This window comes from Bradyrhizobium sp. MI1.11 (genome assembly GCF_055811255.1).
Genome location: NZ_JBVVPM010000007.1, coordinates 155,953 through 211,264 on the forward strand (window position 1 = coordinate 155,953; position 55,312 = coordinate 211,264).

Genomic DNA, 55,312 nt, shown 5'->3' on the forward strand with positions numbered 1-55,312 from the left:
TGATGACGAGCTGGGGTGGGCCCGGCACTGATCCCGGCCAGTTCAACATCGTGCACAACATCGCCACCGATGCCGACGGCTTTGTCTATGTCGCCGACCGCGAGAACCACCGCGTGCAGGTGTTCGACGGCAACGGTAAGTACGAGACGCAGTGGAACAATCTGCACCGCCCCTGTGCGCTATGCTGCTGCGGCGGCGGCAAGAGCCCGACCTTCGTCATCGGGGAACTCGGCCCTGGCCTGGCCGTCAACCGCAAGGTGCCCAATCTCGGCCCGCGGTTGTCGATCGTGGACGCCAAAGGCAACCGCATCGCGCGGCTTGGCGGCGAGGCAGGCCCGGGCATTGCGAGCGGAAAATTCCTGGCGCCGCACGGCATTGCGCTGGATTCGAAGGATGACATCTATGTCGGCGAGGTCGGCGTCACCGACTGGAAGACCAGCTTTCCGGACGAGGAGATGCCGGCCGCGGTGCGCGCGACGCGATGTTTGCAGAAGCTGGAGCGGGTGCGGGAGTAGCTGCCTCGGCACATCCACGTCGCGCTGTCAGGATGGCGCGGCCTCCACGGCCTCGGACCTGGAAATCACGGCGTTTTGCGCGGTTTGCCACCCCCCCGGCCGCATTGCTTGTGCCGGAATAAGTCGCTCAACGGGCTTCACAATCCCGTCACGCTGCATGTAGTATGTCAGTACGTGCTGCTTCGCAGCGTACATTGGAGGCCAGGAGCGTTACTTGAACGCACATGTCTCGCAAGGCCATTGGCCGGTGTTGGTGCTGAATGCGGACTTCCGGCCGCTGAGTTACTACCCACTGTCTTTGTGGTCGTGGCAGGACGCGATCAAGGCGGTATTCCTCGACCGCGTCAACATCGTCGCGCATTACGATCAGGCGGTCCATAGTCCCACGCTGCAAATGCAGCTGCCGAGCGTCGTCTCGCTCAAATCGTTCGTCAAGCCGACCACGCACCCTGCCTTCACCCGATTTAACGTCTTCCTGCGCGATCGTTTCGCCTGCCAATATTGCGGCTCGCCCGAAGACCTCACCTTCGACCACATCATCCCGCGCAGCAAAGGCGGCCAGACCACCTGGGAGAACGTGGTCGCGGCGTGCTCGCCCTGCAATCTGCGCAAAGGTAATCTGACGCCGGTGCAGGCCAAGATGTTTCCACGCCAGCACGCGTTCGCGCCGACGGTGCACCAGCTCCACCGCAACGGCCGGCTGTTCCCACCGAACTATCTGCACGACAGCTGGCTGGACTATCTCTACTGGGATACGGAGCTGGATCCGTAGCGTCGGCGTGCAGGCCCGCGGCAGTCCATCGTTGACTCGCGCCGCTCAACGCCGGGACAGATCAGCGAGCTTCGCTATCTGCGCGCCTGCTCCAAATCGATCTGGTAGACGGAAATCCGGTCGATCTCGAATGCGACGGTAGGCGGCGACTCCGCGTCGACAGGTCCGACCCCGAGAAAGAATTTCGATCCGATCGCGAGATTGACGATCATGTACATGGGATCGTCGAATCCGATCGGCACCTTGATGTCGGACACCGGCCTGCGGTCGATGAAATAGACCAGGCGATCCTCCTCCCACAGCACACCGTAAGTGTGGAATGCGCTCGAAGCGTCGCCGACCGCAAAGTCGAAGCCGCAGGACTGGATCTTCTGGGTCGAGGGAATCCGCCAATGCGTCGTCATCACGAGATCACCCGGCTTTTCGCCGCGGCCTTCCAGCACGTCGACCTCCGGCGGCCAGCCGCCGTCATCCGCCAGCATCCAGAACGCCGGCCACACCGCGTGTCCGACCGGCACCTTGGCGCGGATCTCGAAATAGCCGTGCTTCTGCGCGAACGTGCCCTGGGTCGTGAGGATCCCGGAGATGTACTCGTTGTTGAACAGCACCGGCTTTAACCCCGGCGGCGTACGGCTGGCGACGATCGACAGCACGCCGTCCTTGACCTTGAACGGATCGAGCCCGAGCGGCGCCAAGGCGCGCCCGGCGTAGCGCGGATCGACATAGATCTGTTGCTCGCCATTGGCGCTGGTCTTGCGCTTGAAGTCGGAGCCGTCGCCGCCCCAGTAGCGCGCCTCCGGCCAGGCCGCACCACCGGCGTAGTGCGACACCCAGCGTCCGTTCGCCAGCGGATGCTCGTCAAAATCCTCGTTGAAGGTCCGGCGCAGCGGCAAGAAGACCAGCGAGGCCGGATTGACCGTCTCCAGCCGGCGGCACTCGATGGTGGAGGGATCAGTCGTGACCTGCAGCGACATGCTCACCGGGGCAGCATCGAGATCGTCCTGCGCGATGCCCGGCGCAGGCACAATGCAGAGACCGATCGCAGCCAGAGCGCCCCTCGTCAAACGCTCCATCATCACCGCACTTCGAAGATGCCAGAGGAAAGGCTGAGGTTAGCTCGCTCATGTCGGGATGGGCAAGAGCAGGCCCGCGACCGCGCGCCAATTCGGGAGCGCCGCTTGCACACGCGATCCAGATTTTCGTGCACTTAAAAAATGGGACGCCTAGGCAGCGCGCGGAAGGCGAGCGGCAGGCTCCTGCCGGGGACGGAACTCGGAGCGCCGGCATCCGTTCAGAGTTGAGGCCGGATGTCGCGCGGGCGCCAGTTGTCCGCGACAGACATATCCGGTCCCGCCACAGCACGAGGGGAGAATAGTCATGGCCACAAGCGAGACGGATCACGTCTACAAGATCCTGGAACTGGTCGGATCGTCCGAGACCTCGATCGAGGATGCGATCAAGAACGCGGTCAGCCGTGCCGCCAAGACCGTTCGCGAGATGAAATGGTTCGAGGTGGTGCAAACGCGCGGCCATATCGAGAACGGTGCCGTGCGCCACTACCAGGTGACACTGCGCGTCGGCTTCACGCTGGATGAGTGAGGCAGAAAGCCCGGGCGAAGCCGACACCTGAGGCCAGCCTGGTTAGCTCGACAATAGCCCGTCAGTTGTCGAGAACTGTTCCGACCGGAAGCGCACAATCCGCGCGGATGTTGCAACAGCCCGTTAAGGCCAAAGTGAGAGGTTTGCGCCGAAATGGAGCAAGCCTGATGACCACGGGCCGAGAACTCGGAAAGACGCGCCTTCCGCTCTGGGCGGCGGGTTTCGTCATCCTGACCTGCTTCGCCATCCTCGGCTTGAGCGGCTGGCGCGAATGGGAAACCCGCAACGCCGAACTCAGGAACGCCGAGATCGATGTCGCCAATCTGGCGCATTCGCTGATCCAGCATGCGGACGACACGTTCGAACTCGTTGATACGATCCTCGTAGGCCTGGTCCATCGGCTCGAAATCGACGGGACGGGTCCGGACACGATTGCCAAGCTTCAGGCCTATCTGCCGACACGGAAATCATCGGACCGCATCCGCGGTATCTTCGTTTATGACGCGACCGGGCAGTGGCTGGCTACGACCGAGCACCTCGATTTCTCCAAGCTCAACAACAGCGACCGCGAATATTTCCAGCGTCATCGTGACTCGCCCGAGATGGGCACGTTGATCGGATCGCCCGTGAAGAGTCGAGCCGGGGGCCAATGGGTCGTCACCGCGTCCCGCCGGATCAACGATGCGGACGGCGGCTTCGCCGGCGTTGCCCTGCTCACGATCGATGTCAGCTATTTCGTTACGTTCTACGAGCGGTTTGACATCGGTACGAACGGCTCGGCATCGCTGCTCAACGATAGCGGCATCATGCTGGCGCGCAGCCGCGACGAGAGCGGCGCCTTTGTCGGACGCGACCTGTCCAATGCGCCCTTATTCAAGGGATGGGAAAGCCGTCCCGCCGCAGCAGTCTACTACTTCAAGTCGCCGCTCGATGGCGTCCAGCGGCTGAGCTATTACCAACGCAGCAGCCGCTATCCCCTGATGGTGTTGGCGAGCAAGTCGCGGGACGACGTGCTGGCGCCCTGGCGGCAAGCCGCGGCTGCGCGCGGCACCTTCGTCCTAGGCCTCGTGCTGCTGATCGCGGTGATTGGCTTCTACCTGGTCCGTCAACTCGTGCAGCGGCAGCGCATGGCCCAGGCCCTCGTCGTCAACGAAGCAAACTTCCGCCTGTTGGCCGAGCAATCCAGCGACATGGTGACCCGGATCGGGCTCGACAACCGGCTGCTCTACGTTTCCCCCTCCTGCGTACGCATCACGGGCTGGTCCTCTGACGAACTGCTGGCCACCTCGGCCCTGGCCGGCATTCACGCCGACGACATCGAGCGGGTTGAGCAGGCCATCGCCGCGCTTAAGAATGGCGAGGCCGAGGAGGCGCGGTTCGTCTATCGCCAGCGTCATCGCGACAAGGGCGAGATCTGGGCGGAGGCGGCGTTGCACGTGACCCTGGCATCGGACAGCGGCGAGATCGACGGCGTCGTCGCGGTGGTGCGCGACATGACCGAGCAGAAGGACCTTCAGGACAAGCTCGCCTCGCTTGCGACGACCGACGGCCTCACCGGGCTCGCCAATCGACGCGCATTCGACGAGCGCCTCGCTGATGAATGGGCGCGGGCCCGGCGCGACGGCTCGCAGCTCTCGCTCCTGTTGATCGATGTCGATCATTTCAAGAAATTCAACGACCAATATGGCCATCTGGCGGGTGACGGATGCCTGCGCGCGCTGGCCCGGATCCTATCAGCGCACACCAAGCGCCCGGCCGATCTCGCGGCGCGCTATGGTGGCGAAGAATTCGCCGTGCTGTTGCCGAACACCGGTCCCGAGGGCTGCGCCGAGGTCGGCGATGGGATTCGCAAGGCCCTGCAAGATCTCGCCATGCTGCATGCGCAAAGTCCCCCCTCCCGCCTGGTGACTGCAAGCATTGGCGGCGCGACGAGCCTTCCATCCCAAACCACGACGGACTGCAGCACGCTGGTCGCCGCCGCCGACCGCGCGCTGTACGCCGCCAAGGACAACGGCCGTGACCGGCTGGTGATGTCGGGACAGGTCGTTCCCTGGCCCGCCAGGAGCGCGTGACGGATCGACCGTTGCCCCGGATTTGTCGCCCGCGCTCCAGCGCGGTATGGCTTGGATCACGGCCGGATGGTCGGCCAATCCGAGAGTGCTGCTGTGACTGGTAAAATCAAACTCGTCCTCTTCGACATGGACAATGTCCTCTGCGACTACGACAGGGCAAAGCGTGTCGCATGGCTGGCGAAGCTTGCGGGGACCACGAGCGAATCCGTCCACAAGGCGATCTGGGACAGCGGCTTCGAGCTGCTCGGCGATTCCGGCACTCTCGACGCCGCGGACTATTTGCGGGGCTTCGGCGACCGCATCGGCTATCCGCTGTCACTGGACGAGTGGATCGAGGCGCGACGCCGTTCGATGCAGGCCGATCGTGCGATGCTGGAGATTGCCGGCAGCTTGCGGCAAACCATCGACATTGCCGTCTTGACCAACAACACCACGCTGGTCGCCGACCATATCGCTGCGCTGCTGCCGGAATTGCCGCCGCTGTTCGGCTCCCGAATCTATGCCTCGGCCCGGTTCAAGACGGCGAAGCCGGACCCGCGCTGCTTCCGCCTTTGTCTGTCGGAGCTCGACGTCAAACCGGAGAGCGTCCTGTTCGTCGACGATCTCATGCCCAATGTCGCCGGCGCGCGAGAGGCGGGTCTGTTCGCGCATCACCACACCTCGGTTGAGGCTTTCAGGCAGGCCCTTTCGGAGCACGGCCTGCTTCAAGCATGAATGCGTGCTCCGCATTTCTCGGCGTCAGGCGTCAGGCGAGATGGCACGCCACGAAGTGCCCGCCCGCTCCTTCCTTCAGCTCCGGTGCGCTTTCTGCGCAACGCGGCTGGGCGATGGGACAGCGGGTGTGAAAGTGGCAGCCCGACGGCGGCTTCATCGGGCTCGGAACGTCGCCCTTGAGGCGGATGCGCTCGCGCTTGAGCTTGGGATCGGGCACCGGCACCGCTGATAACAGCGCCCTCGTGTAGGGATGCTGCGGATTGCGGTAGAGGTCGCTGGCCTTGGCGAGCTCGACGATACGGCCAAGATACATCACCGCGACGCGGTCGGAGATGTGCTCGACCACCGACAAATCGTGCGCGACGAAGAGATAGGTGAGGTTCAGCTCGGCCTGGAGATCTTCCAGCAAGTTGATGACCTGCGCCTGGATCGAGACGTCGAGCGCAGACACCGGTTCGTCGCAGACGATCAGTTTCGGCTCGACTGCGAGCGCACGCGCGATCACGATGCGTTGGCGCTGACCGCCGGAGAATTCATGCGGATAGCGGCGCATGTGCTCGGCCTTGAGCCCGACCTTCACCAGCAGGCTCGCGACGCGATCCTCACGCTCCTTGGCCGATGAGCCGAGCTTATGGATGACGAGGGCTTCGCCGAGGATGGCGCCGACCGTCATGCGCGGATTGAGAGAGGCGAACGGATCCTGGAACACAAGCTGCATGTTCCGCCGCATCGCGCGCAAATCGTTGCCGCCGAGCTGGCGGACATCCTGACCGTCGAAAACGACCTCGCCGTCGGTCGGCTCGATCAGGCGCAGCACGCAGCGTCCGGTCGTCGACTTGCCGCAGCCGGATTCGCCGACGAGGCCGAGCGTCTCGCCGCGGTTGACCGAGAACGAGACCCCATCGACGGCATAAACGCTGCCGACCTGACGCGACAGCAGGCCGCCGTGCACGGGGAAATATTTCTTCAGGCCGCTGACGCGGAGCAAGGGCTCGGTCATGCTGTGCCTCCCAACTGCGTATCTCCCAAATGGCAGGCCATGCGGTGGCCTGGCGCGATCTCGCGCAGCAGCGGCTCCCTCTCGGTGCAGACGCTCATGGCGTGGCGGCAGCGTGGAGCGAAGCGGCAGCCGACCGGCGGATTGATCAGGATCGGCACCGAGCCGCCGATCGCCTCCAGCCGCACCTTGTGCTCGCTGTCCAGATCGATGCGCGGGATCGAGCGGATCAGTCCCTGGGTATAGGGATGGCCGGGATTACCGAAGAGCTCGTCGACAGACGCCTCCTCCACGACCTTGCCGGCATACATCACGACGACGCGTTGCGCGGTCTCGGCGACGACGCCCATGGCATGGGTGATCAGCATCACCGCCATGCCGAAACGTTCCTTCATGTCCTGGAGCAGATCGAGGATCTGCGCCTGAATGGTGACGTCGAGGGCCGTGGTGGGCTCGTCGGCGATGATCAGCTTCGGCTTGCAGGCAAGCGCCATCGCGATCATCACGCGCTGGCGCATGCCGCCGGAGAACTGATGGGGATAGTTGTGCACGCGGCCTTCGGCATTGGGTATCTGCACCAGCTTGAGCATCTCGATGGTGCGCTCGAGCGCCTGTTTCCTGGTGACGTTCTCATGGCGGCGCAGGCTTTCGGCGATCTGCTCGCCGATGGTGAGCACCGGATTGAGCGAGGTCATCGGCTCCTGGAAGATGAAGCCGATCTCCTTGGCGCGGATCTCGTCGAGCTGACTGCTCGTCAGCGGCACGAGATCGCGGCCTTCGAAAATGATCTCGCCTGCCGCGATGCGACCCGGCGGCATCGCGATCAGCTTCAGGATCGACATCGCGGTGACGGTCTTGCCGCAGCCGGATTCGCCGACGACGCAGAGCGTCTCGCCGCGGTTAATGGAGATATCGACACCGTCGACGGCCTGGAGGATGCCGTCGTCGGTGGAGAAGTGGGTTTTCAGTCCCTTGATCTCGAGCAACGGCGCCATCAGATCACCCGCCGCGCATCGAGCGCGTCACGCAGGCCGTCGCCGATGAAGTTGATGGCGACCACCGCGATGAAGATCGCGCCGCCCGGAAACAGCGCCCAGTGCGGGCCGATGTCGAGAAAGTCTTTCGCGTCATAAAGCAGCCGGCCCCAGGTCGGCGTATCCGGAGGGAAGCCGAGGCCGAGGAAGGACAGTGTCGATTCCGCGATGATGGCTGCGGCCACGTCGATGGTTCCGGCGATGATCACCGGACCCAGCGCATTGGGCAGGATATGGCGCACCACCTGCCGCACCGGGCTTGCCCCGAGCGCGCGCGCGGCTTCGACGAATTCCTTCTCCCGGATCGACAGGAACTGGGCGCGGACGAGGCGCGCGACCGGCATCCAGCGCAAGCCACCGATCACGAGCACGATCAGGATGAAAATGCCGCCCTCGGGGCCGAAAGCGGCCTTCAGCCCATCGCGGAAGAGATAGATCAGCAGCAGCAGCAGGGGCAATTGCGGCAGCGACAAAAAGAGATCGGTGAGCCACATCAGCCCATGACCGAGCGCACCGCGCGACATGCCGGCGAGCGCGCCGATCAGCACCCCGACAAATACCGAGACCAGCATCGCCGCGAGGCCGACCGCAAGCGAGATGCGCCCGCCATAGATCATGCGGGCGAGGATGTCCTGCCCGAGATCGTCGGTGCCGAAGGGATGGGCCAGCGACGGCCCCTGCATGCCCGCCACGATGTCGATGTCGTCGATCTTGACCCGCCAGATAAAGGGGCCGACCACCACCGCCAGGATCAGAACGAGGAGCAGGAACGCGCTGACGACGGCAAGCTTGTGGCGGCTATAGCGCCGCCACGTCTCGCGCCAGGGCGAGTAGACGCGCCGCTCAGCGGAGGGAGATGCGAGGGTCAAGCCAGCCATAAAGAACGTCCGCGATGAGGTTGAACAGCACGACCAGGCACGCAAAGACGAAGGTGACGGCCATCACCACCGGCGTGTCGTTGGAAAGGATGGAGGAGATCAGCAGCGAGCCGATGCCGGGAATGCGGAAAATCTGCTCGGTGACGATGGCGCCGCCGAACACCGCCGGGATTTGCAACGCAATCAGCGTGACGACCGGGATCATCGCGTTGCGCATCACGTGCTTGATGATCACCCGCCGCTGGCCGATGCCCTTGGCGCGCGCGGTGGTGACGTAGTCCAGCCGGATCACGTCCAGCATCGCCGAGCGCACGAAACGCGTCATCGAGGCAGCCTGGAACAGGCCGAGCACCGCCACCGGCATGATCGCCTGACGGATCATCTCCAGCACCCAGTGAATACCCGTGCCCTTGATGTCGGTCGTGTAGACGAAAGGCAGCCAGTCCAGCGTGACCGAGAAGATCAGGATGAACAGGATGCCGGTGAAGAAGGTCGGCAGCGAGAAGCCGACAAAGGCGAGCGTGTTGGCGACCTGGTCGAACAGCGAATAAGGTTTCGTTGCGGCATAGACCCCGACCGGGATCGCGATCAGGAGCGCCAGGATCTGCGCCGAGCCGATCACATAGAGCGTCGTTGGCAGTCGCTGGAGAATGAGCGTGTCGACGTTCATCCGGCTGACGAAGGAGAAACCCCAGTCGCCGTGCAGCATGGCGTTGAGCCAGTGCAGGTAACGAAGGTAGATCGGATCGTCGAGGCCGAACTTCGCCCGAAGCGCGAGAGCGACTTCGGGCGGCACGTTCGGATTGGTCGCCAGCTCCGAGAAGGGATCGCCCGGGGCTAGTGCGAGCACGACGAACAGCACGAGCGAAATTCCGAGCAGGCTCGGAATCGCGATCAGGAGGCGACGCAGGACATACTGGCTCATGAAGAAGGACCGCTCTAGGCGTGCGTGATCATTCTTCGCGGTACCAGTCGAACAAATTGTCGGTCTCGTTGGCCCAGCCCGAAACCACCGGGCGCAGATTGTTGGCGGCCGCCTCGACCTTCAGGCGGTGCTGCACCGGGATGAAAACGATGTCCTGGTACATGAGATCATTGGCCTTGATGTAGAGCGCCGCGCGCTTGACCGGATCCATCTCGCCGTCGGCGGCCTGGATGGTCGCGTCGTACTCCTTGTTGACCCAGCGCGGAAAGTTGGTGCCCTGCCACTTGTTCTCCTTGGTGGCAACGAGGTTCGAAAGGTAGCGACGCATGTGCTGCGACGGAACGGGCTGACTCAGCGGGATCTGGAACATCTCCATGTCGGCGTAGAACTTGGAATAGGTATCGGGATTGCCGACGTCGGAGGAGAAGAACACGGAGGCGACGACCGATTTCAGCTCGACGTCGATGCCCGCCTTCTGGCAGGCCTGCTTGACGATCGCCTGCGTCTTCTGGCGCGGCCCGTTGATCGAGGTCTGATAGACGAGCTTGAGCTTCTTGCCGTCCTTTTCGCGGATGCCGTCGGCGCCCGGCTTCCAGCCGGCATCGTCGAGGATCTTCGAGGCCTTCTCGACGCTGAACTCCCACGAGGTGTTCTTGGACACGAATTTTTCGGGCCCATTGAGGAAGTTGGCGGTGGTGCGACCGGCGCGGCCGTAGATCGCCTTCTTGACCGACTCGCGATCGATCAGCAGCGAGAGCGCCTTGCGCACCGCCGGATCGGAAAACAGCGGGTGCTTGGTCTTCATCGAGGAGCGTTCGCCATCGACCTCGGTGTTGGGGTCGGTGAAGTTCAGCGCGATGAATTCGGTGTCGCCGCCGACGGCGTAGACGGTCTTTCCCTTGCCGCCCTTCTCCAGGCGCAGCAGCACGTCGTCCTCAACCTGAATGTTCCAGCCGAAATCATACTCGCCGGTCTGGATCACCGCGCGCGCGGCAGAGACGGCATCGCCGCCGCCCTTCATCTCGATCGAATCGAAATAGGGCCGGTTCGCCATGTGATAATCGGGATTGATCACGCCGCGGACAAGATCGCCCGGCTTGAATTCGACGAACTTGTAGGGGCCGGTGCCGACCGGCGAGAGGTTGGTCGGCGCCTCCCGCGACTTGGACCCCATATAGTCTTTGAACAGATGTTTTGGGATGATGGTATTGGGAGCCCCGACAAAAGCGTCGGCCCAGAACGGCGTCGGCTTGTTGAACAGGATGCGGACCGTGAGGTCGTCCACCTTCTCGACCGTGATGTCGCGGAGCGTCGCGATGGTCAGTGCGGAGGTCGCCGGATCCTTGGCATATTCCCAGTTGAAGACGACGTCGTCGGCTGTGAACGGCGTGCCGTCATGCCATTTGACGCCGGGTTTGAGCTTCCAGGTCACCGACTTGCCGTCAGCGGCGAGGCCGCCGTTCTGGATCGAGGGAATTTCGGCGGCCAGAACCAGCTTCATGTTGCCGTCGGGATCCCAACAGGCGAGCGGCTCGTAGAACAGGCGCGCGCCGTCCTGGTCCTTGGTGCCGGTGGCAAAATGCGGATTGAGCAGGGTGGGCCCCTGCCACCACAGCAGCTTGAGCGCACCACCGCCGCCGCGCTTGGTCGGCTTGTAGGTCGAGGCGCCCTCAGCCATGGCGACGCCACCAAGCGCGAGGATCTGGTTGGCCAAAGGCGCGGTGAGACCCACGGCAGCCAGGCGCTGAATGAAGCCGCGGCGATCCATCCGCCCGTCCTTCACGTCACCGATCATCGAACGCAGTTCTTTATCCAGCATGGTTGTCCCCGTCTGGTTCCCGTATGGATGCAGGCGGTCGCGCGAGGCGACCACCGGGATTGGCTGGCGGTAGATGGCACACCGAATGGGGTGCGCGTCAACTGCGACCGTGTGTATGCAAACGGTCTTCTGACTGTCTGTTGGGCAAAACCATATTCCGCAGCCCATCCGTTCGGCAATCCAGCATCAAAACACGCTGAATTCCGCGCTGCACTGCAGAAAATTTGGTCGCCGCATCAGACGAAGTATCGAGGCGAAATTCTACGCCACGGACATGTCGAGCGGCGGCGCGACGTGGTCTGGCAGCGGACAGACGTAAGGCGTCTTGGCCGTCCGCTTCTCGAGGTCAGCCTTGGCAGCCTTGATCAGCTCCGGGTCCGTCAGCGCCTTGATGCCGATGCCGGCCATCGCCTTAGCGGCCTGCACCATGGCCTTGTGAGCATGCGCGCTCTTGCCCTGCGCGACCACCTGCCAGGTGTGGAAGGGCGTGCCGATTGCAACCGTGGGTGCGTGGACCTGCACGGTCGGCACGACCCAGCTCACGTCGCCGACGTCGGTCGAGCCGACCAGCGGATTGCGCTTGGCATCGAGTGGCACCAGGAAGTCAGCCAGCGGCCGGTCGGTCGGCTCCATGCCGATCGCGTAATAGACCGACTCGATGTCCTTGTCGCTCAGCGTCGCGCGGATCTCCGTGGCAAAGCCCTTGTCCGCGTCGTCGAAATGCGGCGGTCCGAGTTCTTCCATGACCCGGTGCAGCGCCTGCTCCAGCGGCGTGTTCGGCAGGATGTTGGAGACCGCGGAGATGATCTTCATCTCGACCTTGGTCTCGGTCATCAGCGCCGCGCCCTCCGCGATCTTGCTCACGCGTCCAACCAGCTCGTTCATGCCGGGCAGATCACGGGCACGGATCGAATAGCGCACGCGTGCATGCGCCTGCACCACGTTCGGGGCGATGCCGCCGGTGTCGAGCAGCGCGTAGTGCACGCGCGCGTCGCTCGGCATGTGCTCGCGCATATAGTTCACGCCGACATTCATCAGCTCCACAGCGTCGAGCGCGGAGCGGCCGAGATGCGGCGAGGCTGCCGCATGCGAGGTGCGGCCGGTGAAGATGAAATCGGCGCGGGTGTTGGCGAGTGACGGCGTCACCGCGACTTCCCAGAAGCTGTGCGGATGCCAGGTGATGGCGATGTCGGCGTCTTCAAATGCACCGGAGCGTACCATGAACGCTTTTGCCGCGCCGCCTTCCTCGGCGGGGCAGCCGTAATAGCGCACGCGGCCCGGCACCTTGTTCTCGGCGAGCCAGTCCTTCACCGCGGTCGCGGCGAGGAGAGCTGCGGAACCGAGCAGATTGTGGCCGCAGCCATGACCGTGGCCGCCGGTCTCGACCGGACGATGCTCCGCGACGCCCGCCTCCTGGCTCAGGCCCGGCAGCGCGTCATATTCCCCCATGAAGGCAATGACCGGTCCGCCCTCGCCCCATTCGCCCATCACCGCGGTCGGAATGCCCGCGAGCTGCTCGGTGATGCGAAAACCCTGATGACGCAACTCGGCGAGATGTTCTGCGGCGGACCGCGCCTCGGTGTAGCAGACCTCGGGCATGCCCCAGACCTTGTCGCTGAGGTCGATGAAACGTGCCTTGATCGTGTCGATGCCACGCCAGATGTCGCTGCGGTTGTCCATGCTTCGGTCCGTGATCCCTGGGTCAAACGAAGCGGCAATGGTTAGCAGCTTCATTGTACGGCGCCTAGCACCTCGCCGGACAGCAGCCATGCGGTCAATGCCGGAGAGCCGCCCGACCGACCCGTGCATGAACCGGTCCTGTGCCTTTCAAAGATTTCATACGGCGTTCTCTGGAATAGTTGGGAACGAGGCTTTCAAGACGGCCTCCTCCGGCCTAAATTATCGGTGCTTCGCGTGTCGTTCCGCTAGCCACGGCGGAGCGATGCTCTCAGCCAGGAGAACTCCATGCCCGCTCTGACCGAATGGAGAGTGCCGCCGGCCAATCAGCCGCGGGCGAGCGATTATGATTTCGATCTCGACCGCGCGCTCGCCTCCGTCGTCGGCCTGCATGCCATCATCCCGCCGGACGCCTTCAGTGCCGAGACGCTGGGGACCGAGCGCGCCGGCAACGGCGTCGTGATCGACCACGGGCTGGTGCTCACCATCGGTTACCTCATCACCGAAGCAGAGTCGGTGTGGCTGCATGTCGGAGACGGGCGCGTGGTGGAGGGACATGTGCTCGGCTTCGATGCCGTCACCGGCTTTGGCCTGGTGCAGGCGCTCGGCCAGCTCGAGGTCGACCCCTTGCCGCTCGGCATCTCGGCCGAGACCCGGCTCGGCGACCGCGTCGTGGTCGGCGGCGCCGGCGGACGCACGCGTTCGGTCGCGAGCCAGATCGTGGCCAAGCAGGAATTCGCGGGCTACTGGGAATATCTGCTGGACGAGGCCATCTTCACCCATCCCGCGCATCCGAACTGGGGCGGCACGGCGCTCCTCAACGAGCGCGGCGAGTTGATCGGCATCGGCTCGCTCCAGCTCGAACGCGAGCGCGACGGCAAGGCCGAGCACGTCAACATGATCGTGCCGATCGACCTGTTGAAACCGATCCTGGACGATCTGCGCAAGTTCGGCCGCGTCAACAAGCCGGCACGGCCGTGGCTCGGACTCTTTTCGACCGAGATCGACAACCGCGTGGTGGTGATCGGGATCTCCGCCAACGGTCCGGCCGCCCTTGCCGAGCTCAAGACCGGCGACGTCATCCTCGCGGTCGACGGCGAGAAGGTCACGAGCCAGACCGGCTTCTACAAGAAGCTGTGGAGCCTCGGCGCTGCCGGCGTCGACGTGCCGCTGACGGTACATCATGAAGGCGTCACCTTCGACGTCACGGTAACCTCGACCGATCGCTTCAAGCTCTTGAAGGCGCCGAAGCTGCACTGACAAGCCGAACTGAAGCAAGGAAACGACGATGAGCGAGGCCGTCGTTGACGATATCGTGGCCGTGCTGCCGCCGCTGCTCAATGCGCTGGAGGCGCTCGCCTTCTTTCAGCGCAACCTGCACCCGCCGGCCTTCGGCTCGGTGATGAACGCGATCGGCGCTCCCGACGAGGCGTTGCAAACGGTGCGCGCGGCAATCGGAGAATGGCCGGAACAGTTCGCCGGACTGCGCGAGCGGCTCGATCGGGCCTGCGACGAGACGCTCGCCGCCTTTACCGGCCTGCGCGAGGTCGAGCGTGGCAATGGCGATCTCGTCGCGGTCTTCCGCGCGCTGCGCCACGTCCCGCGCGCGCAGGAGGCACTCTATCCGCTGGCCGTGCAGTTTCCGCCCGTGAGCAGCTTCTTCCTCAACTCCGCCAATCGCGAGAATGCCGACCTGTTGTCGCGACTCGAAGCCGGCGCGGACGCGCACACCGGCATCATCCACGATGACAACGAGCCCGGCAGCCGCGGTGGCTTTTCGGTCTACGTGCCCGAATATTACACTCCCGATCGCGCCATGCCGCTGGTGATGGCGTTGCATGGCGGCAGCGGCAATGGCCGCGGCTTTCTGTGGAGCTGGCTGCGCGATGCCCGCAGTCTTGGTGCGATCCTGGTGGCGCCGACCGCGACCGGCCCGACCTGGGCCCTGATGGGCGACGATTCCGACACGCCCAACTTCATGCGCATTCTCGATACGGTGCGCAGCCGCTGGACCGTCGACGCCTCGCGCATGCTGCTGACAGGCATGAGCGACGGCGGCACCTTCTGCTACGTCACCGGGCTCGACGGCGCCTCGCCCTTCACGCATCTCGCGCCGGTGTCGGCGACCTTCCATCCGCTGATGGCGGAGATGGCTGACGCCACACGCCTGCAGCGCCTGCCGATCTTCATCGCACACGGCAAGCTCGACTGGATGTTTCCGGTACAGACCGCGCGGCAAACGCAGGCGGCCCTCGCCGCCGCCGGCGCGAATGTCACCTATCGCGAGATCGACGACCTCAGCCACACCTATCCTCGCGAGATCAACGCGGAGCTGGTGCAGTGGCTGAATGAAGCGTGAACGGATCGTCCTTACCTGCGCCGTACTGCCGCGGAACTATCATTCCGGGCCGACGTTATCGCCCGTCATCGGAGGTTTCGCCATGCGGATGTTTCTTGGAATGATTTTGGGCGCGCTGCTGCTTGCCTGCAGCGTGTATGTCTATGACTCCATGCAGACGTCGTCGGTTGCTAATGGCGAGGTTGCGACGACCAATCGCACCATCGTAAACTGGGATGTCGCAAAGGCCGATTGGGAAGCGCTGCGCGATCGCGCGCACAAAGATTGGGTCCGCATCTCCTCGAAGTAACGACGTGGTATCATGAATGAAATGAGGCGCCGTCGCGGGTCCGCGGCGGCGCCTTCGTATGCGGTGAATATCGCTCGGCTCAGTTCATCTTGGCCTTGCGGGCGTCGGCGATGACCTGCTCGAACTCGTTCATGCTGAGCACGCCCGGCACGCGGTACTTGCCGACGATGAAGGACGGGGTGCCGCGGAAACCGAAGGCTTCGGCCTGCTCGTTGTTGCGCTTAAGCACGGCGTCGATGTCCTTGGCGTGGTCTCCGAGATCGCGCTTCAACCGATCCATGTCGACGCCGGCGGCCGCGAGCAACTCGTTGATGCGTGGATCGGTCAGGCGCGAGCTGACGCCCATCATGGCGTCATGGGCCTGGTGGTATTTGTCCTGGAATTTCGCCGCGAGCGCGGTCCGCGCCGCCGTGACCGAAACCGGACCGAGGATCGGCCAGTCCTTCATCACCAGCCGGACCTTGCCGTCGTCCTGGATGACCTGACGCAACTCGGGCTCGAGCTTGCGGCAATAGGGGCAGTTGTAGTCGGACCATTCGATGATGCTGATATTCCCGTCAGGATTGCCGGCGACGGGAACATCTGGGTCGCGCAGCACCTTGGCTTCGGTCAGCACCTCGTCTTCGTCGGTCGCCGCGCGCGCCGCGGTGATCCCACCGGCGACAAGGGCGCCCGCCCCGATCAGCGTCAGCGCCGCGCGCCGCGTCGGCACAAGGCCCTTGTTCCTGAATCCAGCCATATCTCGTTCCATTTCGGTCCCATCTCCGTCGATACGGTTCGAGACTGGGAATTGTTACAAATCATATAGAGTGTCGCGGCGCCGATGTCATCGCACCAGCAGCGTGACCGCCAAGGGTACCAGGAAGGAGGTCACCAAAGCGTTCAGGCTCATGGCGATCCCGGAGAAGACGCCGGCGATCTCGTCGACCTGGAACGCTCGCGCGGTCCCGATCCCGTGCGCGGCAAGGCCGGCGGCAAAGCCGCGGGCGCGGAAATCGCTGATACCGGTGCGGTTCATCAGCGGCGTTACGATGATCGCGCCCATGATGCCCGTGAGGATGACCGCAACCGCGGCCAGCGAGGGATTGGCGTGCAGGGATTCGGCGATGCCCATGGCAACGCCGGCCGTGACGGATTTCGGCGCGAGCGACAAAACCACGTCGCGCGGCAGACCGGCGAACTCGGCCAGCAACACCACGGACACCACGGCGGTGACCGATCCCGCGACCAGCGCCACCAGCATCGGCGCGATCGAGGCGAGGACGCGCTTGCGGTTCTCGTAGAGGGGAACGGCCAGCGCGACCGTCGCGGGCCCCAAGAGGAAATGTACGAACTGCGCGCCGGCGAAATAGGTCGTGTAGGAGGTGCCGGTTAGCAGCAGGAAGGCGCCGACGATCCACATCGCATGCAGCACGGGATTGGCGAGGGGATGACGCCGAGTCGCCAGCGACACGGCGTCCGTGCCGGCATAGACCAGCAGCGTCACGGTCAACCAAAGCAACGGCGACTGCGAGAGATAGACCCAGAGCGAGAACGGATTGTCCTTCATCGCGCGTCCTGTTGCCTCAACAGGCGGCTGACCAGGCGGAAGGTGAGTACGGTCGCGAGCAGCGTGACGACCACCGACAGCGCGAGCACCAGAATGATGGCGATGCCGTGGGACGCGAGCAGATCGAGCTTCTGCACGACGCCGACCCCGGCCGGCACGAACAGCAGCGACAGATGCGCCAACAGACCCTTGCTCGCCGTCTCGACACCATCATCGCGCAGCGGCCCGCGCGCGAGAAGCGCAAAGCGGTCGCGCGCGAGCAGCAGAATGAGGAGCAGCAAGAGGCCGAGTACCGGGCCCGGCATCGGCAAACCGAGGCTGCGCACGATGGCTTCGCCGATCAACTGGCAGAGCAGAATGAGACTAAGACTTGCAAGCATGATTTGGGCATCAAGGGATGCGCCGGCCGTCTTGTCAATCACCGCTATGCAGCGGGCGTGCGCGGTTCGTGCGAAGCCGCAACGCGGGGCAGCATTGCCATCAGCGTGCCGGTCATCGTGGCGATCAACGTGACCTTGCCCTCGTGCTCGGCAAACGCCTTGGCCTCGCAAAAGGTCAGCGTGCGGCCGGGCTTGACCACCTCTGCCTTGAAGACGAAACGCTCGCCCCGTGCCGGCGCGAGCAGCGTGGTCTTGAACTCGACGGTGAGGATATCGGCCTCGCGCGGCATCAGGGTGAAGGCAGCGACACCACAGGCATTGTCAAGGCCTGCGGTGATGATGCCGGCGTGGACAAAGCCGTTCTGCTGTGTGAGGGCCGGCGAATGCAGCATGGCGAGTTCAGCCTCGCCCGGCGCAAGGCGGACGATCACGATGCCGAGCGTGTGCATCGCGGCTGGCCGTCGAACATGGCGATGGCAGCCGCGCGATAGCCCGGGTTCTTCGGCTCGTATGCGGCCATGGCTCAGGCCTCCGCGGGCTCGGCGAGATGCCTCAAAGCGAGCTCGCGAATGGCATCCGTGAACGGCACAGATTTACGCAGGCTGCGGTCCATGTGCACGCCCGTGATCTCGCACAACGCGGCGATCTCGCCGGTCTCGGCATTGGTCATGTCGTGCCGGAAGCGGATCGATTTGTCGCGGATCTCGAGCAGGTGACTGCGGATCTCGACGATGTCGCCGGCGAGCAGCTCGCGCTTGTAGGTGATGTTCTGCTGCACGGCGGCCATGCCGAGGCCGGAGCCGCGCAGGTAGCTCGGCGTGAGCCCGAGGCGGGCGAACAGATTCCAGTTGGCTTCGTCGAACTTGCCGACATACCACATGATGTTCATGTGGCCGACGTGATCGCACTGCCACGGATAGACCGTGCCGCGATAGGTCGCCTCCTGCTCCATCGCAATTCTCCCTGGCTCTTTCCCACCTTTGGTTATTGATACGGTAGCGTATCAACCTCCTCCCGCGTTAGCAATACGGCACCGTATCAAGAATCGGCGAGGCTTCCCGCATGAGTGACGGCAAAGGCGATGTCTGGGTCGAGGCAGGGCTCACCGAGCTCGCCCGATCGGGGGTCGAGGGGGTGCGGGTCGAGGTGCTCGCCAAGAACCTCGGCGTCACCAAGGGCGGCTTCTACCGCCGCTTCGCCGACCGTGCCGCGCTGCTCGGTGCCATGCTGGAACGCTGGCGCGAGGGGCGCTCAACGGCGATCGCGCAGCAGACGAGCCTCGATGGCCAAGACCCCCGTGAACGGCTGAGGGCGGTGATCCAGCTCTATTCCGAGCGGCTCAATCCGGACGGGATGGCAATCGAGCTTGCGATCCGGCAATGGGCCCGCTCGGACGAGGGCGCCGCGACAGCGGTGGCGAACGTGGACGCGGCGCGGCTGAAGCACGTCGCCGAGCTCTATCGCGCGACCGGCCTCGATACCGAGGCAGCCGAAGCGCAGGCCTTCCTGTTCTACTGCTTCATCTTCGGCCAGAGCCTGCTGTTCGTCGAGCGCGGCCCGCGCAAGCGATCGCAGCTCGTGGCGAAATCGGCCGAGAAGCTACTGGATTAAGCAAGAGGCCGGAGCTTGGCCCCGGCCTCTGTGTCGTCTTGAAGCGTCAGGCGGCGCCCTTCAGCTTCTTGTTGCATTCGCTGTAATAGCCGCCGCCCTTCTCGATCCACTTCATGCCGCCATTGCCGTTGGTGGTCTTGTTGGCGTTGTACTGGTCGACGCAGGTGTGCAGGCGCCCCTTGCCGGGGGTCTCCTTGGCGTATTTCGGATCGACCGCGTTCGGATAGATCGCGGGGCCGGCCGGCAGGGTCGGCGCAGCAGCCGGGGCGGCCTCCTTCTTCGCCTGCTTCGGCTCGGCAGGAACGGCGGGCGCAGCAGGAGCGGCCGCGGTCGGCGCAGCCGCTGGCGTCGCGTCCGCGCCGCACTGGGCCTTGCGGAAGTCGTTCCACTTCGTGGTGCCGAGCGAGCCGTCCTTCTTGGCGGCCTGGTATTTCGCGCTGCACTCCTGCGAGGTCAGCGCCTGCGCCGGCGCACTTGCCACCAGCGCGGCAAAGCCCGACAGCGCAACTGCACACAGCAGCTTTGATTGAATGGTCATCCTTGTCTCCTCCTTGATCTTCCCCCGAGGGAAGTGAACCGAGGATTGCTATCCTAGCGTGCTGCCCGCTCGCGACAAGGAAGCGATGGCTGCTGCCGCCAAAATATAGTGACCCTCCACGTTCGAATTATTCATGTCGCGTTCAGCAACGCCAGCCGACTTTCGCGCCCTTCGCAATTCCCGCAAGAAGAGTGCAGCACCATGACCTTCACATCTCGCCTCGCCGTCGTCGCTCTCGCCTCCCTTCTCGCCACCGGCACTGCCTTCGCGCAGACCGCCGCGCCGGCAGCAAAGACCGACACCAAGACCACAACCGCCGCCCCCATGGACAAGAAGGCACCGAAGGAGCACTCGGCCGAGTCGCTCGAATGCTCCAAGCAGGCCGACGCCAAGGGCCTGCACGGCAAGGAGCGCAAGAAATTCCGCTCCGAATGCATCAAGACCGCCAAGGCCGGCATGGCCCCGCCGGCTGCGGACAAGAAGTAAGTCCTTCCCCCCTGCTCGCGGCTTCGGCGAGAGGCGCGCGCATTGCGGCATGACGTGGCCGCAATTGTGCGCCTCTCGCTGATTTGCGATAAGGTGGTGTGAAGCAAATCACCGCCTCCCTGCCGTTCGAATGGCCGAGCCGTGCCAAGATCTTGAGCACGGTGGAAACGCTCGTCATTGGCACCGCCGGAGGCCTCGTGTTTCTGCTCGCGGGCCTTCCGGGGGGATTGATCTCGGGCTCCATGATCGCGGTCGGGGTCGCCGCGATCGCCGGTCGCCAGCTGACGCTGCCGCCGATCCTGACCCAGACCGTGCTGGTGCTGCTCGGCATTTCGTTAGGATCAGTCGTCTCGCGCCACCTGCTTCAACAGGTCAGTGCCTATCCGCTCACCATCGGGCTGCTCGCGCTCGCGACCTTCTGCTCGACCTTCGGCTCCAGCTATTATCTCCAGCGCATCCACGGCTGGGACCGCACCTCGGCCTTCCTCGCCGGCAGCCCCGGCGCGCTGTCGCAGATCACGATCTTGGCGGTCGAGCGCGGCGCCGACCTGCCGGGCATCGCGGTGGTGCAGACCATGCGCGTCATCATCCTCACCGCGGCACTGCCCATGGTGCTGGCGTTCGCGGGCGTTGCACCCTCCGTCGCGCCGTCGCTGACGACGACGATTGCCTCGCCGCTCGACCTGGTCGAACTCGTCGCGGCCTCGCTGGCCGCGGCACTCCTCCTGCGGCTGATCAGGTTTCCGGCGAGCTGGATGTTCGGTGCGATGATCGGCTCAAGCGTGCTGCATGGCGCCGGCTGGGTCGAGGGCGGCCTGCCGGACTGGGTACGCGGCGTGGCGCTGGTCGGCATCGGCGCCCTGATCGGCAGCCGCTTCGCGCGGATGCGGATCAAGACGCTCGCCGGCCACATCAACGCGGCGCTGGGCTCGTTTGCCGTCGCCATCGCCGTCTCCGCGATCTTCGTCGGCATCGTGGCGCTCACCACGCAGGTGAAATTCTCTGATGTCGTGGTCGCCTACGCCCCCGGCGCGATGGACGCCATGCTGGCGCTGGCCCTGACGCTGCACATCGACCCGATCTTCGTCGGCGCACATCACCTCTCGCGTTTCGTCTTCGTGACGATCGCGACGCCGGGCATCGTGCACCTGTTCGGCCGGACGCAGGACGATGTGGACGATTGAGCCTCAGCGCTTCGCCGTCGCAACGAATCCCCACGCGGCGATTGCAGCCATCAACAGCGAGATCAGCACGTTGTAGCCGGCCAGCGAGAGGCCGAGAAAGCGCCACTGCACCTCGTCGCAGCGGACCACCTTCACGGTGTCGAGCCGCGACAGCAGATCGGTGGCGCTGCCGAGATTGACGACGGGACCGGAGCAGTCGGTCGGTCCCTTCCAAAAGCCCCATTCGACGCCGGAATGATAGGAGCCGAGCCCGGCATTGGCGAGGCTCGCCAGCGCAAGGATCGCAAGGCCCGCGAGCAGCAGCGGTCGCGGCGCACCGCCCCGCGCCGCGAGTGCGATGAGCAGGCCGAGCGGGATCGCGAGGTAATAGGCGTAGCGCTGCTCCAGGCAGAGCGGACAGGGCACGATCCCGAGCACCAGCTGGAAGAACCAGGCGCCCGCGATCGTGGCGGCCGCAATCAGGGTCACAGCGAGCGAGGCAGTCAGAGCCGGGCTGGTGGCCGCCGATTTGAATGCAGGTATTGCGGCACTCTGGGTCGTCACGGCAGCCTCTTTTCGATGGGTCGCTTTCCAAGGCTGTAACGCCGGCTCATGCGGCTGTCGAGAACGGCCGGGATCACTTTGGCGCGGGTTGACCCCGCTTTGTCCATGGCTATAGTCCGCCGGCTTCGCGACGCCTGCTTAGGGCCGACCGAGGGCCCCTGTGGCGGAACTGGTAGACGCGCTCGACTCAAAATCGAGTTCCGCAAGGAGTGCTGGTTCGATTCCGGCCAGGGGCACCAAGTCTAGAATATAAATTATAACAATGACTTATTCGGCAGCCTCGATTCCGGATTCTCGGAAAAATTTTCGCCGCGAATTTTGATATTCCGAATGAAGAAAACTGATCGCTGAATGTTGCGACTAATTCCCTAGGTGGCTGCTCGCTCCTCACTCAAGCTAGGGCCGGAAACGGGAATTTTGCCGCCCTTGCGTGATCCGCGATGCCGGCAGCCGCTCAAGTGGCACAACTCTGGATTCCACCCATGCAGAGGTACTTGATTTCCAGATAGTCCTCGATGCCGTATCTCGAACCCTCACGGCCGTTGCCGCTCTCCTTGCCGCCGAACGGTGCAACCTCGGTCGAGATCAGGCCTTCGTTGATACCGACGATGCCGTACTCGAGCGCTTCGGCAACGCGCCAGACCCGTCCGATATCGCGGCCGTAGAAATAGGCCGCAAGTGCGAACTCGGTATCGTTCGCAAGCCTGATTGCTTCCTCTTCAGTCTTGAAGCGCAATACAGGCGCGACCGGGCCGAAAGTTTCCTCGCGGAAGACCAACATGTCCGACGTGGCATCCGCCAACACCTGAAGCGCTCAGCGTTAAGTGGGGTCGTTGCCGCTCAGAAACTGTGTCACGACCTCGATCTGTTCGTCAGCGATCAGGGCCGGCGCATGGCCGCAGTCCGCGACGGTGTGAACGCGGACATTGCGATTGCGCCGCATCATGTCCTTGAGGACGCCCTCTGAAAGCAAATCCGATTGCTGCCCGCGTATCACAAGAATGGGGACGTCGATCGCGTCCCAGTATTTCCAGAGATCGACGCTGTAGTGCCAAGGATTTCGAAAGGCATGGGCGATATTCGGATCGCACAGCGGCCTGAAACAGCGTCCCTCCGCGCTCCAGACCACACTATGCGTTGTCAGATGCCGCCAGTGCGCATCCTCCAATCGCCCGAACGGAGCCAGAACCCGCCGGTAGTAGCCTTCGGCCTGTTCGATCGTCTCAAAGAATCTTGGCGCATCGTTGAGATTGGCGCCGAGGCGAAGCAATCCGGTCCAGGGCAGATAAGGCCCAATATCGTTGATGACGATGCGACGGATCGGACTGCCCGGAAGGGCAGCCAGCACCATCCCGATCAAGCCGCCCAGCGACGTTCCAACCCAGTCGATTTCCGTTGCATCAAGCGCTGCCATCAGCACGGTCATGTCGCTGCAATATTGCGGCAACGCGTAATCGCTGCTGTCATGCAGCCGCTCGCTTTGTCCCCGGCCAGGCAAATCCGGGCAAATGACGCGCCGACCCGCGCTGGCGAGAACTGCGGCGAGGTGATCGAAGTCCCGGCCGTTTCTGGTCAACCCATGGACGCAGAGCACCGGCCGCACCGCGGGCACGGGCCCCCAATCCGTGAATGCGATGCGATGGAAGCTGCGCCGGGTCAGCCCGCGCACCGATCCGGTGCGGTCGGGCGCCCTCTGCCGTCCTTCAGGCCAGTCCGCGGGGCGCAACTCGGTGGATTTCAGCTCCATCGGTCTATTCGACAAACCGGTGGGCGTCGGCCGAGGTTTCGAAGATATGCGGCGCGACGTCGCGGCGGGCCAGCGCGTCGCCGAGCTTCAGGCGCATGAATGCGCTGGTGGTGTAGCGCGAGGCATGATCGTAGCAGGTCCGCTCGACCTCGGCGGCCATTGAAAACCATTTCTCCGCCATGTCGGGAGCGATGTAAGACGAATCGTAGTTGACGACTGCGGAAAACCGGCGTCCGACACGATGGAAGAGTTCGAGAATCGACGCCCGGATTACCTCGACGTCGGCATCTCTATGGACCCGATAGCCGTCAAGTCCGAGAAACAGCGTGTTGCGATCGGCATCGTACGACAGCCGCTCCGCCAGCGGCCGATTGAGCAGCCGGTCGTCGAGTTGCATCAGCGCTTCGCTGAACAGCGAAACATCCATGGATTTCGGCGCGCGGATGATGGGCCGAAAGCCCATGAGCGCGAGAATGTCGCGCTCCATATCGATACCCGGCGCGATCTCGATCAGTTCGAGACCTTCAGGGGTCAGGCGGAACACGCATCGCTCCGTCACATAGAGAACGGGCTGCCTGTTGGTTGCGGCAAGCTGGCCCGAAAACGTGATCTGATCCACCTTGCCGATGAATTTCGAGGACTTGCCTTCGCTGAGGATCTTGAGCTGACCATCCACGACCGACGTCTTGAGCCCAGCGGTGGTAAAGGTGCCTGCGAAGATCAGCCGGCGCGCATTCTGGGATATGTTGATGAAGCCGCCGGCGCCGGCCAGGCGGCCATTGAACAGGCTGACGTTGACGTCGCCGCGGCCATTGACCTGAGCCATGCCGAGACAGGCCAGATCGAGCCCGCCGCCGTCGTAGAAATCGAACATCTGGTTCTGGTCGATGATCGATTCTGCATTGATCGAAGCACCGAAATCGAGGCCGCCTTGCGGAATACCGCCGATGATGCCGGGCTCGGCAGTCAGCGTCACAAAGTCGAACAGCTTCTCTTCGGCGGCAACCGACGCAACGCCCTCGGGCATGCCGATGCCGAGATTGACCACGCCGCCCATCGGCAGTTCCAGGGCGCAGCGGCGCGCAATGATCTTGCGGTTATCCAGCGCCATCGGAACATTGCGATCGGCCGGCGCGCGCAATTCGCCCGAGAATGCGCCGTTGTAGCCGGTGGCATAGGTCTGGACATGGTTTTCGGGCTGGGCAACGACGACGCAGTCGATCAGCACGCTCGGAATCTTGACATGACGCGGATTGAGCGAACCGGAGGCGGCGATGCGCTCCACCTGCGCGATGACGAACCCCTTGCAGTTCTTGGCGGCCGTTGCCAGTGCCAGATTGTCGAGGGTCAACGCCTCCTTCTCCATCGAGATGTTGCCGTTGTGGTCGGCGGTGGTACCTCTGATGATCGCAACGTTGATCGGAAATGCCTTGTAGAAGAGCCATTGTTCGCCGTCGATTTCGATCAACCGCACCAGCTCTTCGGTGGTGCGCGCATTCAGCTTTCCGCCGCCATTGGCTGGATCGACGAAGGTGCCGAGCCCGACCTTGGAGAGAAGCCCGGCCTTGCGTCCCGCAATTTCGCGAAACAGATGCGATACGCATCCGAGTGGCAAGTTATAGGCCTCGACGTGATTGTCGACCGCCATCCGGGCGAGCTTCGGCACCAGGCCGAAATGTCCGCCGACCAGGCGTTTGATCAGGCCCGGATGCGCCAGGCGGTTGAGGCCGCGATCGGCGCCGTCCCCCGGCGCCGCCGCGAACACCAGCGAAAGGTCCCGCGGCTCTCCGGTCTGCACGAAGCGCCGCTCCAGCGCCTTGATGATCTCGTCGGGCGTTCCCACGCCGACGAAGCCGGACGAGGCGACGGTGTCACCGGAACGGATGATGGCCACCGCCTCGGCGGCGTCGACGATCTTGTTGCGCATCAGGCTTCACTTCCGGGATTGGCGTCGCGGGCGACCAGCCAGTCGGCAATGCTCTGGCTCAGCTTGCCCTGCGATTTGCTGGAGACGAACAGGCCGACATGGCCGCCGGGCAGCGGAATTTCGGTATAATCCGTGCTGCCGATCTTCGCGCCGAGCGCACGCGAGCAGTCCGGCGGAATGATATGATCGTCCAGCGCGAAAACATTCAGCACCGGAGCCGTGATCGACTTCAGATCGACCCGACAGCCGGACAGTTCAAAGCTGCCATCGACCAGGCGGTTCTCCTGGTAGAGATCCTTCAGCCACTGCTTCGCCGCTTCGCCAGGATGATGCGGACGGTCCGCGAGCCACTTTTCCATACGGAGGAAATTCATGAACTTCGCCTCGTCATCGACGACGTCGATGAGATCGACATTGTATTTCGTCAGTGACCGCATCGGCGTCATCATCGAGAACACCGAGCTCATGAACTCGCCCGGCAGCACGCCGTAGGTATCGACCAGCTTGTCGATGTCATCAGGATCGAGGCTGCGGGTCCAGAGGTTGAGGAAGCCGTGGTGCGCGGCCTTGTCCTTGACATCGGCATGGAAGTCGATCGGGGTGATGGTGATGACGAGATTTTTTACCTTCTCCGGATGCAGAGCGGCGTAGCACGTCGTAAAGACGCCGCCTTCGCAGATGCCGAGCAGCGTGATCTTGTCATGGCCGGTTTCCTGCGCGATGCGGTCGACTGCGGCATCGATGTAGTCATCGACGTAATCATCAATTTTCAGCCATCGCTCGGTTCGGCCCGGCTGGCCCCAGTCGATCAGCCAGAGATCGAGCCCTTTTGAGAGCAGGCTGCGCACCAGCGAACGGTCGGGCTGTAAATCGGCCATGGTATACCGCCCGATCAGGCCGTAGGCCAAAAGGACGGGCGTCTTCGCGGTCGCTTCCGCCATCGGCTCGTAATGGAACAGCTCGACCTTGTCGCGGCGCATGACGAGATGCTTCGGCGTCGTGCCGATGGCGACGTCTTCATCCCGCGTATTGGCGATCAGCTGTGCCGCCTTGAACATTTTCTCGGCATTGGCCGCCATGTCGCGGGCGACGCGCAAGGTCTGATCCTCTTGATCGCTCATCGTGCGCCTTCGCTCTTCTGGTCGCGGATCTGGCGGGCGAGCGTACGGACTTCTCGGCGGAGTTCGGTCAATTGCCGCGTCACGTCGTCGAAATCCTTGCGAGTCGGCAGGCCCAACATGGCTGACGCCGCTTCAGCTACGTCATCCTGCCGACTCCGCAATTTGAGCCCCGCCTGGAGTAGCTCTTTCTGAGCTTGCAAAAACCCGTCGGTGCGCTGGTTACGGATCAGTTCCTCGTTGGAGATTTCGCTCCATTTGGCGAACGCCTCGCGCCACTCCGGATGCGGGGAGCCACCGCTAGCCGTTGCGGACATCGTCTCGTAAAACCGCTTCGACGCTTCAGGCCACGGCGCGGCAGCGACCGCATTGTAGCTCGCAAGCCGCTGACGCATCTCGATCCAGGCGCCAAAGGCCAACGCCATTTTCCGGTCGATGTCCCAGACGTCGGCAAGCCGCGGCCCCTGCGCCATTCGCTCGATCGCTGCCGACAATTCGTTGCCGTCGCCAAAACCACCCGGTTTCTCCGACAGACGCGCCAGCATGAACGGTGCCATCGACCCTGACCACGCCTCGACCATGCGGTTCGAGGATTCGGCCATCGTCTGCCAAAGCTTCGCCCATTCCAGGCCGGGATCGGAATCAACGGAAGCCGATTTGTCGTTCTCGCTCATGCTGCTCACTCTTTGTGCCCGTTCAGGCTGCCGCGCGGTTGCCGAACGCCTCGGTGTAGATCGCAAGCGCATCGTCGAAGCTCAATTCCCTGGGATTGTTGACCAGAAGCCGCGTCTGCTTCATCGCGTCCTCGGCGAGCTTCTTCAGGTCGCCCCTCGCGATGCCGACATCGGCCAGCGAGGCCGGCACGTTGCAATCCCGGCAGATCGCCGCGATCGCATCGACGAACAGCCGTGCCCGCTGGCTGACACTCATTCCTTCCGACTTGGGATCGACGATCGGCCCCAGTTCGGCGTATAGCCCTTCGGCCTCCGGCAAATTGAAGCGCAGCACCTGGGTCAGCACCAGGGCATTCGACAGGCCATGCGGCACGTGGAACAGCGCGCCGATCGGATAGGCCAGCGCGTGCACGGCGGCCACCGGGGAATTGGCGAACGCCATGCCGGCCAGCATCGAACCCAGCAGCATTTGCGACCGCGCTTCGAGATTGGATCCGTCCGCACAGACCGTCCGGACATTCGCCGACAGCAGGGCGAGAGCCTGCCGCGCCAACTGGTCCGACATCGGATTCTTCCGGTGCTTGCTGGTATAGGCTTCGATCGCATGGACCATGGCGTCGATGCCGGTCGCCGCGGTGACATGCGCGGGCAGGCCGAGCGTCAGCTCCGGATCAAGGATCGCCCAGTCCGGAAGCAGGCGGGGCGCAACGACGCCCTTTTTCTCGGTCGTCGGCGTGGTGACGATCGCGATCGGGGTCACCTCCGAGCCCGTTCCGGCCGTTGTCGGCACCAGCAGCAGCGGAAGGCGTTCGCCCTTGGCAAGGCCGACGCCGTAGATATCTTCGAGGCGATCAGGCGTCTTGGCCAGATAGGCCACCAGCTTCGCGGTATCGAGCGCGCTGCCGCCGCCAATCGAGGCAACCAGCTCGATGTCCTTGTCACGGCAAAGTGCGACCGCCCGCTCGATGATATGCGACGGCGGATCCGCCTCCACATCTTCGAATATTGTCAGTTCGCAGCCGCCGGCAACCAGGCCAGCCTCGGCGTTTTTCGTCAGGCCGGCATTGCGTACACCCTTGTCGGTCACCAGCAGGACACGTTTTGCCGCGTATCCCGCGACCAACTCCGCCAACTTCTTCGATGCGCCTGCCTCGAACAGGATGTTGGGCGGTGCCTGGAACGTAAAGGCTTTCATCTGACATCACTCCTGATCTGATCGGACGTTACTGCCGCAAGCGCCGCGGCGAGCTGTTCGGTCACGGCGTCAATCGGCTGCAAGCCGTCGACGATGTTGAGCAGTCCCTGCGACCGGTAGTATTCCGTGACCGGCGCGGTTTGCTCGCGATAAACGTCGAGCCGGGTCTTGAAGACCTCCGGATTATCGTCGCGGCGCACCGGCGCGCCTCGGCTTGCCGCCTCGTCGGCGCGCCCCTTGATGCGGTCGAGCAGTGCATCTTCATCGACCTTGAGCTCGAGTACCGCATCGAGCTTAATGTCCCGACTGGCCAGTTCCCGATCGAGCGCTTCGGCCTGGGCGACCGTGCGCGGGAAGCCGTCAAGGATAAAGCCGTTTGCCGCGTCGGAATGATCGATACGGTTGGCGATCACGGACACCACGACATCGTCGGGCACAAGTTCACCGCGATCCATGATGTGCTTGACGCGCAATCCCGCAGCCGTGCCTTCCGCGACCGCCTGGCGCAGCATGTCACCGGTCGACAATTGCGGAATCGCAAATCGAGTCACGATCCTCGTCGCCTGCGTGCCCTTGCCTGCGCCTGGCGGCCCCAACAGAACCAGTCTCATATCCTTGCCCATATCTCGGTTTTAGCTCTTTGCCCGGGCGATTGCCTCGACGATCAGTCGGCGCGCTTCAGCACTGTCACCCCAGCCGACCACCTTGACCCACTTTCCCGGCTCCAGATCCTTGTAGTGCTCAAAGAAGTGCTGGATCTGCTCGATCGCGATCTGCGGCATGTCGGCGATCCCGTTGACGTGGGCGTAGCGCATTGTCAGTTTTGGCATCGGCACGGCGATGATCTTCTCGTCGCCGCCGCCCTCGTCGTCCATCTTGAGTACGCCGATCGGCCCGACATTGATCACGGCACCAGGAGCGATCGGCCGCGAGTTGGCCACGAGCACGTCGATCGGATCCCCATCATCCGAAAGCGTGTGCGGCACGAAGCCATAATTTCCGGGATAGCGCATTGGCGTATACAGGAAGCGATCGACGAACAGCGCGCCCGCAGCCTTGTTCATTTCGTATTTGATCGGTTCACCGCCGATTGGGACCTCGATGATGACATTGACGTCTTCAGGAGGATTGTCGCCGATCGAGATCGCCTCGATATTCATTTCGGCCCCGTCTTTTGGCTATGGCAGTTCTTGATGAGATCATCGACCACGGCGGGATCGGCTAGGGTCGAGGTGTCGCCGAGCGCGCCAACTTCGTTCTCGGCGATCTTGCGCAAAATCCGACGCATGATCTTTCCAGAGCGGGTCTTGGGCAGGCCCGGCGCAAACTGAATGACATCGGGTGCGGCGATTGGTCCGATCTCCTTGCGGACCCAGGCCACCAGCTCCTTGCGCAATTCCCCGGATGGCTCCGCATCGGACATCAAGGTGACGTAAGCGTAGATGCCCTGCCCCTTGATGTCGTGCGGAAAGCCGACGACAGCGGCTTCGGAAACCTTCTGATGTGCCACCAGCGCGCTTTCGACTTCGGCGGTCCCCATGCGGTGGCCGGAGACGTTGATCACGTCGTCGACGCGGCCGGTGATCCAGTAGTAGCCGTCGGCGTCGCGCCGGCAGCCATCGTCTGTGAAATACTTGCCCGGATAGGTCGCAAAATAGGTTTGCATGAAGCGCTCGTGATCGCCGTAGACCGTGCGCATCTGGCCCGGCCAGGAATCGGCAATGACGAGATTGCCTTCGCACGCGCCGGTCAGCACGGCGCCATTTGCGTCTACAACTTCCGGCATCACCCCGAAGAACGGCAGGGTTGCCGAACCTGGCTTCAAAGCGGTCGCGCCGGAAAGCGGCGAGATCAGGATGCCAGCGGTCTTGGTCTGCCACCAGGTATCGACGATCGGACAACGTCCATCGCCGACGACGCGGTGATACCAATCCCAGGCCTCCGGATTGATCGGTTCGCCGACCGAGCCGAGCAACCGCAGCGATGCACGGCTGGTCTGTTTAACCGGCCCTTCGCCCGCACCCATCAACGAACGGATGGCGGTCGGCGCGGTATCCGACTTGTCTACGCGCACTTTGCAGCCCTTCCCGACGCATCATGATGCGATTGTCTTGAGCGAATGATGCACCGTCCGCACTCCGACCGCGTGCAGGCACCATCCTGTTATCAAGCGATACGATCGTCGCTTTGAGGCGAGCGGTCCTACTTATTCAGGTCAACGGTCGACGGCGGGCTCATCGCACTTGCAAGCTCGCGAAACTGCGCGTTCATTTTGTCCATCTGCTCCTTGAGATGGCTTTGGTAAACCGCACTCATTTCCTGCGGGTCCTTGGCATGCAACAGCCGTTGCGCAAGCTCGAAACCCGAAGCCACATTTTCCTCGGCGAACGCAACGGCCCTTTCGTTCATCTCCTTCGCAGCCGAATAGGTTGAGCGAACGCTGGAATCGGCCTTCTCTCTCAATTTCTGGGATTCGGTTATGTATTTCGACACAGCCTCTTTCGCCTTATCGAGCGTGGTCTGCGCCATTTCCCGCATCTTCTCGGCCTGCTCGTTGATCTGCTCACTCATTGCACTCTCCATTGCCGGCGTTTGCGATCACGCCAATTTCAGCTCAGCCAATCAATGACCCTTGCCGACGGCTCACACCGTCGGCTCAACGACCTGTTTCAGCTTCTCGCGAAGTTCATCCACCAGCACGCGCGTATTTTCGCTGTAGTCGATCGGCACCACGACGAGGTGCACACCGCCACCCTTGAACGCGTTCTCGAGTGTCGGAATCAGTGAATCCGTGCTTTCGACCCGCGAGCCTTTCGCGCCGTAGCTCTCGGCATATTTGACGAAGTCCGGATTGCCGAACGTGAGGCCAAAGTCCGGGAAACTATCGACCGCCTGCTTCCAGCGGATCATGCCATAAGCCGAATCTTCCAGGATCAGCACGACGAGATTCAATTTAAGGCGAACCGCGGTTTCCATCTCCTGCGAATTCATCATGAAGCCGCCATCGCCGCAGACCGCGAGCACGCGACGTTCCGGATGCAACATCGCCGCCATCATGGCGGATGGCAGCCCGGCGCCCATTGTCGCCAGCGCGTTATCCAGCAGCAGCGTGTTCGCCACATAGGTGCGATAGTTGCGGGCGAACCAGATCTTGTACATCCCGTTATCCAGCGCGACGACGCCGTCTTCGGGAATAACCTTTCGCACATCGTGCACGATTCGTTGCGGCGTCGGCGGCCAGCGCTCCTCGGTGGCGCGATCGCCGATCCGGGCCAAAATACTTTCGCGAAGGCTTAACAGCGCGCCGGCATGATGCAGTCGCCCCTCGAGACGGTCCGCCAGCAACTCCAGGCTCGGCCCGACATCGCCGACCACCTCGCACTGCGGAAAGTAGACCCGCTCCACGTTGGCTGGCGTGTAGCTGACGTGGATGACTTGAGGACCTTTCGGGCCCATGATGAATGGCGGCTTCTCGATGGTGTCGTGACCGATGGCAATAATCAGGTCGGCCCGGTCGACCGCCTCGTGCACGTAATCGCGCTCGCTGAGCGCCGCCGTTCCCATGTAGAGATTGCTGCCGCCGGGCACCGTTCCTTTGCCCATTTGTGTGGTGAAGAACGGAATTTTCGTGCGGCGGACGAAGCCGCCGATGCCAGCCGTGCTGCGCGGCCGGGACGCGGCAGCGCCGAGCATGATCAAGGGCCGCTTGGCCTTGAGGATCATGTCGGCGGCGCGGTCCAGCGAGGCGCGATGGGCGACCGGGATCTCGATCGGATGCGGCGCCACCATCGCGACGTCTTCGGCTTCCTCGCCCGCGATGTCCTCGGGCAGTTCCAGAAGAACCGGACCCGGACGCTCTTCCATGGCGATCCGGAAGGCATCGCGAACGATTGTCGGAATGCCGCTTGTGCTGACGATCTGGAGCGACAGCTTGGTCAACGGCTTGAATGCGCTAACGACGTCGACGATCTGGAATTTGGCCTGCCGGCTGCTCATGATGCCCTTCTGACCCGTGAGCATGATCATGGGCATGGCGCCGAGCAACGCGTAGGCGGCGCCAGTCGTCAGGTTCAATGCGCCCGGGCCTAGCGTGGTGATGCACACGCCGGGCTTGCCGGTCAGCCGTCCATAAGTCGCGGCCATGAAGGCCGCGCCCTGCTCGTGGCGCGTCAGGATCAGCTTGATCGACGAGTTGCGCAAGCTTTCCACGACATCGAGATTCTCTTCACCGGGAACGCCGAAAATTCGGTCGACGCCCTCGTTCTCGAGTGCGGCAACCAATAGATCTGACCCCTTCGGCATTAGCGCGTCTCCTTTTTCAATTCACTTCTCAGCAGACACCGTCCCACGCATGGACGAAGCCCGTGGTGTTCGATTCAGATCCGGCCATCGCCTTCGAGATAGCCTCGCGTCCTCGTATCTGGCATCCAGAGCGAGGCAATGAAGGCGACGAAAGCCATCGCCGCGACGTACCAGAAGAATACCGTTTCGTATCCGGACGATTTCAGTGACAACGCAACATATTCGGCGGTTCCGCCGAACATCGCATTTGCAATGGCGTAAGGAAGCCCGACCCCAAGCGCGCGCACCTCGGGCGGAAACAGCTCGGCCTTCACGACGCCGCTGATCGAGGTGTAGAAACATGCAATCATGAGGCCGACCATGATCAGGCCGAAAACGGCATAGACGTTGGTCGTGCCGGACAACATCATCAACAGCGGCACCGCGGCGAGCGTCGCGCATCCGCTGAACAGAAGCATGTTGTTGCGGCGACCAATCCGGTCCGAGAGCGCCCCGAACACCGGTTGCAGCAGCATGAAAGCGATCAGCGCCACGGTCATGATCGAGCTGACCACCTTGGCATCGAGCTTCACGCTGTTGACAAGGAACTTCTGCATGTAGGTCGTGAACGTATAGAAGAAGAGCGACCCGCCGATGGTAAATGCGAGAACGATCAGGAGCGCGCGCTTGTGACGCAAGAGACCGGAGAGAGAACCAGCCTCCTTGCGATGCATGGTCTCGGCCGACGCCGTCTCCTGCAACGAGCGGCGGAGATACAACGCCACAACCGCTGCGACGGCTCCGAACAGGAACGGAACTCGCCAGCCCCATTCCTTCAGCTCGTCGAGGGACAATGTCTGTTGCAGAACCACCACCACGAGGAGCGCGAGAAGTTGCCCGCCGATGAGCGTGACATACTGGAAGGACGAATAGAACCCGCGGTTGCCCTTGCCGGCAATCTCGCTCATATAAGTTGCCGCCGTTCCATACTCGCCGCCGACCGACAGGCCCTGCGCCATGCGCGCAAACAGCAGCAAAGCCGGCGCTGCGGCGCCGATTGTTTGGTACGTGGGTAGCATCCCGATCATCAGCGATCCGGCGCACATCAGGAGCACCGACAGCACCATCGAATTCTTGCGGCCATGCGCGTCGGCGATCCAACCGAACAGCCAGCCACCGAGCGGCCGCATGAAGAACCCTACGGCGAAAATGCCGGCCGTCGCCAGCAACTGGCTGGTCTGGTCGCCCGACGGGAAGAACGCGGCGGCGAAATAGATCGAGGTAAATGCGTAAGCATAAAAGTCGTACCACTCGACAAGATTTCCCGATGAGGCTGCCACGATCGCTTTGATACGCGAGAGCTTTTGCGCCGTGCTATCAGCGGGGATTGCCGCGTGCGATGCAACAATAGCGGTCATTGCTTACCCTCCCAATCGACGGATGATGCTTTGCGTGAAGTCGCCAGTGGACGCCTTGCCGCCCAGATCGGGCGTGCGAACGCCGTCCTTGCGCAGGACCTGATCAATTGCCGCTCTAAGACGGTTTGCAAGATCAGGCTGATCAATGTGCTCCAGCATCAGCCCGACCGCCAGCAGTAAAGCCAGCGGATTGGCGATTCCCTTGCCGGCGATATCCGGCGCCGAGCCGTGCACGGCCTCGAAGATCGCCGCATCCGGTCCAATGTTGGCACCGGGAGCCATCCCGAGACCGCCGACCAGGCCGGCGAGCTGATCGGACAGGATGTCGCCGAACAAATTGGTGGTGACGATGACGTCGAACTGCCAGGGATTCATGACGAGCTGCATCGCCGTGGCATCGACGATGCGATCGTCCATTTTGACCCTGCCCTCGTACTTCTTTGCAACCTCGTGCCCGACCTCGAGAAAGATGCCGGTCAGCGCCTTCAGCACGTTGGCCTTGTGCACGACGGTCACCTTCTTGCGACCGTTCTTGAGCGCGTAGTCGAATGCGAATTCGATGATCTTGCGCGATCCTTCGCGGGTGTTGACCCCGGTCGAAATGGCGACCGCGTGCGGATCGTCCCCGATCGGGATGTAGTGTTCGAAAGCGACATAGAGGCCGCCGAGGTTCTCTCGCACCAGCACGATATCGATGTCGTCGAATCGTCCTCCGGGAACCATGCTTCGAACCGGCCGCAAATTGGCGTAAAGGCCGAATTCTTCGCGCAGACGAACATTGATCGAGCGGAATCCTCCCCCCACCGGCGTCGTCAGCGGGCCCTTCAGGGCGAGCCGCGTGCGTCGGATGCTGTCCAGCGTCGCCTGCGGCAGCGGATCACGGCTTGCCTCGATCGCGGCCAGGCCCCCCTGCTGGATGTCCCATTCGAATGGAGAGCCGAGCGCTTCGAGAATGTCTACGGCCGATTTCACGATCTCGGGGCCGATACCATCGCCTGGAATGAGCGTGGCGGGCCGCTTCGTTTTGGATTGAGCAGACATTTTTATATCCTGGTGGAGAGCCGCGGGGATTTGTGGATGTCAGACATGTTGCCTGCGCTCAATGTACGGGGCTTGCGGCGGAAGTGGCGGGGAGCATTTCCTGCTTGTTGATCCAAAGCACCGCGACGATTCCCGCGATTTGAAGCAGAGCCAGCGGAATCAAGGCCATGGGGAAGCTACCCGTCGCCTCCTTGATGACACCGAGCAGCCACACCGCGCCCGAAGTACCGATGTGCGACAGGGTATTAATGCCGGCAATTCCGGCCGCAGCCGTAGCCGGAGAAAGTGTCCCCGTCGCCAAGGCCCAGAATGGTCCCTTGATCGAATAATTGCCGATCAAGACTACGCTCAGAATAGCGAGCGTCACGGGTAATGAACTCGTGAGCATGGTCGCAAGCAGCGCGGTTGCGCATAACGCAAGCGGTATTGCGGTGTTTTGAGCATGGGCGTTCGACCTGTCCGAATATCTTCCCCAAAAGATCATCGCGACGGAGGCAATGCCAAACGGGATGGCATTCAGGAATCCGGTCTCCATGTCGGACATCCCGAACGATTTCACGATCTGAGGCTGCCACAGCGACAACGCGTTGCTCGTGGCCGAGCTCCCCGCATAGATCAAACCGAGGATGAGCACATATTTGTTAGTCAGGATTTGCCACAGCGACATGTGGCCGCCCTGCTTCGCCATCGATCGCTCGGACTGCAGGCGCGCGTCGAGCCAATTGCGCGCCTCCGGCTCGAGCCACTTTGCATCAGCGGGTTTGTTCGGAAGCCCGAAGAACGAGACCAGGCCGAGCAGGACGGCTGGGATGGCTTCAACGATGAAAAGCCACTGCCAACCACGCAGACCCAGCAAGCCATCCATCGCCAGCAAGGCGCCGGATATCGGCGATCCCAGAAAGCTCGATAGCGGTATGGCCACCATGAAAACCGCAACGATCCGTGCGCGATAAGCCGCCGGAAACCAGAAGGTCAGATACAGGATCACACCAGGAAAGAACCCGGCCTCCGCTGCACCCAACAAAAACCGGCTCAGATAAAAAGTAACCGGCCCTACCGCAAAAGCGGAGAGAATACCGACCATCCCCCATGTGATCATAATGCGCGCGATCCAGATCCGCGCGCCAACTTTCTGCATCGCCAGATTACTGGGGACCTCGAAAATAATGTAGGCGATATAGAACAGCGCCCCGCCCGCCCCGAAAGCAGCCTGCGTCAGGCCCAGATCCTTGTTCATTTGCAGGGCCGCAAACCCGGCATTGACGCGGTCGACGTACGAAATGAAATAGCAAACCATGAAAAACGGAAGCAGGCGCCATGTAATGCGGCGCATGGTTTCCGCTTCGATCCTCGGTAGCGGCGCGGAATTCATTGGCATGGCGTCCTCGTTTCGGGTTGACGGTCAGGCAGCCAGTTGGCGCAGGACGTATTGAAGAATTCCGCCGTTGCGGAAATATTCGAGCTCGTCGAGCGTATCGATGCGGCAGGTCAAGGGAATGATGGCCTTATTCGCACCATCGGACTCGCGGATCTCGATCGCGAGCTTCTGGAGATGCTGGGAAGGCCATTCTTTTTCCGCTGCGGCAAGCGAATAGTAGGCGCAGGTCTTTGCACCGACGACAAGTGTCTGGCGTGCGCCGAAGCTGTTGAGATACTGCTTCATGATCAAGTCCCCCCTTCGCTGCAATCGTGCGCGTCCCGCAGATCTGAAGCCGGTCTATTTCTCCGATGCGGCAAGGGGATCGAGACCCGCTTTTTTCAGAGTCGGAGCGGCTGCAGCTGAAGCGAGGAAGGCAATGAGAGCCCGTCCGGCTTCTGGCTGATCGGCGCTGGAGGTTATGCCTGCAGAAAAGATCGTAATTTTCTGGACGTCTGACGGGAGCGGCCCGACAAGGTCGGCTCCAGCGATCGGCAGGAGTTCGCTGATCTGTTGAAAGCCGAGTTCGGCGTCACCGCGTGCAACAACACTGGCGACCGGCTCGGCCGGAATCATCTTGGCTTTGTCCTTCATCTCGGCCGCAATCCCGAGACGCTTGAACAGCTCGTTGCCGACATAGACGCCGCTGGCGCTATCGGAGTATGCAACCGACTTCGCGTTCAACAGTGCCTGTTTCAATGCGTCGGACGTACTGATATCAGGCTTTGGCGTCCCGGCGCGTACCGCGATCCCGATCGGCGAGCGCACCAGGTCGACGCGGCTGGTTCTGACCGCCCTGCCCTGCTTGATCATCTCGCCCAGCGCGTCGCCGACCATGATGAGCACGTCCGCTGCCTCCCCACGTGCCAGTCGCACTGGGATAGCGTTCTCCGTCGTACCCATCGAAGGGCCATAGGCCGTGACGACCGTGTTTCCCGTCGCGCGTTCAAATTGCGGTACGAGCTCCTTGTAAGGCGTCGCCAAGCCTCCCGAGATCATGACCCTGACCTCGGACGCCCCGGCGATTCCCGCCGCGGCCGTCAAAACAATCAGCAAGCTCAGCGCAACTAGCCTGCGCACGACGATCGTCACGCTCATCGGCAATTTCCTTCGATGCTATTATTCGGGGACTGTGCTTGCTCGTTGACGGTCGAAATCATCGAGCACTTTGGTGGTCACGTCCCTATCGCCGTCTCAACCGAACTAGCGCCGGATAGCGCGCGTCGTTCCTGCGGCCTGTAAACGAGGTACGTCCCGGCCAGACCACAGAGCGCTGCCGCGCTCATCCAATATCCCGGCGATGCATTGTCACCAGTGGCAGCGATCAGCCAGGTGCAGATCGCTGCCGTAAACCCTCCGAACGTCGTTGCCAGACTATATGCGAGGGAGAATCCCGACGTTCGTACGCCTACCGGCATGACTTCGGTCAATGCGACGATCATCGCGCCGTTGTAGCTGGCGTAGATGAACGACAACCAAAGCAGGACCGTCAGCATCTTCGGGAACGTCGGGCCTGCGGCCAACCAGGAAAGCGCGGGATATGCAGTCAGAAATGCCAAAGTCGAAAAGGCGATGAGGATCGGCCGACGACCAATCCGATCGGACAACGAGCCCATGATGGGAAGCCAGATGAAATTCGATATTCCCACGCAAATCGTCACGATCAGGCCGTCGGCCGCGGTGAGTTTGAGGACCGATTTGCCGAATGTCGGCGTGTAGACGGTAATGAGGTAGAACGACACCGTGGTCATGATCACCATCATCATCCCGGCAAGAACAACGCTCCAGTTTGCGAGGATGGAGCGATAGATCTCGCGGGGTGTCGGATGATGCTTCCGCGCCAGGAATTCATCGGTTTCCTGCAGCGAGCGTCGAATGAAGAACACGAAAGGAACGATCAGGCAGCCGATGAAGAACGGAATGCGCCAGCCCCAATCGTTAAGTTGTGCAGGTGCAAGCCATGCATTCAGAGCAAACCCCAGCGAGGCCGAGACGATGATCGCGACCTGTTGACTAGCCGATTGCCAGCTGGCGTAAAAACCCTTCTTTCCCGGTGTGGCCATTTCCGAGAGATAGACGGAAACACCACCAAGCTCGACGCCAGCCGAGAAGCCCTGCAGCAGGCGCCCAATCAAGACGAGGATCGGGGCCAAGATGCCAATGGTTGCGTAACTTGGCACGAACGCGATGAGCACCGTTCCGGCAGCCATGATGGATAATGTAACGATCAGGCCTTGGCGCCGCCCGATCCGATCCACGTAGGCGCCGAGGATGATGGCGCCGAGTGGACGCATCAGAAAGCCTGCGCCAAACGCGACAAACGTCAGCAGCAGTGACGCGTATTCATTTTCAAGCGGGAAGAATGCCTTGGCGATGTACGATGCGTAGACGCCCGACAGAAAGAAATCGAACATCTCAAGAAAGTTGCCACTGGTGACGCGGAGCACCATGCCAAGCTTCGACTGTCCGGTGGTAGCCGTCATGCCGTCCTCCCCTTTTATCGTTTGTGATTCTTTGTCTTGTTCACCTGTCAGGCAGGTGTTGCAAACTTGATCGCGGCCGGATTGACCGATACGCGAGGCGCTATCGTTCAAGCTAGGCTGCCTCACCGTATATCAGCTGCCTGTCATCAACCTGTCGCTGATGCACCCTGCAGGAAATTTGGTCGAAGCCGGAGGTGAAGACGGCGCGCTTGGCGAGCCGGCAGATATGGGGATTTCTCTCGGATGTTATTCCGTTTGAAATCCAAATCCCTGGATCTCTATCGATCCTGCAATGCGCGGCGCCACTCTTTGAGAAAGCTCGCTCGTTTCGACTGATCGAGATAGGTGAGCAATTCTGCACCAATATGGATCGGCTTGACCGCGCCGCTGCGATCCGCAGGTATCACGCCTTGTGCGCCGAGACCGAGGCGCACAGGACCAACCGACCGGGCCAGGAGAAATTTCTGGCCGCGCTCCGAAAGCAAGTAATCAAGAAACAGTTTCGCGGATTCCGGGTGCGGCGCAGTGACAGGTATGAAGGCTATTCGCGACATCAAGGTGATGTAGTCGGCAGGAAACACGATTCCGATAGAGGCATCTTCCTTGGCCCGTTCGATCGCGTAAGACCCTATCATATTGTAGGCGATCAGATGTTCGCCGGATGAAATTCGATCAAGCACCGTTCCGGTGGTCGAGTAAAGCTTGATACCGGCGCCGCCAAAGGCACGGACCAAATCCCACGTTGTCCTGGTGATTCCGGCATCGCGCGTGATGAACAGGAAACCGGTCCCACTCTGCTCCGGGTCATAGGTTGCGATCTTGCCCCGATAGGTATCGGGCTTCCGGCTCAGAAGGCTCTTCAGATCCGCGCGGGTTCGAGGAACATCGCCCTCCGCGACGAGGTTCTTGTTATAAACAATGACAATCGGCTCCGCCGTGATGGCATAGGCTTCGTCTTTCCAGATTGCCCAATCCGGGATATGCGCAATTTCCTTCGAGACATAGGGTTGGGCATAGCCGTCATTGACGAGCTTGATCTGCAGATCCATCGCGGAGCTCCAGACAATATCTCCGGGTGCTGCGCTGGAGGTCGAGGGATCCACGACTTGATTGTAGATTTCGTTCGAGTTGATCTTTGTATGGACGATCTCGATGTCCGGATGACCTGCCCGGAAATCGGCAAGCAAGTCGGCGACGTCCGCGTCTTGGGTCGTCGATACGATGTTGAGTTGCTCTCGAGTTGCGGCGGGAACTGATGCTTGCCCCTTGAGAGGGCCGAGCTGCGCCTGCTCCGACATGGCAGGCCACGCCAGCAAGATTCCAACGCACAAGGCCAAGGCTTTGGCAGCCCCCATCGTGACGTGTCCTCGTCCATGAGCCGCTTTGCGGACTTTAGTTTGTTCAGGACTGCAGCCACTTCTACAGCGGCGCACAATCAGGCCTCAACTTGAGCTTTCACCATCACGCTTGGCAAGAGGAAAGCTCACGGAAACCCGCAGGCCCCGGCCTTCCGGGCCAGGTGCAAGCACGATTTGAGCCCCGAGACGGTCCGACAACGCTTTCACGATGGCCAGTCCAAGGCCGCTACCCTCAGGGCCGTTCGCCGTCGGAATCCGATAAAAGCGTTCGAAGACACGGGCCAGATGGGCCTCCGGAATTCCCGGACCGGTATCCTCGACTTCAATCCGCGCGGTCGTGGCGTCAACAACCGCGCGAACCAGGACCAACCCGCCGGGTCGGTTGTAGCGGATGGCATTGTCGATCAGGTTTGCCAGCAATTCGCCAATCAGGACGGTATTGCCGGCGATGACCGCGGGACCGTCAAATCGATCGAACTGGACGTCGATGTCGCGCGCGAACGCCTGTGGGGCACGCTCCGACAGGACATTGAAGGCGACCTCGTTCAGGTCAACGTTCTCCGCGGCCGGTTGCGCAATGTTCTGCTCGTCGACCCGAGCCAGTGTCACGAGCTGCTCGAGCAGCCGTTCAAGGCGGTTGATGGCGTTATCGACCTCGTCGAGGGCAGATTGGCCCGCCGGCGTCTCCGACCCCAGGCGTCGCACCAGATCGAGATGCGTTCGCAATATCGCCAACGGCGTTCGCATCTGATGCGAGGCATCGGCGGTGAATCGGCGCACCAGTCCAATGGCCAGATCCAGCCGCTGTAGCAGGGAATTTACCGCGAGCGCCGGTGCTAAAGCTTCCTGCGGCACCCGGGAAAGGTCAAGCGGACTGAGATTTGGACCGCCCTGGATGCCGCGCGCGTCGATTTCTTGTTTGAGTTCGCCAAGCGGCCTCAGGCCTCGATCGACCGCGTACCAGCCGAGGCAAGCGATGAGGCTAATCAAGCCGGCCTCGAGCATCGCCAGTCCGATCAGCATTTCACGTTCGACGACGCGGCGCGCCTGCACCGTTTCGGCCACTGCGACGAGGACCAGCCCTGGCCTGCCGTAGACCTGCCGCGCCTGCGCGCCGATACGAACCGTTTTGCCGCGATACGCGCCATCGCGATGTCCGGTTTCGCCAGCTTTCAATCGATCGAACCCTGCGAGCGGAAGATCCTTGTAACCGGTGATCAATTCGCCAAGATAAGTCACGCTGTAATAGATGCTATCGTGCGACTGGCTCTCCAGCATGCCGAGCGCAACCTGCGGCAAGTCGACGGTCAGTTCGCCATCTTCCACGCCGACACGTTCGGCGATGGCGAGAATCGACCCATCGAGCAACCGGTCATGGACTGTCTGGACAACCCGCTGAATCAGCAACATACCGCCGATTCCAAGCACCATCGCCAATACAATGGCGGGCGCCACCAGATTGGTGAGGAGTGTTCGCCTCAACGACGGCCGCCAGGTGGCGATCACTATACCTCCAGCAGATACCCTAGCCCGCGGACGGTGCGGATCCGCGGCCCGTCGGGACCGAGTTTCTGGCGAACGCGACCAACATAGAGTTCCGCCGCGTTCGGCGCTACCGCCTCGTCGAAGCCAAACACCTCCGCGATCAGGCGCTCCTTGGAGACGACTTTGCCGGCGCGGGTCATCAGCACCTCCAGCACCGCGAACTCGCGCCGTCGCAATTCAAGCGGCCGGCCGCTCAATGTAATCGTGCCCGCGGCGCGGTCGAACGCGAGCGGGCCACAGATCAAGGTTGGATTGGGAAGCCCCTGTCCCCTTCTCACGAGCGCACGAACGCGGGCATCAAATTCGGCGATATCAAATGGCTTGGAGAGATAATCGTCGGCGCCAAGATCGAGGCCGCTGACCTTATCGCCGGTCGCGTAACGGGCAGTCAGAATCATGACCGGAACGGTCGACCCGGCTTGCCGTATCTTGTGCAGGACGCCGAAACCCGACACATTCGGCAGGTTGATGTCCAGGATGATGAGGCTGTAGGGTTCCAGCAAGGCGGTCTGCGCCGCCGAAGCCCCGTCAGACTCGATATCGACGGCGAACCCGGACAGCTTGAGCCGCTCGGCAAGGCCCCGCGCCATGGCGGCATCGTCCTCGACGATCAGAATCCTCACTGAACAAACCCTTGCGTTCGCACCACCCGTGCGAGGGAGACGTTACGGTGAGGCTAGAAGGACAGTATCGAAAGATCAAATCGGAGCTTCCTCGCGGAGGCTAGCGGACTGGGTCAACGCGTCCAGTCCCTCCCCCTCCCTAGCAATCGTCACATCCCGCCTGTATAAACCGGTAGCTTCTTCCGCAACTCGAAGGAGCACATATGAACGACCTGCACACTTGGCTTTCGCAACAGCACCACGGCCTGCGGACGTTCCGGATCTTTCAGCAAAAGCTCGAGACGCTCGGCCGCGACGACCCCGAACAGCGCGGCCTGTGCCGTCTGTTGAGCGGCCTCGTCGGCAGCTATGTCGACACGTTCGATGAGGCTCCGCTGCCCGTCGAGGTCGCTGACGGCGCCTATCATCGCCTGCTGACGCTGGTCGCAAGCCTCGACCTCGAGGGCGACACCAGCCGGCGGCTCGCGGACATCAACCGGGTTGCGACCTGCGAACTCTGGCACTGACGAGAGCGGCCGGCCGTACGGCTCGCATCCTTGGGACACTATGCCAGAAGAGGGCTGCGTGCTTCCCGGCATGCCCTCCCTCGGCGGTTCGACTTCGCCGGGCCAGTCCCTATATCGTGTGGCAACACGTAACGATACGGCGAGCAGCTTTGATGGCCAGGAGACGCGCGACCGAAACGGAAGCCGACGATCTCCCCCGCTATTTCGTCTGGGTGCGCGGCCTCGAGGGCCCCGAACCGCAGAAATGGATGACGATGAATTTCGGCGTCGGTGACTGGAAACGGCCGCTCGTGCTCGCCTATCTGGAGCTGCCGGAGGGCGAGCGACACTTGCCGTTGTCGGCGCTGGCCCGGCGATATCCGCCGCCGCGGGGGGAGGCTTCGTAGAGGGGCCATCCTGGGCGGACGCGAGGATCTCACCAGCCCCTCAACCCAGGGCGAGCAACGCCGCACGGCGCGGGTCAGGGTGCAGCATCTGCCCGCGCCGTCGACGCCATCGGCCGCAGCAAAGCGGTAGGCGGCGTCCGCGACGGCGCGGAAGAGTGACAATGCGCCCCCATGATTATGGGTGTCGCGGCGTCCGTGCGGCGGCTAAACTTGGCCCTGCGCCGCGGGGGACACGCGGTGCAGGGCGATGATCATGACCGAACAGGGCGAGACGGGTGAGGCCATCACCATCCTCCTCGTCGAGGACGACGCGCCGACCTGCTGGCGGCTCCACGACGCGCTGGTCAAGGCCGGCTACGAGGTGCGCAGCGCCGGCACGCTCGCAGAGGCCCGCGCCGGGCTCGGCGAGCGGGCGCCGCGCGTGCTGCTCACCGATCTGCGGCTACCCGACGGCCACGGCGTCGAGCTGATCCGCGAGACAAGGCAACGCTTTCCCGACACCGAGATCATGGTGATCTCGGCGCTCGGCGACGAAGAGAGTGTGATCTCCGCGATCACGGTCGGCGCCACCGGCTATCTCCTGAAGGATGCGTTCCCCACTGATATCGCCACCACCGTGCGCGATCTGGTCGCCGGCCATTCGCCGATCTCGGCCTCGATCGCCCGCTTCATCGTGCGCAGAACGCAAGGTTCCGCGCAGAATGCGGCCGAGCCTCCGCCTGGTCCCGCGCTCAACACCGCAAGGCTCACCCCGCGCGAGATCGACATCCTCTGGGGCATCGCCAAAGGTTTCAGCTACGCCGAGATCGCGAGCCATCTCGGCCTGTCCCGGCAGACCGTGCCCGGCCACATCAAGAACATCTATCGCAAGCTAGAAGTGCACACCCGCAGCGAAGCGGTGTTCGAAGCGGTGCAGCAGGGCCTGATCAAGCTGTGAGCGAGATCGCGGCCAAGGCACCGGTCAAACCCGCGCGGCGCCGGCTGCTGGTCTCGCGCCTCGTACCCTATCTGCTGCTCCAGGCGCTCATAGTTGTCGCGACCGTCCTCGGGCTGCGGCTGCTCCAGCCCAGCGACCCCGACGACTTTGCCCTGAGCGAATTCTCGCTGCGCGAGGACGGCGTGGCACGTCCGGTGACGCTGCCGCATTTCACGTCGTCACGCTATTCCCTGGCCGACCCGCCGCTCTACACCGGCACCTTCACGTTCCGCCGCGGCGACGTGGCGTCGGGATGGTCGGTATTCCTGCCGCGCTTCAGCAACGCGGTGGAAGTCGCAATCAACGGCGTCGTCATCCTGGATTCCCGACGCGATGCCAACGCCAACCGGCCCGACCGCAACACTCCCCAGATCGCGTCAATCCCGTCCTCGCTGCTGCGCGAGGGCGCGAACGAGATCACGGTGCGGCTGTTGGTTTGGGGACCGCTCAAGGGCTTTCTCGATACCGTCTATGTCGGGCCGGATGCGGCCTTGCGGCCGGCCTACGAGACACGCACGCTGATGTTCGTCACGTTGCCCGTGGTGTTCTCCGCCTGGCAGTCGATCCTCGCCGTCATCCTGGCGATCATGTGGCTGATGCGCCGCCGCGAGCCGGTTTACGGCGTTCTCGCCGTGGCGATGGTACTCGGCGTGGTGCAGGCCTTCGCGCCGCCACCGGCGCCCCCCGTCAACACGTCCCGGCTCGCCGCGGTGTTGCTCGCGTCCGCGCCGATCGAGAGCGCCCTGGTCGTCGTCTTCGGCGTGCTGTTCTTCGGCTGGCGCTGGCCGCGTTACGGCATGCTGCTGTTCGCACCGGGGCTCGTCGTGTTCGGTGTCGGACTGATCGCCGGCCCGCCGCTGCCGCGCATTCTGTTTCTCCTGCTTGGCATTCCAACCGTCGGTCTCTGCCTGCTCCTGATGGCCTGCGTCACCGCTGCCGCGGTGGTGCGGCGGCAGGACGCGGCAAGCTTCACGCTCGGCTGCGCGGTGACCATCGTGCTGATCTGCTGGGTCCACGACATGCTGTCGGTGTTCGAGATCGTGACCAACGAGCGCATCTTCCTCTCGCGCCTGTCCTATTCGGCGATGCTGGTCGCGATCGGCGCCGGCTTGACCTGGCGGTTCGCGCGCGCGCTGAACCAGGTCGACAGCTTTGCCGACCAGCTCGTGACGCGCGTACGCGAGGCTGAGGAGCGGCTGAAGGCGAGCTTTGCCCGCGAGGAGGAGCGTGCACGGGCCGCCGCGCTCGCCAATGAGCGCACGCGGCTGATGCGCGACCTGCATGACGGCCTCGGCGGCCAGCTCATCAGCATCGTGGCACTGTCCGAGCGCGGGCACGAGGGCGCGACCATCACCGACGCCGCCCGTGCGGCGCTGAAGGACCTCCGCCTCGTCATCGATTCCATGGACGACATCGGCGGCGACCTGATGCTCGCACTCGGCTCCTGGCGCGAGCGCGCGACCGCGCAATTGCGACCGCACGACATCGCACTCGACTGGCACGTGGCCACGCCGCAGGGGCTACCGCTGCATCCCGAGCTCAGGCCATGGCATGTCATCCAGATCGTGCGCATCCTCGACGAGGCCGTGACCAATGCGGTCAAGCACGCAGAGGCCCGCCGCATCGCGGTCACCATCGAGACGGTCGACGAAGGTCAGGGACCGTACGGTGTGATCAAGGTCGCGGATGACGGCAAGGGCTTTGCGAACGGTTCTGCGCCGGTCGGCAGCGGCGGAGCCACCGACGCGAGCCAGACCGCGCGGGGCCTTCGCAACATGAGGAGCCGTGCCGCGCGCTGCGGGGCGATGCTCGATCTGAGCTCGGATTCCTCAGGCACGCGCGTGCGGCTGCAATTGCCGCAGGTTTTCCCCGACAGCGATGCCGCCGTCGGCTGAAAAGCCCCTCTCCGAACGTGTGGGACGCGCGGAGAGAGGGACGGGCCGGATGATTTGCCTGCGGAGGACGGGGGGGTCGTCCGCAATGCTCCTTCGCCCGAACTCTTTGTCTTTCTCAGCGCACGCCGACGCGATTGACCGGACCACCGCGATTCATCGGCGTGCCCGCGCGCACGCCGACACCGGGCGCACCGACCCCGGGTGTCGCGACCGCGACCGCGGCGGCCGGCGCAACAACCACTGCCGCTGTCGGCCGCACCACGCAGCCCTTGGGTATGCCGACCGTCTTGCAATAGACCACCGCCTGCGCCGGGCTCGTGCCCAACGAAACCATCGCCGCACCTGCCAGCGCCAAAATCGTCAGCCCGGCGCTCAGCGCTCCCGCTCTTTTCGACATCTTGCTCTCCTGCTTCCCGTTCGGCGGCCCGATGCAATCACCGGGTCTCGCAGCCGACGTGCAGCCTGAATGACAAAAGACGGCGCGCTGATACATGCCATGAAAATGGGGGTACGGCGGCGGGACGGGCTGGCCGATGCCATGAACATGGCATGGACCTGCGCCCGGGGCTCGCGAGATGGTCCGGCCCACTTGATCCCAGGCGGGACCAACGACATTCCCAAGGAGGTGTTTTATGAAGATTTCGGTTCTTGCCGTGCTGCTGCTCGCCGCTACCGCCCAGACCGCCGCTGCACAATCGGGTCCGACGCCGCAGGAGCAGATGACCTGCCGAAGCGACGCGAGCAAATTCTGCGCCGAACACATCGGCAAGCCGCCGCAGATGAATGCCTGCCTGCGCGAGAACAAGTCGAAGCTCTCCGACGGCTGCCGCAAGGTCGTGGAGTCACACGGCGGGTAAGTGCTCGCCATCCACAGCACAAACCTCGCCGGCGCCAATGCCGTCAGGCCATAGACGTCGATGCGCCGGTCATAGAGGATGGACGCTAATCGTCGTCTCCGAATAGCCTGATCTGCGGAAAACCGCCGTGCGGCCGGCTCGGGACGTCGCGTGCATCGGCATCTTCGCGGATGTTGCGCGCGACGTCGTCCCAATCGGTGCGGTCGCGCATACCACGCGGCTCGCGGAAATCGTAATGACGGCGCTCGGCCCAGCGCTCACGGCGCTCCGTCCGGCGCCGTTCAGACGTGGCGCGCTTGACGTCAGAATCCCTGGCTTTGGCATAGGCGTTGTCGGATGACGGCTCTGTCGATGCCTGTCGCTCGGCAGGCTTTGCGACTTGCGGAGGCGACGCCGGTGGCGGTTTCGGGGGCTCCACCGCGGCCGCTTGCGAAGGCTGTTGCGCTGGCTGTTCAGCGTTGGCTTGAGTGGTCTGCGTGTCGGGCTTCACCGCTTCGGACTTTGCCTCAGGCTTGGACTCGGCCTTCGCGTCGGATCTGGCGTCGGATTTGGCTTCGGCCTGCGCTGGCGCGGCGACCATGGCGCCGAATGCTTGCGAGCCGGTGAGATATTGCAGGCGCTCGGATGGCGCGTCCGTCGTGGCGGGCTTGGCGTCAGCGCGCTGCGCGATCTTGCTGGTATCAGGCCCCTGCTTGGGCGAGACCGGATTCATGATATTGCCGGCGACAATGCCGCCGCCGAGACCAATGGCGATGGCTGCGACGATGGTTCCTGCACCGACGAAATAGGCTGTCGAGGCGCGCATTGGTCCACTCCCTCTTTGGAGCGGGCAACGCTTCTCGATTGCCTGATGTTCCCGATACAGGCGCAGTTCCGGAAGGAACTTGCGCGTCAGATCTGCTGCGCGACCTTCTCGAGCCCGATGATGCGGGCGAGTTTGCGCACTTCCTCTTTCTGGTCGTCACGCAGCTGGAACAGGAGCGGCATCGCGGCCGACTTCAACTGCTGGACCTCGTCGCAATTGGGATCGATCGGCACGCCCTGCACGTTCGGATTGGACAGCTTGTTTGCCGAGATCTTGCGGACAACATTGCGCAGCGCGGTTTCGACCGAGGGCCAGTAATATTCCTGCGACGACGACAACTTCAGACGGTCCCTGATGCCCGCGATCTGCACGTCGGACAGGAGCGAATAGGATTTCTGCGGCTGCGGCTTGGCAACGACCTTCGGCTTGGCCGGGACTTCGACGGCAGGAATCTCTGCAGCGGCCGGAGCCTCGTTCACGCTCGCCTTGGGCATCGGGAAATCGGATGGCGTGGCGGCGGCAAACGCCTGGCGCAGCGGCTCGGTCAGCACGGGCATTTGCGAGAGCTTGTCGGCCGGAACCTGGACCGGGTCGATGGCGGCCGAGGCCAGCGCCAGCGTCGGAACCAGACGGTCAGCCTTGGCCGCCCGATTGGTTGCAAGCGGCTTGGGTGCCGGCGCCTGCGGGATCATTTCGGCGCTGACGCTGGGCACGCTGTCGCGGCCGAGAATGGCGGTGGTGGCGGCGCCGAGGACGAGGAAGCAGGTCAGCACGACGATGGTGATGGCTTTCGACAAACGTCTCTCCGCGACCGGCTTCAAGTCCACGTGATCACTGCCCGGAAACTGGGCGAAAATTAAGGCTTAACCGTGCCATCGCGGCGGCAATCGCGCGGACTGCGGCGACATCACCTAGAAAGATCAACAAAATCAGGCAGCTAGCGCCAGATCGTAAGCGTCCTGGATGTCGGCCACGATCTCCGAGGCCTCCCAAACTCCACGCGGCTCGACCGACTGCAGCGCCACCGTCCAATTGCCGCCCCGGCGGGTGCGGGGGACGCTGACGATGTCGAAGCGCACGTTGCGGCACAGCGGATGGCGGGCCAGCGCATGGGCTACGCGAATGCGAATTTCGTCCAGCGAAGCCGCCGTCTTGGTGTTGAGAAAGTCGAAGTCCATCGCCTGTCCCTCTCGGTCCTGATTGGCGCCTGAGGGGGATTCTGGGCGATCGATGGTTAATCTGCCGTTAAGTGTGGGGCTGCGGAGCCATGCGGGATTAACTGTGACCGATGCGACGGTATCTCCTTCCCTCTCCCGGTTCTTCCGGAAAAGGGGGCCGGGTCTACCGCTCCACCGCCTCACGGTATTCCGCGAGCGTTGATGCGACGAGGTGGTCAACCGCGAGCACATCGGTCACGCCGGATGTCGAGTGCCCACCGCTCCAGATATCGCGCCAGCGCTTTGGCCGGTTCTCTCGTGCGGTAACGTCGATGTCCTTGCCGATGTCGATCGCGCCGCGCGCCGGCAGATCGTCGGGATCGAGACCCGCGGCGACGATCGACGGCTTCAGCATGCTGGTTTGAAGTCCCGTGAATGCGGTGGTCAGCAGGATATCGTCGGCGCTGCTCTCGACCAGAAGCCGCTTGTAACGATCATCCGCCATGCTCTCGTGGGTCGCGATGAACTTTGTACCCATGTAGCCGAGATCGCAGCCGAGCACTTCGGCCGCGCGCAATGCGTAGCCGTCGCTGATGCCCCCCGCGAGCACGATGATGCCATCGTAGAACGCGCGCACCGCGCGGACGAAGGCGAACGGGTTGAGCCAGCCGGTCTGGCCGCCCGCGCCCGCAGTGAGCAGCACGAGCCCATCGGCACCTGCTTCCGCCGCGCGTTCGGCGTGGCGGATCGAGGCAACATCGGCAAGCACCAATGCGCCGGCGTCGTGCAGCGGCTTCAGCACCGGCGTGGGGGAGCCGACCGAGGTGATGACGATCTCCGGCCTGTGGTGCCGCAACACGGCGAGATCCTGCTCCAGCCGTGCATTGGAGCGGTGCACGATCAGGTTTGGGCAAAGCGGCGCGGCCTTGCGGCCGGTTTGATCTTCGTGCCGCAGCAGCCGCGTTTCGATGTCGGTGAGCCATTCATCGAGTTGTTCGGTGCTACGGCAATTCGCGCTGGGGAAGCTGCCGATCACGCCGTTGCGGCAGGCCGCTACCATGAGCTCGACGCCTGACACGAGAAACATCGGCGCGGCAATCAGCGGCAGGGCGAGACGACCGTGGAAATGTTGCAGCCGATCTGACGTCACGCATGCCTCCTTCGCGCGGGCTTTGTCGTTCCATCCCGCATTCCCTATGCTAGCGTCGCGGTAAACATTGGCACGCCAGAAGCCGATGACAAAGCAGCGAGGAAACATATGTCCGATCCGCTCCACGCATCGTCCCCGACTTGCGCGCAGGCGCTGCGGGCGCTGTCGCGCTATCCGGGCCGAACCGCGTTCGCGTGGCCCGGCGGATCGCTGAGCTATCAGGGCACCATCGACCTGATCGGGCGCATCCAGGGCGTGTTCGTGCGGCTTGGATTGCAGCCCGGCGCGCGGGTCGCCTTCCTCACCGCGAACCGCGCCGACACATGGTGCGCCGGCGTCGCCGCGCAATTGTCGCGGCTCTGCGTCACCTGGCTGCATCCTTTGGGATCGCGGGCAGACCAGCTGTTCCAGCTCGAGGATTCCGAGGCCGAGGTGCTGGTGGTCGATGCGGCCGCCTTCCGAGATCGCGGCGGCGAACTCGCCGCGCAGGCGGCGTGGCTCAAGGCGGTCTTCACCATGGGACCGGCCGCCTATGGCGTCGACCTGTTGCAGGCGATCGAGATCGAAGGCCATGCCAGCGCGCATTGCCTCGCCGGCCCCGACGATCTCTCCACGCTGAATTATACCGGTGGCACGACCGGCAAATCCAAGGGCGCGTTGCGCTACCACCGCGAAAATGCCGGGGCCGCGGCCGCGATCCTCGCCGACTTCGAGATCCCCGATGGCGCGCGCTACCTCGCGGTGGCACCGATCAGCCATGTCGCCGGCACGAAGGTGCTGCCGACCCTGATGCGTGGCGGCACCGTGCACATGCTGAAGGGTTTTGATCCCGAGGCGGTGCTGGCGACGATCGCGCGCGAGCGCATCAACTTCACGCTGTTCGTGCCGACCATGATCTATGTGCTGCTCGATCATCCCGCATTGAGCAGGACCAAGCTCTCCTCGCTCGAACTGGTGCTCTACGGCGCCTCCGCGATGTCGCCGAGCCGCTTGATCGAGGGCATCGAGCGGATCGGGCCGGTGTTCTCGCAGCTTTACGGCCAGACCGAATGCTATCCAATCTCGGTGCTGCGCAAGGCGGATCACGATCCCAGGACGCCCGAACTGTTCCTGTCCTGCGGCTTCCCGATCGCGGCCTGCGAGGTCCGGATCCTCGACGACAACGATCAAGAAGTGAAGACGGGCGAAGCCGGTGAGATCTGCGTGCGCGCCCCGCACGCGATGGCGGAGTACTGGAAGCGGCCCGACATCACCGCCGAGACGCTTCGGAACGGATGGGTCCATACCGGCGACATCGCGCGCAGGGACGAACGCGGCTACATGTTCATCCTCGACCGCAAGAAGGACATGATCGTCTCCGGCGGCTTCAACATCTTTCCGCGGGAAATCGAGGACGTGCTGTCACAGCACGCCGACGTGGCCATGGTCGCGGTCGTCGGCATCCCTGACGAGAAATGGGGCGAAGCCGTCACTGCCATCGTCGTGCCGCGCGAGGGCGCTACGCCTGACGCCGACGAGCTGATCAACATGGTGAGAACGCGGAAGGGCTCGGCTCACGCGCCCAAGCAGATCCAGTTCGTCAGGCAATTGCCGATGACCGGCGTCGGCAAGGTCGACAAGAAGGTGCTGCGCGCGGAATTCTGGAGCGGGCGGGACCGGATGGTGGGGTAGCTCCTGCCCCGGCCGCGGCGCAGTCTCACGCAGCCCTCACCGCTTCTCGATCACCAGGCTCTGCACCGCGCGGCCAAAATACCCCGTCCGGTCCGCCAGCCGCGACATCGCAAGCCCGGCACCATCGGGGCCGATCCAGGAATCACCGTCGAGCAGGATCCATTCGCCGACCGGCTGGCGCGCAAAGCTCACGGTGAGGTCAGCGTTGATGTAGGTCCAGGCGCGGAAATCGAGCGACGAGGCGGTGCCGTTGGAAAAATCGGCCGCGACCACGGCGCGCATCGCCTGCGAGAGCGGTTCGCCTGCGATCAGGGGATGGTCGACGCGAAACCAGATCGCGCCGGCGCCGGCTTGCCCGAAGCGGCCGCGCGCGGCGCGCATCGACACCGATCGCACGAACGGGCTGGTGGCGGCATGACCGTCCTCGAGCAGCGAGTCCTCCGGCGACGGCAGCGTAACCGGCAGTGCCTTGATGTCATCGGGCAGCGTCAGCGCCTGGCGCTTGATCTTGAGCACGGTGGCGCCGACCACCTGTACGCCGTCGGCGAGCAGCTTGACCCCGCAGAGCTGGATCTTGCGGCCCTCGCGCAAGACCTCGGTCGCGATCGTGAGCGGCGCCACCGGAACCGGGCGCATCAGGTCGATGGTGACGCGCGCGATGTCCATCGCGACAGGCGTCGGAATACGCTCAGCCGCCCACGTCACCAGCGAGGCCGGCGCCGAGCCGTGCTGCATGCGCCGGTCCCACGGGCCGGCGGCATCCGGGCTGGTGATGACGCTGTTGCCGTCGACGCGGTAGATGGCCGTCATTGGGAGGGCCATTACAACGGCGGATCGATCGCTTCGTCGTACTCCTTCTTGAAGCGCGCGATCAGCTCGGCGGCGGGAAGAATGCCGTCGACGCTGCCGATGCCCTGGCCGGAGCCCCAGATCTCCTTCCAGGCCTTCGGCTTGGCGCGCTCACCGGAGGCGTCGGTGCCGAAGTTCATCTTCGAGGGATCGGACGTCGGCAGGTTCTCCGGATCCATGCCGGCGGCGAGAATCGACGGCTTCAGATAGTTGCCGTGCACGCCGGTGAACAGGTTGGAATAGACGATGTCGTCGGCCGTCGCGCCCGCGATCATCTCCTTGTACTTCTCGACCGCATTGGCTTCCTTGGTGGCGATGAAGGCCGAGCCGATATAGGCAAAGTCGGCTCCGAGAATGCGCGCGGCGCGGATCGCCTTGCCGTTGCCGATCGCGCCCGACAGCGCGATCGGGCCGTCGAACCATTTTCGTGTCTCGGCGACGAATGCCAACGGCGAGATCGTGCCGGCATGGCCGCCGGCGCCCGCCGCGACCAGGATCAGGCCGTCGGCGCCCTTCTCGATCGCCTTGTGCGCAAACTTCTGGTTGATCACATCGTGGAAAACGATGCCGCCCCAGCCGTGCACGGCCTGGTTCAGCTCCTCGCGCGCGCCGAGCGACGAGATGATCATCGGCACCTTGTACTTGGCGCAAAGCTGCATGTCGTGATCGAGCCGGTTGTTCGACTTGTGCACGATTTGGTTGACCGCGAACGGCGCCGACGGCTTGTCCGGATGCGCGCGGTCATAGGCCGCGAGCTCTTCAGTGATCCGCGCCAGCCACTCGTCAAGCAGCTCCGGCGGACGCGCGTTCAGCGACGGAAACGAGCCGACCACGCCCGCCTTGCACTGCGCGATCACGAGATCGGGCACCGAGATGATGAAGAGCGGCGAGCCGATCACGGGGATCGACAGGCGTCCCCTAAACAAGGCAGGCATGGACATTGCGAGACGATCCTCTGTTGGCGGTCACATCGAAGTTGGGAGCCAAACCAACAAGGCAATCTTTCCACTGTCAAGTATTGCGTTTTGGCGCCGTGGAGGACGCCGTTACCGCAATTCCAAGCAGCGGAATTCCTGCTTCCGTCATTCCGGAGCGACGCGTAGCGTCGAGCCCGGAATCCATCGGGCCTCGGCACGAATGGCGAAATGGATTCCGGGCTCGCGCTTCGCGCGCCCGGAATGACGGGAGGAGAGAGCGGCGCCTATGCAAGCAAATCCGGATTGATCAGCCGCTCGAACGAGAACATCTCGTCCCATTTCTCCTGGGTCAGCAGCTTGCGTTCGACCACGACGATCTGGTGCAGCGACTTGCCGCTCTTGTAGCCCTCGCGCGCGATCTCGGCGCATTGCTTGTAGCCGAGCAGCGGCTTCAGCACCGTGACGATACCGAGCGAATTCAGCACCATGTTGCGGGTGTGCTCCTCGTTGGCAGTGATGCCGACGACGCAATTCTCGCGCAGGCTGTTGACCGCGCGCTCCATGGTGCGGATCGAGAAGAACAGCGCGAACGAGATCACCGGCTCCATCACGTTGAGCTGGAGCTGACCGGCGGACGCCGCGAGCGTCACGGTGGTGTCGAGCCCGATCACGAGGAAGCTGGTCTGGTTGACAACCTCGGGGATCACAGGATTGACCTTGCCGGGCATGATCGAGGAGCCCGGCTGAAGCTGCGGCAGGTTGATCTCGTTGAAGCCGGCACGCGGGCCCGAGGCGAGCAGGCGGATGTCGTTGCAGATCTTCGTTAGCTTGCTCGCGGTGCGTTTGAGAACGCCGGAGAGCTGCACATAGGCGCCGGTATCCGACGTCGCCTCGACGAGATCACCGGCGAGGATGAAGTCGACGCCGGTGAGCGCGCTCAGATGCCGGACCGCGAGCTTGGGATAACCGTGCGCCGCGGTGACGGAGGTGCCGATCGCGGTGGCGCCGAGATTGATCTCGCGCAGCAGCGCACGGGCCTCGGAGATTCGATCGACCTCCTCGCCCATGGTGGTCCCCCAACCGCGGAATTCGGCGCCGAGTGACATCGGCACCGCGTCCTGCAAATGGGTGCGGCCCATCTTCAGCACGCGCTCGAACTCCCTGCCCTTGGCGAAGAACGCCTCCTGGAGCTGGCGCAGCGCCGTCATGTAGCTCTCGAGCCGCAGGATCAGCGCCAGCCGAAAGGCGGTCGGATAGGTGTCGTTGGTCGACTGGCCGTAATTGACGTGATCGTTGGGGCTGACGTGCTGGTAGTCGCCCTTGGCGAAGCCGAGCGATTCCAGCGCGAGATTGGCGATCACCTCGTTGGCGTTCA

General features: G+C 63.2%; 56 protein-coding genes, 1 tRNA gene and 3 pseudogenes (2 of these 60 running past the window's edge). 18 read left to right on the forward strand and 42 right to left on the reverse strand.

Going from position 1 to position 55,312, the window contains the following annotated elements; all coding sequences use genetic code 11:
* Together AC0L30_RS09895 and AC0L30_RS09900 are read left to right on the forward strand one after the other, a co-directional pair.
* On the forward strand, positions 1-515 hold the 3' portion of the coding sequence (locus tag AC0L30_RS09895; RefSeq protein WP_473404208.1) for a peptidyl-alpha-hydroxyglycine alpha-amidating lyase family protein. It extends 463 nt beyond the left edge of the window; 515 of the gene's 978 nt are visible here — the last part of the coding sequence; its start codon lies beyond the left edge, outside the window; it ends in the stop codon at positions 513-515.
* A 214-nt stretch (positions 516-729) separates the two neighbouring features.
* Positions 730-1,287, forward strand: a complete 558-nt coding sequence (locus AC0L30_RS09900; RefSeq protein ID WP_007597381.1) for an HNH endonuclease — start codon at positions 730-732, stop codon at positions 1,285-1,287.
* A gap of 74 nt (positions 1,288-1,361) precedes the next feature.
* Here the strand turns inward: AC0L30_RS09900 and AC0L30_RS09905 are convergent, their stop codons facing one another.
* The gene (locus tag AC0L30_RS09905) at positions 1,362-2,363 is read right to left on the reverse strand and encodes a glycoside hydrolase family 16 protein (protein ID WP_219680521.1); all 1,002 of its coding nucleotides are present in this window, start codon (positions 2,361-2,363) and stop codon (positions 1,362-1,364) included.
* Positions 2,364-2,664: 301 nt separating this feature from the next.
* Between AC0L30_RS09905 and AC0L30_RS09910 the strand changes: the two genes are divergently transcribed.
* The 3 genes from AC0L30_RS09910 (at position 2,665) to AC0L30_RS09920 (ending at position 5,672) form a co-directional block, all read left to right on the forward strand.
* On the forward strand, positions 2,665-2,886 hold the full coding sequence (locus tag AC0L30_RS09910) for a dodecin (protein WP_018453224.1): 222 nt from the start codon (positions 2,665-2,667) through the stop codon (positions 2,884-2,886).
* A 167-nt stretch (positions 2,887-3,053) separates the two neighbouring features.
* Positions 3,054-4,958 (forward strand): sensor domain-containing diguanylate cyclase, encoded by a 1,905-nt coding sequence (locus AC0L30_RS09915; protein WP_473404209.1) that lies wholly within the window; start codon positions 3,054-3,056, stop codon positions 4,956-4,958.
* 66 nt (positions 4,959-5,024) lie between these two features.
* Positions 5,025-5,672 (forward strand): HAD family hydrolase, encoded by a 648-nt coding sequence (locus AC0L30_RS09920; RefSeq protein WP_007597385.1) that lies wholly within the window; start codon positions 5,025-5,027, stop codon positions 5,670-5,672.
* Between the two features lie 31 nt (positions 5,673-5,703).
* Here AC0L30_RS09920 and AC0L30_RS09925 read toward each other — a convergent pair whose 3' ends face one another.
* From AC0L30_RS09925 to AC0L30_RS09950, 6 genes are all read right to left on the reverse strand, one after another.
* Positions 5,704-6,672 (reverse strand): ABC transporter ATP-binding protein, encoded by a 969-nt coding sequence (locus AC0L30_RS09925; protein WP_007597389.1) that lies wholly within the window; start codon positions 6,670-6,672, stop codon positions 5,704-5,706.
* Positions 6,669-7,664, reverse strand: a complete 996-nt coding sequence (locus tag AC0L30_RS09930) for an ABC transporter ATP-binding protein (RefSeq protein ID WP_007597391.1) — start codon at positions 7,662-7,664, stop codon at positions 6,669-6,671. Before AC0L30_RS09930 ends, AC0L30_RS09925 begins: the two co-directional genes overlap by 4 nt.
* On the reverse strand, positions 7,664-8,581 hold the full coding sequence (locus AC0L30_RS09935; protein WP_007597392.1) for an ABC transporter permease: 918 nt from the start codon (positions 8,579-8,581) through the stop codon (positions 7,664-7,666). The genes AC0L30_RS09930 and AC0L30_RS09935 overlap by 1 nt, the downstream gene beginning before the upstream one ends.
* Positions 8,547-9,506, reverse strand: a complete 960-nt coding sequence (locus AC0L30_RS09940; protein WP_007597394.1) for an ABC transporter permease — start codon at positions 9,504-9,506, stop codon at positions 8,547-8,549. Before AC0L30_RS09940 ends, AC0L30_RS09935 begins: the two co-directional genes overlap by 35 nt.
* Positions 9,507-9,534: 28 nt before the next feature.
* Positions 9,535-11,325, reverse strand: coding sequence for a peptide ABC transporter substrate-binding protein (locus AC0L30_RS09945; protein ID WP_473404210.1), 1,791 nt, complete (start codon positions 11,323-11,325; stop codon positions 9,535-9,537).
* 261 nt (positions 11,326-11,586) lie between these two features.
* Positions 11,587-13,005, reverse strand: coding sequence for a M20 family metallopeptidase (locus AC0L30_RS09950; RefSeq protein ID WP_035993690.1), 1,419 nt, complete (start codon positions 13,003-13,005; stop codon positions 11,587-11,589).
* Between the two features lie 285 nt (positions 13,006-13,290).
* Here AC0L30_RS09950 and AC0L30_RS09955 point away from each other — a divergent pair, with 285 nt between their 5' ends.
* The 3 genes from AC0L30_RS09955 (at position 13,291) to AC0L30_RS09965 (ending at position 15,650) form a co-directional block, all read left to right on the forward strand.
* On the forward strand, positions 13,291-14,262 hold the full coding sequence (locus AC0L30_RS09955; protein WP_007597405.1) for a S1C family serine protease: 972 nt from the start codon (positions 13,291-13,293) through the stop codon (positions 14,260-14,262).
* Positions 14,263-14,290: 28 nt separating this feature from the next.
* Positions 14,291-15,361, forward strand: a complete 1,071-nt coding sequence (locus tag AC0L30_RS09960; protein WP_354126849.1) for a phospholipase — start codon at positions 14,291-14,293, stop codon at positions 15,359-15,361.
* Positions 15,362-15,443: 82 nt separating this feature from the next.
* A complete protein-coding gene (locus AC0L30_RS09965) occupies positions 15,444-15,650 on the forward strand; it encodes a hypothetical protein (protein ID WP_007597407.1) in 207 nt (68 codons plus the stop codon).
* A gap of 79 nt (positions 15,651-15,729) precedes the next feature.
* Here the strand turns inward: AC0L30_RS09965 and AC0L30_RS09970 are convergent, their stop codons facing one another.
* From AC0L30_RS09970 to AC0L30_RS09990, 5 genes and pseudogenes are all read right to left on the reverse strand, one after another.
* A complete protein-coding gene (locus tag AC0L30_RS09970) occupies positions 15,730-16,389 on the reverse strand; it encodes a DsbA family protein (protein WP_473404211.1) in 660 nt (219 codons plus the stop codon).
* An 87-nt stretch (positions 16,390-16,476) separates the two neighbouring features.
* The gene (locus AC0L30_RS09975) at positions 16,477-17,199 is read right to left on the reverse strand and encodes an LrgB family protein (protein ID WP_473404212.1); all 723 of its coding nucleotides are present in this window, start codon (positions 17,197-17,199) and stop codon (positions 16,477-16,479) included.
* Complete coding sequence (locus tag AC0L30_RS09980; RefSeq protein WP_473404213.1) at positions 17,196-17,579, reverse strand: CidA/LrgA family protein; 384 nt, start codon at positions 17,577-17,579, stop codon at positions 17,196-17,198. Before AC0L30_RS09980 ends, AC0L30_RS09975 begins: the two co-directional genes overlap by 4 nt.
* A gap of 44 nt (positions 17,580-17,623) precedes the next feature.
* Positions 17,624-18,099, reverse strand: a pseudogene (locus AC0L30_RS09985) (PaaI family thioesterase).
* Between the two features lie 3 nt (positions 18,100-18,102).
* Positions 18,103-18,531 (reverse strand): acyl-CoA thioesterase, encoded by a 429-nt coding sequence (locus AC0L30_RS09990; RefSeq protein ID WP_473404214.1) that lies wholly within the window; start codon positions 18,529-18,531, stop codon positions 18,103-18,105.
* Between the two features lie 110 nt (positions 18,532-18,641).
* On the opposite strand from AC0L30_RS09990, the gene AC0L30_RS09995 reads away from it, so the two are divergent.
* Positions 18,642-19,190 carry a TetR/AcrR family transcriptional regulator gene (locus tag AC0L30_RS09995; protein WP_007597422.1) on the forward strand — a complete coding sequence of 183 codons (549 nt, stop codon included), beginning with the start codon at positions 18,642-18,644 and terminating at the stop codon, positions 19,188-19,190.
* Between the two features lie 46 nt (positions 19,191-19,236).
* On the opposite strand, the gene AC0L30_RS10000 is transcribed toward AC0L30_RS09995, so the two are convergent.
* Positions 19,237-19,728, reverse strand: coding sequence for a hypothetical protein (locus tag AC0L30_RS10000; RefSeq protein ID WP_007597423.1), 492 nt, complete (start codon positions 19,726-19,728; stop codon positions 19,237-19,239).
* Between the two features lie 201 nt (positions 19,729-19,929).
* Between AC0L30_RS10000 and AC0L30_RS10005 the strand changes: the two genes are divergently transcribed.
* A complete protein-coding gene (locus AC0L30_RS10005) occupies positions 19,930-20,214 on the forward strand; it encodes a PsiF family protein (protein WP_473404215.1) in 285 nt (94 codons plus the stop codon).
* A 98-nt stretch (positions 20,215-20,312) separates the two neighbouring features.
* Complete coding sequence (locus AC0L30_RS10010) at positions 20,313-21,398, forward strand: AbrB family transcriptional regulator (RefSeq protein ID WP_007597426.1); 1,086 nt, start codon at positions 20,313-20,315, stop codon at positions 21,396-21,398.
* 3 nt (positions 21,399-21,401) lie between these two features.
* Here AC0L30_RS10010 and AC0L30_RS10015 read toward each other — a convergent pair whose 3' ends face one another.
* On the reverse strand, positions 21,402-21,941 hold the full coding sequence (locus tag AC0L30_RS10015; RefSeq protein ID WP_473404216.1) for a disulfide bond formation protein B: 540 nt from the start codon (positions 21,939-21,941) through the stop codon (positions 21,402-21,404).
* Between the two features lie 154 nt (positions 21,942-22,095).
* Here AC0L30_RS10015 and AC0L30_RS10020 point away from each other — a divergent pair.
* Positions 22,096-22,180 (forward strand) — tRNA-Leu (locus AC0L30_RS10020).
* A 215-nt stretch (positions 22,181-22,395) separates the two neighbouring features.
* On the opposite strand, the pseudogene AC0L30_RS10025 reads toward AC0L30_RS10020, so the two are convergent.
* The 20 genes and pseudogenes from AC0L30_RS10025 to AC0L30_RS10120 all read right to left on the reverse strand — a co-directional run.
* Positions 22,396-22,746: pseudogene (locus AC0L30_RS10025) on the reverse strand (aldehyde dehydrogenase family protein); the annotation flags it as partial.
* A gap of 15 nt (positions 22,747-22,761) precedes the next feature.
* Positions 22,762-23,544, reverse strand: coding sequence for an alpha/beta fold hydrolase (locus AC0L30_RS10030; RefSeq protein WP_473404217.1), 783 nt, complete (start codon positions 23,542-23,544; stop codon positions 22,762-22,764).
* 148 nt (positions 23,545-23,692) lie between these two features.
* Positions 23,693-25,615, reverse strand: coding sequence for an acyl CoA:acetate/3-ketoacid CoA transferase (locus AC0L30_RS10035; protein ID WP_219680556.1), 1,923 nt, complete (start codon positions 25,613-25,615; stop codon positions 23,693-23,695).
* Positions 25,615-26,736 (reverse strand): class III poly(R)-hydroxyalkanoic acid synthase subunit PhaC, encoded by a 1,122-nt coding sequence (gene phaC, locus AC0L30_RS10040; RefSeq protein ID WP_007597434.1) that lies wholly within the window; start codon positions 26,734-26,736, stop codon positions 25,615-25,617. Before phaC ends, AC0L30_RS10035 begins: the two co-directional genes overlap by 1 nt.
* On the reverse strand, positions 26,733-27,407 hold the full coding sequence (locus AC0L30_RS10045; protein ID WP_007597435.1) for a poly(R)-hydroxyalkanoic acid synthase subunit PhaE: 675 nt from the start codon (positions 27,405-27,407) through the stop codon (positions 26,733-26,735). The genes phaC and AC0L30_RS10045 overlap by 4 nt, the downstream gene beginning before the upstream one ends.
* 22 nt (positions 27,408-27,429) lie before the next feature.
* Positions 27,430-28,602 carry an iron-containing alcohol dehydrogenase gene (locus AC0L30_RS10050; protein ID WP_219680563.1) on the reverse strand — a complete coding sequence of 391 codons (1,173 nt, stop codon included), beginning with the start codon at positions 28,600-28,602 and terminating at the stop codon, positions 27,430-27,432.
* Positions 28,599-29,213, reverse strand: a complete 615-nt coding sequence (locus tag AC0L30_RS10055; RefSeq protein ID WP_035995301.1) for an adenylate kinase — start codon at positions 29,211-29,213, stop codon at positions 28,599-28,601. Before AC0L30_RS10055 ends, AC0L30_RS10050 begins: the two co-directional genes overlap by 4 nt.
* 21 nt (positions 29,214-29,234) lie before the next feature.
* Positions 29,235-29,762, reverse strand: a complete 528-nt coding sequence (ppa, locus tag AC0L30_RS10060) for an inorganic diphosphatase (RefSeq protein WP_473404218.1) — start codon at positions 29,760-29,762, stop codon at positions 29,235-29,237.
* Positions 29,759-30,661: pseudogene (locus AC0L30_RS10065) on the reverse strand (AMP-binding enzyme); the annotation flags it as partial. The pseudogene AC0L30_RS10065 and the gene ppa, both read right to left, overlap by 4 nt.
* 143 nt (positions 30,662-30,804) lie before the next feature.
* Positions 30,805-31,173: a phasin family protein gene (locus AC0L30_RS10070; RefSeq protein WP_007597440.1), complete on the reverse strand. Its 369-nt coding sequence runs from the start codon at positions 31,171-31,173 to the stop codon at positions 30,805-30,807.
* Between the two features lie 72 nt (positions 31,174-31,245).
* On the reverse strand, positions 31,246-32,904 hold the full coding sequence (locus tag AC0L30_RS10075) for an acetolactate synthase large subunit (RefSeq protein ID WP_354199956.1): 1,659 nt from the start codon (positions 32,902-32,904) through the stop codon (positions 31,246-31,248).
* A 74-nt stretch (positions 32,905-32,978) separates the two neighbouring features.
* A complete protein-coding gene (locus AC0L30_RS10080; protein ID WP_007597444.1) occupies positions 32,979-34,301 on the reverse strand; it encodes an MFS family transporter in 1,323 nt (440 codons plus the stop codon).
* A gap of 3 nt (positions 34,302-34,304) precedes the next feature.
* On the reverse strand, positions 34,305-35,342 hold the full coding sequence (locus AC0L30_RS10085) for an isocitrate/isopropylmalate dehydrogenase family protein (protein WP_007597446.1): 1,038 nt from the start codon (positions 35,340-35,342) through the stop codon (positions 34,305-34,307).
* A gap of 58 nt (positions 35,343-35,400) precedes the next feature.
* The gene (locus AC0L30_RS10090; RefSeq protein WP_007597448.1) at positions 35,401-36,720 is read right to left on the reverse strand and encodes an MFS transporter; all 1,320 of its coding nucleotides are present in this window, start codon (positions 36,718-36,720) and stop codon (positions 35,401-35,403) included.
* Between the two features lie 24 nt (positions 36,721-36,744).
* Positions 36,745-37,005, reverse strand: a complete 261-nt coding sequence (locus AC0L30_RS10095; RefSeq protein ID WP_007597450.1) for a hypothetical protein — start codon at positions 37,003-37,005, stop codon at positions 36,745-36,747.
* A 54-nt stretch (positions 37,006-37,059) separates the two neighbouring features.
* On the reverse strand, positions 37,060-37,857 hold the full coding sequence (locus AC0L30_RS10100; protein WP_354126857.1) for a substrate-binding domain-containing protein: 798 nt from the start codon (positions 37,855-37,857) through the stop codon (positions 37,060-37,062).
* Positions 37,858-37,934: 77 nt separating this feature from the next.
* A complete protein-coding gene (tcuC, locus tag AC0L30_RS10105; RefSeq protein WP_354200368.1) occupies positions 37,935-39,242 on the reverse strand; it encodes an MFS transporter in 1,308 nt (435 codons plus the stop codon).
* 278 nt (positions 39,243-39,520) lie between these two features.
* Positions 39,521-40,597 (reverse strand): ABC transporter substrate-binding protein, encoded by a 1,077-nt coding sequence (locus tag AC0L30_RS10110; RefSeq protein ID WP_007597457.1) that lies wholly within the window; start codon positions 40,595-40,597, stop codon positions 39,521-39,523.
* 87 nt (positions 40,598-40,684) lie between these two features.
* Positions 40,685-42,106 carry a sensor histidine kinase gene (locus AC0L30_RS10115; protein ID WP_007597459.1) on the reverse strand — a complete coding sequence of 474 codons (1,422 nt, stop codon included), beginning with the start codon at positions 42,104-42,106 and terminating at the stop codon, positions 40,685-40,687.
* Positions 42,106-42,768: a response regulator transcription factor gene (locus AC0L30_RS10120; protein ID WP_007597464.1), complete on the reverse strand. Its 663-nt coding sequence runs from the start codon at positions 42,766-42,768 to the stop codon at positions 42,106-42,108. The genes AC0L30_RS10115 and AC0L30_RS10120 overlap by 1 nt, the downstream gene beginning before the upstream one ends.
* A gap of 203 nt (positions 42,769-42,971) precedes the next feature.
* Here AC0L30_RS10120 and AC0L30_RS10125 point away from each other — a divergent pair, with 203 nt between their 5' ends.
* The 4 genes from AC0L30_RS10125 to AC0L30_RS10140 all read left to right on the forward strand — a co-directional run bounded on the left by AC0L30_RS10125 (position 42,972) and on the right by AC0L30_RS10140 (position 46,531).
* Complete coding sequence (locus AC0L30_RS10125; protein ID WP_219680573.1) at positions 42,972-43,274, forward strand: hypothetical protein; 303 nt, start codon at positions 42,972-42,974, stop codon at positions 43,272-43,274.
* Positions 43,275-43,426: 152 nt separating this feature from the next.
* Positions 43,427-43,660: a hypothetical protein gene (locus AC0L30_RS10130; protein ID WP_007597466.1), complete on the forward strand. Its 234-nt coding sequence runs from the start codon at positions 43,427-43,429 to the stop codon at positions 43,658-43,660.
* Between the two features lie 253 nt (positions 43,661-43,913).
* Positions 43,914-44,597 (forward strand): response regulator, encoded by a 684-nt coding sequence (locus tag AC0L30_RS10135; RefSeq protein WP_219680579.1) that lies wholly within the window; start codon positions 43,914-43,916, stop codon positions 44,595-44,597.
* Positions 44,594-46,531 carry an ATP-binding protein gene (locus AC0L30_RS10140; RefSeq protein WP_473404219.1) on the forward strand — a complete coding sequence of 646 codons (1,938 nt, stop codon included), beginning with the start codon at positions 44,594-44,596 and terminating at the stop codon, positions 46,529-46,531. Before AC0L30_RS10135 ends, AC0L30_RS10140 begins: the two co-directional genes overlap by 4 nt.
* 115 nt (positions 46,532-46,646) lie before the next feature.
* On the opposite strand, the gene AC0L30_RS10145 is transcribed toward AC0L30_RS10140, so the two are convergent.
* Positions 46,647-46,928, reverse strand: coding sequence for a hypothetical protein (locus AC0L30_RS10145; RefSeq protein WP_007597469.1), 282 nt, complete (start codon positions 46,926-46,928; stop codon positions 46,647-46,649).
* Between the two features lie 235 nt (positions 46,929-47,163).
* Here AC0L30_RS10145 and AC0L30_RS10150 point away from each other — a divergent pair, with 235 nt between their 5' ends.
* Complete coding sequence (locus AC0L30_RS10150; protein ID WP_007597470.1) at positions 47,164-47,388, forward strand: cysteine rich repeat-containing protein; 225 nt, start codon at positions 47,164-47,166, stop codon at positions 47,386-47,388.
* Positions 47,389-47,473: 85 nt separating this feature from the next.
* On the opposite strand, the gene AC0L30_RS10155 is transcribed toward AC0L30_RS10150, so the two are convergent.
* The 4 genes from AC0L30_RS10155 to AC0L30_RS10170 all read right to left on the reverse strand — a co-directional run bounded on the left by AC0L30_RS10155 (position 47,474) and on the right by AC0L30_RS10170 (position 50,500).
* Positions 47,474-48,193, reverse strand: coding sequence for a hypothetical protein (locus AC0L30_RS10155; RefSeq protein WP_354169229.1), 720 nt, complete (start codon positions 48,191-48,193; stop codon positions 47,474-47,476).
* 86 nt (positions 48,194-48,279) lie between these two features.
* Entirely contained in the window at positions 48,280-48,990 is a 711-nt protein-coding gene (locus AC0L30_RS10160) for a hypothetical protein (protein ID WP_473404220.1), read from the reverse strand.
* Between the two features lie 132 nt (positions 48,991-49,122).
* Positions 49,123-49,371, reverse strand: coding sequence for a hypothetical protein (locus AC0L30_RS10165; protein WP_007597474.1), 249 nt, complete (start codon positions 49,369-49,371; stop codon positions 49,123-49,125).
* A gap of 163 nt (positions 49,372-49,534) precedes the next feature.
* Complete coding sequence (locus tag AC0L30_RS10170; protein ID WP_473404221.1) at positions 49,535-50,500, reverse strand: NAD(P)H-dependent flavin oxidoreductase; 966 nt, start codon at positions 50,498-50,500, stop codon at positions 49,535-49,537.
* A gap of 108 nt (positions 50,501-50,608) precedes the next feature.
* Here AC0L30_RS10170 and AC0L30_RS10175 point away from each other — a divergent pair, with 108 nt between their 5' ends.
* Complete coding sequence (locus tag AC0L30_RS10175; protein ID WP_473404222.1) at positions 50,609-52,171, forward strand: AMP-binding protein; 1,563 nt, start codon at positions 50,609-50,611, stop codon at positions 52,169-52,171.
* A 36-nt stretch (positions 52,172-52,207) separates the two neighbouring features.
* On the opposite strand, the gene AC0L30_RS10180 is transcribed toward AC0L30_RS10175, so the two are convergent.
* The 3 genes from AC0L30_RS10180 to AC0L30_RS10190 all read right to left on the reverse strand — a co-directional run.
* The gene (locus tag AC0L30_RS10180; protein ID WP_035993707.1) at positions 52,208-52,981 is read right to left on the reverse strand and encodes a thioesterase family protein; all 774 of its coding nucleotides are present in this window, start codon (positions 52,979-52,981) and stop codon (positions 52,208-52,210) included.
* An 11-nt stretch (positions 52,982-52,992) separates the two neighbouring features.
* On the reverse strand, positions 52,993-53,961 hold the full coding sequence (locus AC0L30_RS10185) for an NAD(P)H-dependent flavin oxidoreductase (protein ID WP_007597481.1): 969 nt from the start codon (positions 53,959-53,961) through the stop codon (positions 52,993-52,995).
* Between the two features lie 260 nt (positions 53,962-54,221).
* Positions 54,222-55,312 carry the 3' portion of an aspartate ammonia-lyase gene (locus AC0L30_RS10190; RefSeq protein ID WP_007597482.1) on the reverse strand. 310 nt of this gene lie beyond the right edge of the window, so the window shows 1,091 of its 1,401 coding nt (coding positions 311-1,401); its start codon lies off the right edge, out of view; it ends in the stop codon at positions 54,222-54,224.

What these genes read in the sequence shown, in the direction of transcription:
- AC0L30_RS09905 (WP_219680521.1), bottom strand. Translation starts at nt 2,363, where the DNA reads ATGATGGAGCGTTTGACGAGGGGCGCTCTGGCTGCGATCGGTCTCTGC.
- AC0L30_RS09910 (WP_018453224.1), top strand. Translation starts at nt 2,665, where the DNA reads ATGGCCACAAGCGAGACGGATCACGTCTACAAGATCCTGGAACTGGTC.
- AC0L30_RS09915 (WP_473404209.1), top strand. Translation starts at nt 3,054, where the DNA reads ATGACCACGGGCCGAGAACTCGGAAAGACGCGCCTTCCGCTCTGGGCG.
- AC0L30_RS09920 (WP_007597385.1), top strand. Translation starts at nt 5,025, where the DNA reads ATGGTCGGCCAATCCGAGAGTGCTGCTGTGACTGGTAAAATCAAACTC.
- AC0L30_RS09925 (WP_007597389.1), bottom strand. Translation starts at nt 6,672, where the DNA reads ATGACCGAGCCCTTGCTCCGCGTCAGCGGCCTGAAGAAATATTTCCCC.
- AC0L30_RS09930 (WP_007597391.1), bottom strand. Translation starts at nt 7,664, where the DNA reads ATGGCGCCGTTGCTCGAGATCAAGGGACTGAAAACCCACTTCTCCACC.
- AC0L30_RS09935 (WP_007597392.1), bottom strand. Translation starts at nt 8,581, where the DNA reads ATGGCTGGCTTGACCCTCGCATCTCCCTCCGCTGAGCGGCGCGTCTAC.
- AC0L30_RS09940 (WP_007597394.1), bottom strand. Translation starts at nt 9,506, where the DNA reads ATGAGCCAGTATGTCCTGCGTCGCCTCCTGATCGCGATTCCGAGCCTG.
- AC0L30_RS09945 (WP_473404210.1), bottom strand. Translation starts at nt 11,325, where the DNA reads ATGCTGGATAAAGAACTGCGTTCGATGATCGGTGACGTGAAGGACGGG.
- AC0L30_RS09950 (WP_035993690.1), bottom strand. Translation starts at nt 13,005, where the DNA reads ATGGACAACCGCAGCGACATCTGGCGTGGCATCGACACGATCAAGGCA.
- AC0L30_RS09955 (WP_007597405.1), top strand. Translation starts at nt 13,291, where the DNA reads ATGCCCGCTCTGACCGAATGGAGAGTGCCGCCGGCCAATCAGCCGCGG.
- AC0L30_RS09960 (WP_354126849.1), top strand. Translation starts at nt 14,291, where the DNA reads ATGAGCGAGGCCGTCGTTGACGATATCGTGGCCGTGCTGCCGCCGCTG.
- AC0L30_RS09965 (WP_007597407.1), top strand. Translation starts at nt 15,444, where the DNA reads ATGCGGATGTTTCTTGGAATGATTTTGGGCGCGCTGCTGCTTGCCTGC.
- AC0L30_RS09970 (WP_473404211.1), bottom strand. Translation starts at nt 16,389, where the DNA reads ATGGCTGGATTCAGGAACAAGGGCCTTGTGCCGACGCGGCGCGCGGCG.
- AC0L30_RS09975 (WP_473404212.1), bottom strand. Translation starts at nt 17,199, where the DNA reads ATGAAGGACAATCCGTTCTCGCTCTGGGTCTATCTCTCGCAGTCGCCG.
- AC0L30_RS09980 (WP_473404213.1), bottom strand. Translation starts at nt 17,579, where the DNA reads ATGCTTGCAAGTCTTAGTCTCATTCTGCTCTGCCAGTTGATCGGCGAA.
- AC0L30_RS09990 (WP_473404214.1), bottom strand. Translation starts at nt 18,531, where the DNA reads ATGGAGCAGGAGGCGACCTATCGCGGCACGGTCTATCCGTGGCAGTGC.
- AC0L30_RS09995 (WP_007597422.1), top strand. Translation starts at nt 18,642, where the DNA reads ATGAGTGACGGCAAAGGCGATGTCTGGGTCGAGGCAGGGCTCACCGAG.
- AC0L30_RS10000 (WP_007597423.1), bottom strand. Translation starts at nt 19,728, where the DNA reads ATGACCATTCAATCAAAGCTGCTGTGTGCAGTTGCGCTGTCGGGCTTT.
- AC0L30_RS10005 (WP_473404215.1), top strand. Translation starts at nt 19,930, where the DNA reads ATGACCTTCACATCTCGCCTCGCCGTCGTCGCTCTCGCCTCCCTTCTC.
- AC0L30_RS10035 (WP_219680556.1), bottom strand. Translation starts at nt 25,615, where the DNA reads ATGCGCAACAAGATCGTCGACGCCGCCGAGGCGGTGGCCATCATCCGT.
- phaC (WP_007597434.1), bottom strand. Translation starts at nt 26,736, where the DNA reads ATGAGCGATCAAGAGGATCAGACCTTGCGCGTCGCCCGCGACATGGCG.
- AC0L30_RS10045 (WP_007597435.1), bottom strand. Translation starts at nt 27,407, where the DNA reads ATGAGCGAGAACGACAAATCGGCTTCCGTTGATTCCGATCCCGGCCTG.
- AC0L30_RS10050 (WP_219680563.1), bottom strand. Translation starts at nt 28,602, where the DNA reads ATGAAAGCCTTTACGTTCCAGGCACCGCCCAACATCCTGTTCGAGGCA.
- AC0L30_RS10055 (WP_035995301.1), bottom strand. Translation starts at nt 29,213, where the DNA reads ATGAGACTGGTTCTGTTGGGGCCGCCAGGCGCAGGCAAGGGCACGCAG.
- ppa (WP_473404218.1), bottom strand. Translation starts at nt 29,762, where the DNA reads ATGAATATCGAGGCGATCTCGATCGGCGACAATCCTCCTGAAGACGTC.
- AC0L30_RS10070 (WP_007597440.1), bottom strand. Translation starts at nt 31,173, where the DNA reads ATGAGTGAGCAGATCAACGAGCAGGCCGAGAAGATGCGGGAAATGGCG.
- AC0L30_RS10075 (WP_354199956.1), bottom strand. Translation starts at nt 32,904, where the DNA reads ATGCCGAAGGGGTCAGATCTATTGGTTGCCGCACTCGAGAACGAGGGC.
- AC0L30_RS10080 (WP_007597444.1), bottom strand. Translation starts at nt 34,301, where the DNA reads ATGACCGCTATTGTTGCATCGCACGCGGCAATCCCCGCTGATAGCACG.
- AC0L30_RS10085 (WP_007597446.1), bottom strand. Translation starts at nt 35,342, where the DNA reads ATGTCTGCTCAATCCAAAACGAAGCGGCCCGCCACGCTCATTCCAGGC.
- AC0L30_RS10090 (WP_007597448.1), bottom strand. Translation starts at nt 36,720, where the DNA reads ATGCCAATGAATTCCGCGCCGCTACCGAGGATCGAAGCGGAAACCATG.
- AC0L30_RS10095 (WP_007597450.1), bottom strand. Translation starts at nt 37,005, where the DNA reads ATGAAGCAGTATCTCAACAGCTTCGGCGCACGCCAGACACTTGTCGTC.
- AC0L30_RS10100 (WP_354126857.1), bottom strand. Translation starts at nt 37,857, where the DNA reads ATGAGCGTGACGATCGTCGTGCGCAGGCTAGTTGCGCTGAGCTTGCTG.
- tcuC (WP_354200368.1), bottom strand. Translation starts at nt 39,242, where the DNA reads ATGACGGCTACCACCGGACAGTCGAAGCTTGGCATGGTGCTCCGCGTC.
- AC0L30_RS10110 (WP_007597457.1), bottom strand. Translation starts at nt 40,597, where the DNA reads ATGGGGGCTGCCAAAGCCTTGGCCTTGTGCGTTGGAATCTTGCTGGCG.
- AC0L30_RS10125 (WP_219680573.1), top strand. Translation starts at nt 42,972, where the DNA reads ATGAACGACCTGCACACTTGGCTTTCGCAACAGCACCACGGCCTGCGG.
- AC0L30_RS10130 (WP_007597466.1), top strand. Translation starts at nt 43,427, where the DNA reads ATGGCCAGGAGACGCGCGACCGAAACGGAAGCCGACGATCTCCCCCGC.
- AC0L30_RS10135 (WP_219680579.1), top strand. Translation starts at nt 43,914, where the DNA reads ATGACCGAACAGGGCGAGACGGGTGAGGCCATCACCATCCTCCTCGTC.
- AC0L30_RS10145 (WP_007597469.1), bottom strand. Translation starts at nt 46,928, where the DNA reads ATGTCGAAAAGAGCGGGAGCGCTGAGCGCCGGGCTGACGATTTTGGCG.
- AC0L30_RS10150 (WP_007597470.1), top strand. Translation starts at nt 47,164, where the DNA reads ATGAAGATTTCGGTTCTTGCCGTGCTGCTGCTCGCCGCTACCGCCCAG.
- AC0L30_RS10155 (WP_354169229.1), bottom strand. Translation starts at nt 48,193, where the DNA reads ATGCGCGCCTCGACAGCCTATTTCGTCGGTGCAGGAACCATCGTCGCA.
- AC0L30_RS10165 (WP_007597474.1), bottom strand. Translation starts at nt 49,371, where the DNA reads ATGGACTTCGACTTTCTCAACACCAAGACGGCGGCTTCGCTGGACGAA.
- AC0L30_RS10175 (WP_473404222.1), top strand. Translation starts at nt 50,609, where the DNA reads ATGTCCGATCCGCTCCACGCATCGTCCCCGACTTGCGCGCAGGCGCTG.
- AC0L30_RS10180 (WP_035993707.1), bottom strand. Translation starts at nt 52,981, where the DNA reads ATGACGGCCATCTACCGCGTCGACGGCAACAGCGTCATCACCAGCCCG.
- AC0L30_RS10185 (WP_007597481.1), bottom strand. Translation starts at nt 53,961, where the DNA reads ATGTCCATGCCTGCCTTGTTTAGGGGACGCCTGTCGATCCCCGTGATC.